This is a genomic window from Nocardia carnea (assembly GCF_029868325.1).
Taxonomy (GTDB): domain Bacteria; phylum Actinomycetota; class Actinomycetes; order Mycobacteriales; family Mycobacteriaceae; genus Nocardia; species Nocardia carnea_C.
This window is the reverse complement of record NZ_JARWNW010000187.1, coordinates 1-57,671: the sequence shown is the minus strand read 5'-3', so window position 1 is coordinate 57,671 and position 57,671 is coordinate 1. Positions and strand designations below refer to the sequence as shown.

General features: G+C 68.2%; 50 protein-coding genes and 1 riboswitch (1 of these 51 running past the window's edge). Of the genes, 15 read left to right on the top strand and 35 right to left on the bottom strand.

All coding sequences use genetic code 11. From position 1 onward, the window contains the following. On the top strand, positions 1 to 1,576 hold the 3' portion of the coding sequence (locus QH196_RS15065; RefSeq protein ID WP_280416410.1) for a vWA domain-containing protein. 320 nt of this gene lie to the left of the window's left edge; only the last 1,576 of its 1,896 coding nucleotides appear in the window; the start codon falls outside the window, past its left edge; the stop codon is at positions 1,574 to 1,576. Between the two features lie 369 nt (positions 1,577 to 1,945). On the opposite strand, the gene ffh is transcribed toward QH196_RS15065, so the two are convergent. From ffh to ftsY, 6 genes are all read right to left on the bottom strand, one after another. Then, positions 1,946 to 3,511: a signal recognition particle protein gene (ffh, locus tag QH196_RS15060; RefSeq protein ID WP_280416409.1), complete on the bottom strand. Its 1,566-nt coding sequence runs from the start codon at positions 3,509 to 3,511 to the stop codon at positions 1,946 to 1,948. A 119-nt stretch (positions 3,512 to 3,630) separates the two neighbouring features. Beyond that, entirely contained in the window at positions 3,631 to 3,936 is a 306-nt protein-coding gene (locus QH196_RS15055; protein ID WP_063915929.1) for a hypothetical protein, read from the bottom strand. 159 nt (positions 3,937 to 4,095) lie between these two features. Beyond that, positions 4,096 to 6,495 (bottom strand): [protein-PII] uridylyltransferase, encoded by a 2,400-nt coding sequence (locus QH196_RS15050; protein WP_280416423.1) that lies wholly within the window; start codon positions 6,493 to 6,495, stop codon positions 4,096 to 4,098. 184 nt (positions 6,496 to 6,679) lie between these two features. After that, on the bottom strand, positions 6,680 to 7,018 hold the full coding sequence (locus QH196_RS15045) for a P-II family nitrogen regulator (RefSeq protein ID WP_033241369.1): 339 nt from the start codon (positions 7,016 to 7,018) through the stop codon (positions 6,680 to 6,682). Positions 7,019 to 7,022: 4 nt separating this feature from the next. Beyond that, entirely contained in the window at positions 7,023 to 8,312 is a 1,290-nt protein-coding gene (locus tag QH196_RS15040) for an ammonium transporter (RefSeq protein WP_280416422.1), read from the bottom strand. A gap of 265 nt (positions 8,313 to 8,577) precedes the next feature. Next, positions 8,578 to 10,359: a signal recognition particle-docking protein FtsY gene (gene ftsY, locus QH196_RS15035; protein WP_280416408.1), complete on the bottom strand. Its 1,782-nt coding sequence runs from the start codon at positions 10,357 to 10,359 to the stop codon at positions 8,578 to 8,580. 178 nt (positions 10,360 to 10,537) lie between these two features. On the opposite strand from ftsY, the gene QH196_RS15030 reads away from it, so the two are divergent. Then, a complete protein-coding gene (locus tag QH196_RS15030) occupies positions 10,538 to 10,927 on the top strand; it encodes a DUF2237 family protein (protein WP_033241367.1) in 390 nt (129 codons plus the stop codon). Between the two features lie 277 nt (positions 10,928 to 11,204). On the opposite strand, the gene smc is transcribed toward QH196_RS15030, so the two are convergent. The 14 genes from smc to QH196_RS14960 form a co-directional block, all read right to left on the bottom strand. Then, the gene (gene smc / locus QH196_RS15025; protein WP_280416407.1) at positions 11,205 to 14,834 is read right to left on the bottom strand and encodes a chromosome segregation protein SMC; all 3,630 of its coding nucleotides are present in this window, start codon (positions 14,832 to 14,834) and stop codon (positions 11,205 to 11,207) included. A 202-nt stretch (positions 14,835 to 15,036) separates the two neighbouring features. Next, positions 15,037 to 15,471, bottom strand: coding sequence for a DUF1707 SHOCT-like domain-containing protein (locus tag QH196_RS15020; protein ID WP_280416406.1), 435 nt, complete (start codon positions 15,469 to 15,471; stop codon positions 15,037 to 15,039). 363 nt (positions 15,472 to 15,834) lie between these two features. After that, on the bottom strand, positions 15,835 to 16,140 hold the full coding sequence (locus QH196_RS15015; RefSeq protein WP_280416405.1) for an acylphosphatase: 306 nt from the start codon (positions 16,138 to 16,140) through the stop codon (positions 15,835 to 15,837). A 2-nt stretch (positions 16,141 to 16,142) separates the two neighbouring features. Further along, positions 16,143 to 16,619, bottom strand: a complete 477-nt coding sequence (locus QH196_RS15010) for an OsmC family protein (protein ID WP_280416404.1) — start codon at positions 16,617 to 16,619, stop codon at positions 16,143 to 16,145. A 58-nt stretch (positions 16,620 to 16,677) separates the two neighbouring features. After that, positions 16,678 to 16,812, bottom strand: coding sequence for a hypothetical protein (locus QH196_RS15005; RefSeq protein WP_280416403.1), 135 nt, complete (start codon positions 16,810 to 16,812; stop codon positions 16,678 to 16,680). Positions 16,813 to 17,005: 193 nt separating this feature from the next. Beyond that, positions 17,006 to 18,529: a PstS family phosphate ABC transporter substrate-binding protein gene (locus tag QH196_RS15000; RefSeq protein ID WP_280416402.1), complete on the bottom strand. Its 1,524-nt coding sequence runs from the start codon at positions 18,527 to 18,529 to the stop codon at positions 17,006 to 17,008. Positions 18,530 to 18,633: 104 nt separating this feature from the next. Then, positions 18,634 to 19,740 (bottom strand): winged helix DNA-binding domain-containing protein, encoded by a 1,107-nt coding sequence (locus QH196_RS14995; protein WP_280416401.1) that lies wholly within the window; start codon positions 19,738 to 19,740, stop codon positions 18,634 to 18,636. Between the two features lie 42 nt (positions 19,741 to 19,782). After that, positions 19,783 to 20,838: a PHP domain-containing protein gene (locus tag QH196_RS14990; RefSeq protein WP_280416400.1), complete on the bottom strand. Its 1,056-nt coding sequence runs from the start codon at positions 20,836 to 20,838 to the stop codon at positions 19,783 to 19,785. Between the two features lie 3 nt (positions 20,839 to 20,841). After that, the gene (locus tag QH196_RS14985) at positions 20,842 to 21,423 is read right to left on the bottom strand and encodes a dihydrofolate reductase family protein (protein WP_280416399.1); all 582 of its coding nucleotides are present in this window, start codon (positions 21,421 to 21,423) and stop codon (positions 20,842 to 20,844) included. 78 nt (positions 21,424 to 21,501) lie between these two features. Continuing rightward, complete coding sequence (gene mutM, locus QH196_RS14980) at positions 21,502 to 22,389, bottom strand: bifunctional DNA-formamidopyrimidine glycosylase/DNA-(apurinic or apyrimidinic site) lyase (RefSeq protein WP_280416398.1); 888 nt, start codon at positions 22,387 to 22,389, stop codon at positions 21,502 to 21,504. A gap of 1 nt (position 22,390) precedes the next feature. Continuing rightward, entirely contained in the window at positions 22,391 to 23,113 is a 723-nt protein-coding gene (gene rnc / locus QH196_RS14975; RefSeq protein WP_280416397.1) for a ribonuclease III, read from the bottom strand. A gap of 14 nt (positions 23,114 to 23,127) precedes the next feature. Then, entirely contained in the window at positions 23,128 to 23,310 is a 183-nt protein-coding gene (gene rpmF, locus QH196_RS14970) for a 50S ribosomal protein L32 (protein ID WP_081595648.1), read from the bottom strand. 2 nt (positions 23,311 to 23,312) lie between these two features. Then, positions 23,313 to 23,972: a YceD family protein gene (locus tag QH196_RS14965; protein WP_280416396.1), complete on the bottom strand. Its 660-nt coding sequence runs from the start codon at positions 23,970 to 23,972 to the stop codon at positions 23,313 to 23,315. 109 nt (positions 23,973 to 24,081) lie between these two features. Continuing rightward, positions 24,082 to 24,828, bottom strand: a complete 747-nt coding sequence (locus tag QH196_RS14960; protein WP_280416395.1) for a DivIVA domain-containing protein — start codon at positions 24,826 to 24,828, stop codon at positions 24,082 to 24,084. Between the two features lie 225 nt (positions 24,829 to 25,053). On the opposite strand from QH196_RS14960, the gene QH196_RS14955 reads away from it, so the two are divergent. Continuing rightward, positions 25,054 to 25,629: a GtrA family protein gene (locus QH196_RS14955; RefSeq protein ID WP_280416394.1), complete on the top strand. Its 576-nt coding sequence runs from the start codon at positions 25,054 to 25,056 to the stop codon at positions 25,627 to 25,629. Here the strand turns inward: QH196_RS14955 and coaD are convergent. From coaD to QH196_RS14940, 3 genes are read right to left on the bottom strand one after another with little or no spacing between them, the layout of a single operon-like run. Beyond that, the gene (gene coaD / locus QH196_RS14950) at positions 25,597 to 26,082 is read right to left on the bottom strand and encodes a pantetheine-phosphate adenylyltransferase (protein ID WP_280416393.1); all 486 of its coding nucleotides are present in this window, start codon (positions 26,080 to 26,082) and stop codon (positions 25,597 to 25,599) included. The two genes, QH196_RS14955 and coaD, sit on opposite strands and share 33 nt — an antisense overlap. Positions 26,083 to 26,085: 3 nt before the next feature. Further along, complete coding sequence (gene rsmD, locus QH196_RS14945; protein ID WP_280416392.1) at positions 26,086 to 26,679, bottom strand: 16S rRNA (guanine(966)-N(2))-methyltransferase RsmD; 594 nt, start codon at positions 26,677 to 26,679, stop codon at positions 26,086 to 26,088. Then, a complete protein-coding gene (locus tag QH196_RS14940) occupies positions 26,676 to 30,074 on the bottom strand; it encodes a pyruvate carboxylase (protein ID WP_280416391.1) in 3,399 nt (1,132 codons plus the stop codon). Before QH196_RS14940 ends, rsmD begins: the two co-directional genes overlap by 4 nt. Before the next feature lie 581 nt (positions 30,075 to 30,655). Beyond that, a riboswitch (cobalamin riboswitch) is annotated at positions 30,656 to 30,837 on the top strand. Between the two features lie 117 nt (positions 30,838 to 30,954). Here QH196_RS14940 and metE point away from each other — a divergent pair. Continuing rightward, the gene (gene metE, locus QH196_RS14935) at positions 30,955 to 33,255 is read left to right on the top strand and encodes a 5-methyltetrahydropteroyltriglutamate--homocysteine S-methyltransferase (RefSeq protein ID WP_280416421.1); all 2,301 of its coding nucleotides are present in this window, start codon (positions 30,955 to 30,957) and stop codon (positions 33,253 to 33,255) included. 586 nt (positions 33,256 to 33,841) lie between these two features. On the opposite strand, the gene recG is transcribed toward metE, so the two are convergent. Further along, positions 33,842 to 36,118 (bottom strand): ATP-dependent DNA helicase RecG, encoded by a 2,277-nt coding sequence (recG, locus tag QH196_RS14930; RefSeq protein ID WP_280416390.1) that lies wholly within the window; start codon positions 36,116 to 36,118, stop codon positions 33,842 to 33,844. Positions 36,119 to 36,277: 159 nt separating this feature from the next. After that, positions 36,278 to 38,338, bottom strand: coding sequence for a DAK2 domain-containing protein (locus QH196_RS14925; RefSeq protein WP_432279499.1), 2,061 nt, complete (start codon positions 38,336 to 38,338; stop codon positions 36,278 to 36,280). A gap of 770 nt (positions 38,339 to 39,108) precedes the next feature. Between QH196_RS14925 and rpmB the strand changes: the two genes are divergently transcribed. From rpmB to QH196_RS14910, 3 genes are all read left to right on the top strand, one after another. Next, positions 39,109 to 39,300, top strand: a complete 192-nt coding sequence (gene rpmB / locus QH196_RS14920; RefSeq protein WP_011210730.1) for a 50S ribosomal protein L28 — start codon at positions 39,109 to 39,111, stop codon at positions 39,298 to 39,300. A 94-nt stretch (positions 39,301 to 39,394) separates the two neighbouring features. Beyond that, positions 39,395 to 39,979 carry a GNAT family N-acetyltransferase gene (locus QH196_RS14915; protein ID WP_348538077.1) on the top strand — a complete coding sequence of 195 codons (585 nt, stop codon included), beginning with the start codon at positions 39,395 to 39,397 and terminating at the stop codon, positions 39,977 to 39,979. Continuing rightward, entirely contained in the window at positions 39,976 to 40,761 is a 786-nt protein-coding gene (locus QH196_RS14910) for an enoyl-CoA hydratase/isomerase family protein (RefSeq protein WP_280416387.1), read from the top strand. The genes QH196_RS14915 and QH196_RS14910 overlap by 4 nt, the downstream gene beginning before the upstream one ends. Before the next feature lie 151 nt (positions 40,762 to 40,912). Here QH196_RS14910 and QH196_RS14905 read toward each other — a convergent pair whose 3' ends face one another. The 4 genes from QH196_RS14905 to QH196_RS14890 are packed head-to-tail and all read right to left on the bottom strand — an operon-like array spanning position 40,913 to position 43,852. Then, on the bottom strand, positions 40,913 to 41,815 hold the full coding sequence (locus QH196_RS14905) for an alpha/beta fold hydrolase (protein WP_280416386.1): 903 nt from the start codon (positions 41,813 to 41,815) through the stop codon (positions 40,913 to 40,915). 50 nt (positions 41,816 to 41,865) lie between these two features. Further along, positions 41,866 to 42,102: a hypothetical protein gene (locus QH196_RS14900; protein WP_033241348.1), complete on the bottom strand. Its 237-nt coding sequence runs from the start codon at positions 42,100 to 42,102 to the stop codon at positions 41,866 to 41,868. 35 nt (positions 42,103 to 42,137) lie between these two features. Further along, positions 42,138 to 42,821: a uracil-DNA glycosylase gene (locus tag QH196_RS14895; protein WP_280416385.1), complete on the bottom strand. Its 684-nt coding sequence runs from the start codon at positions 42,819 to 42,821 to the stop codon at positions 42,138 to 42,140. A gap of 11 nt (positions 42,822 to 42,832) precedes the next feature. Next, the gene (locus tag QH196_RS14890; protein ID WP_280416420.1) at positions 42,833 to 43,852 is read right to left on the bottom strand and encodes a thiamine-phosphate kinase; all 1,020 of its coding nucleotides are present in this window, start codon (positions 43,850 to 43,852) and stop codon (positions 42,833 to 42,835) included. Positions 43,853 to 44,208: 356 nt separating this feature from the next. Here QH196_RS14890 and QH196_RS14885 point away from each other — a divergent pair, with 356 nt between their 5' ends. Continuing rightward, the gene (locus QH196_RS14885; protein ID WP_280416384.1) at positions 44,209 to 44,832 is read left to right on the top strand and encodes a DUF3515 domain-containing protein; all 624 of its coding nucleotides are present in this window, start codon (positions 44,209 to 44,211) and stop codon (positions 44,830 to 44,832) included. A gap of 66 nt (positions 44,833 to 44,898) precedes the next feature. On the opposite strand, the gene QH196_RS14880 is transcribed toward QH196_RS14885, so the two are convergent. Together QH196_RS14880 and QH196_RS14875 are read right to left on the bottom strand one after the other, a co-directional pair. Then, on the bottom strand, positions 44,899 to 46,017 hold the full coding sequence (locus tag QH196_RS14880) for a D-alanine--D-alanine ligase family protein (RefSeq protein ID WP_280416383.1): 1,119 nt from the start codon (positions 46,015 to 46,017) through the stop codon (positions 44,899 to 44,901). Between the two features lie 56 nt (positions 46,018 to 46,073). Continuing rightward, positions 46,074 to 47,069 (bottom strand): NAD(P)H-dependent glycerol-3-phosphate dehydrogenase, encoded by a 996-nt coding sequence (locus tag QH196_RS14875; protein ID WP_280416382.1) that lies wholly within the window; start codon positions 47,067 to 47,069, stop codon positions 46,074 to 46,076. 30 nt (positions 47,070 to 47,099) lie between these two features. On the opposite strand from QH196_RS14875, the gene cofC reads away from it, so the two are divergent. The 3 genes from cofC to QH196_RS14860 are packed head-to-tail and all read left to right on the top strand — an operon-like array spanning position 47,100 to position 51,020. Continuing rightward, positions 47,100 to 47,804 carry a 2-phospho-L-lactate guanylyltransferase gene (cofC, locus tag QH196_RS14870; RefSeq protein WP_280416381.1) on the top strand — a complete coding sequence of 235 codons (705 nt, stop codon included), beginning with the start codon at positions 47,100 to 47,102 and terminating at the stop codon, positions 47,802 to 47,804. Between the two features lie 52 nt (positions 47,805 to 47,856). Next, positions 47,857 to 50,049 carry an RNA degradosome polyphosphate kinase gene (locus QH196_RS14865; protein WP_280416380.1) on the top strand — a complete coding sequence of 731 codons (2,193 nt, stop codon included), beginning with the start codon at positions 47,857 to 47,859 and terminating at the stop codon, positions 50,047 to 50,049. Between the two features lie 5 nt (positions 50,050 to 50,054). Beyond that, positions 50,055 to 51,020 carry an NUDIX hydrolase gene (locus tag QH196_RS14860; RefSeq protein WP_280416379.1) on the top strand — a complete coding sequence of 322 codons (966 nt, stop codon included), beginning with the start codon at positions 50,055 to 50,057 and terminating at the stop codon, positions 51,018 to 51,020. A 190-nt stretch (positions 51,021 to 51,210) separates the two neighbouring features. Here QH196_RS14860 and QH196_RS14855 read toward each other — a convergent pair whose 3' ends face one another. From QH196_RS14855 to leuC, 3 genes are all read right to left on the bottom strand, one after another. Continuing rightward, positions 51,211 to 51,837 carry an HU family DNA-binding protein gene (locus QH196_RS14855; protein ID WP_280416378.1) on the bottom strand — a complete coding sequence of 209 codons (627 nt, stop codon included), beginning with the start codon at positions 51,835 to 51,837 and terminating at the stop codon, positions 51,211 to 51,213. A 156-nt stretch (positions 51,838 to 51,993) separates the two neighbouring features. Beyond that, entirely contained in the window at positions 51,994 to 52,602 is a 609-nt protein-coding gene (leuD, locus tag QH196_RS14850) for a 3-isopropylmalate dehydratase small subunit (protein ID WP_280416377.1), read from the bottom strand. Positions 52,603 to 52,658: 56 nt separating this feature from the next. Continuing rightward, positions 52,659 to 54,074, bottom strand: coding sequence for a 3-isopropylmalate dehydratase large subunit (gene leuC, locus QH196_RS14845; protein ID WP_280416376.1), 1,416 nt, complete (start codon positions 54,072 to 54,074; stop codon positions 52,659 to 52,661). A 143-nt stretch (positions 54,075 to 54,217) separates the two neighbouring features. Between leuC and QH196_RS14840 the strand changes: the two genes are divergently transcribed. The 3 genes from QH196_RS14840 (at position 54,218) to QH196_RS14830 (ending at position 56,149) form a co-directional block, all read left to right on the top strand. Further along, the gene (locus tag QH196_RS14840; protein WP_280416375.1) at positions 54,218 to 54,919 is read left to right on the top strand and encodes an IclR family transcriptional regulator; all 702 of its coding nucleotides are present in this window, start codon (positions 54,218 to 54,220) and stop codon (positions 54,917 to 54,919) included. A 34-nt stretch (positions 54,920 to 54,953) separates the two neighbouring features. Further along, positions 54,954 to 55,481, top strand: coding sequence for a pyridoxamine 5'-phosphate oxidase family protein (locus tag QH196_RS14835; protein ID WP_280416374.1), 528 nt, complete (start codon positions 54,954 to 54,956; stop codon positions 55,479 to 55,481). A gap of 77 nt (positions 55,482 to 55,558) precedes the next feature. Next, a complete protein-coding gene (locus QH196_RS14830) occupies positions 55,559 to 56,149 on the top strand; it encodes a chloramphenicol phosphotransferase CPT family protein (protein ID WP_280416373.1) in 591 nt (196 codons plus the stop codon). An 82-nt stretch (positions 56,150 to 56,231) separates the two neighbouring features. Here QH196_RS14830 and QH196_RS14825 read toward each other — a convergent pair whose 3' ends face one another. Beyond that, entirely contained in the window at positions 56,232 to 56,711 is a 480-nt protein-coding gene (locus QH196_RS14825) for a nuclear transport factor 2 family protein (protein WP_280416372.1), read from the bottom strand. 102 nt (positions 56,712 to 56,813) lie between these two features. On the opposite strand from QH196_RS14825, the gene QH196_RS14820 reads away from it, so the two are divergent. After that, positions 56,814 to 57,356, top strand: coding sequence for a TetR/AcrR family transcriptional regulator (locus QH196_RS14820; protein WP_280416371.1), 543 nt, complete (start codon positions 56,814 to 56,816; stop codon positions 57,354 to 57,356). The last annotated feature ends 315 nt before the right edge of the window (positions 57,357 to 57,671 follow it).

Here is a 57,671-nt window from a genome sequence, read left to right as displayed (position 1 = left end):
CCCGGCCGAAACCATCGACAAGCCGGCGTTGACCGCGGCCACGGACGGGATCGTGCCCCGCGGATACACCCCGATCGGCGCATCGCTGCGGGCGGCCGCCGCCGCCCTGCCGCAGGAAGGGCCGCGCTCGATCGTGCTGGTCTCCGACGGCCTGGACACCTGCGCACCACCGGATCCCTGCGATATCGCCCGCGAACTCAGTGCCCAGGGCAACGACATCGTGATGCACGCCATCGGTTTCGGGGTCGACGATGCCTCACGCGCACAGCTGACCTGCATCGCCCAGAACACCGGCGGCACCTACACCGATGCCGCCGACGGCGCGACACTCGAGCAGGTGCTGCCCCGCGTCAGTGCTGTCGCCTTGCGCAGCTATGCCCCGGTAGGACTCCCGATCACGGGCGCACCGGGCTACCGCGAGGCACCGGTGGCCGATCCCGGGCAATACCTGGACGTCGTCCGGCAGAAGAAACCGCAGTACTACGCCGTGGATGTCCCCGAGGGTGCGACCGCGTACTTCAGCGGTACCGTGTCGTTCCCCCGCGCCCAGGGCGACGCAGCCACCTCCAACAACCGTCTCGATCTGCGGGTTTACGGCGCCGAGGGCCAGGATTGCCACAGCCTCGACAGCGAATTGGCGACCCGTTCCATCGACGGGGTCGCGCTGACGGTGAGCAGCGCCTGGCGGGGTGCCGCCGAAGCCGATTCCGGTAGCGCGGATACGGATAATTGCCGGGGTGGCGGCCGCTACTATTTCGCGCTCGAATGGGCGCATATCTCCGACGGTGCGCCGGGACAGTTGCCCATCGAGCTGAACATCGGTGTGGAACCGGCGGTCACCGACCCCGGTCCCGCGGCGGATCCGCAGCCGGTGGAGTTCGACGCACCCACGACACCTGTCACACCGGTTGTCGGCGGAGGTTCGTTCAATGTCGCGGCGGATCTCCCGGGCCCGGGTCGCTACACCGACACCGTCCAGCGGGGCGAGTTCGTCTTCTACCGGGTGAAGGTGGACTGGGGCCAGGGGCTGGCCTACCGGGTGAGGTTCGGTAACAGCTCCGAGGAAGGCAGCGAGTACACCTCGAATATCGCGACCACGCTCTACAACCCGTACCGCGCCGAACTCGACTCCGACACCACCTCCTACGCCGGAACCGAGAAAACCCTGCCGGGCAACGATCCGGCACTGGCGACCGCCCCGATCCGGTATCTCAACCGGGAAGAGCGCGGCGAGGCCGCCGATCAAGCTGTCGCCGGCCGGCACTACATCGCGGTCAAACTGAGCCCGACGATCCACAGCACCCGCGCCGTAGCGCCGGTGCCGATCGAGCTGGAGGTCGCGGTCACCGGTGAGCCGGAACCCGGGCCGCGATACGCGGACGGTGATACCGCGGGCGAGGCAACATTCGGCGAGGACTCGAAGCAGGTGGCCCCCGGCGACGCGGTCGCGCAAACCGGGGAAACCTCCGATAGTGGTGTATCCCCGCTGGTCTGGGTTGCCCTTGCGGGCGCCGTGGTGGTGGCGGTGGCGACCTTCGCCGGTGCGCTGTTCCTGGCGCGCCGACGCGGGCACTGAGTCGGCAGCTCCCCCTTGTCAGGCGGAATCGCTCAGGGGAGATCGGCCACTCCGTGATGATCACATCGGCACTGATGCCGTCACAACGGCAGCGGGTATCCGGCCGCCGGTCGGGCGCACCGCCGATCCCGGGTTCGCGCGCCCGCCCAGACAGGTCAGCACAGGAACGTCGCTCGGACGGACTCGCCGCCGATCGCATCGGACCGACTCGGCGCGATAGCCGGATCGGCATCTCGCCGGGAGGGCGCGCGCACCTCGGCTGGTGAGCCTGGGTGCCCGGGCGATGGCTGCCCAGGAACCACGTGCCCGGTTACGCCGACGCCGCCGACCTTTCACAGGGCGGCGACGCGTCGACTGATTCCGGCCGGCCTACTTATCCGGGAACTTGAACTTGGAGAGATCGAAATTCTCCAGGCCGGGCGGCAGCTGATCGAGTCCGGGCGGCATATTCGACAGGTCCGGCATACCGGCGCCGCCCGCGGGCATACCGGGCATCCCCGGGAAGCCGCCGCGCATCTTCGGCTGAGTGGGCCCGCGGCCGCCCTTCTTGCCCTTCTTCCCCTTTTTGTTCTTGGTACGCCGGTTACCGCCCGGCATCCCCATCTGCCGGCCCATCGCGGTCATCATCTTGCGCGCCTCGAAGAACCGGTCCACCAGCTGGTTGACATCGGAGACCTGCACCCCGGACCCGTTCGCGATCCGCAGCCGCCGGGACGCGTTGATGATCTTCGGGTTGTCCCGTTCCGCAGGGGTCATACCGCGGATGATGGCCTGGACCCGGTCGAGCTGTTTATCGTCGACCTGGGCGAGGGCATCCTTCATCTGCCCCGCGCCCGGCAGCATCCCGAGCAGGTTGCCGATGGGACCCAGTTTCCGGATGGCCAGCATCTGATCGAGGAAATCCTCGAGGGTGAGTTCACCGCTGCCGATCTTGCGCGCGGCCTCCTCGGCCTGCTGCGCGTCGTAGACCTGCTCGGCCTGCTCGATAAGGGTGAGCACATCGCCCATGCCGAGGATGCGGCTGGCCATCCGATCGGGGTGGAAGACGTCGAAATCCTCGAGCTTCTCACCGGTGGAGGCGAACATGATCGGCTCGCCGGTGACGTTGCGCACGCTCAGCGCCGCGCCACCGCGGGCGTCGCCGTCGAGTTTGGTGAGCACCACGCCGGTGAAGCCGACACCGTCGCGAAATGCCTCGGCGGTGGAGACGGCGTCCTGGCCGATCATGGCGTCGAGGACGAACAGGGTTTCGTCGGGTTTCACCGCATCGCGGATTCCGGCGGCCTGCGCCATCAGTTCGGAATCGATACCGAGCCGGCCGGCGGTGTCGACGATCACCACGTCGTACTGTTTGGCGCGCGCCTCGGCGACGCCGGATTCGGCGACCGCGATCGGATCGGCCGCGGTGACCCCGAGCTCGTTCTCACCACCACCGATGGAGGTCCCGGGATGGGGTGCGAACACCGGGACGCCGGCGCGTTCGCCCACCACCTGCAACTGGGTGACTGCGCCGGGACGCTGCAGGTCGCAGGCCACCAACAGCGGCTGATGGCCCTGATCGCGCAGCCATTTGGCGAGCTTACCGGCGAGGGTGGTCTTACCGGCGCCCTGCAGGCCGGCGAGCATGATCACCGTCGGCGGGGTTTTGGCCAGCGTCAACCGCCGGGTCTCGCCGCCGAGGATGGCGACGAGTTCTTCGTTGACGATTTTGACGACCTGCTGGGCCGGGTTCAGCGCCGCGGAAACCTCGGCGCCCTTCGCGCGTTCCTTGATCCGGGAGATGAATCCGCGAACCACCGGCAGCGCGACATCGGCCTCCAGCAGGGCGAGGCGGATCTCCCGGCAGGTGGCGTCGATATCGGCCGGCGACAGGCGTCCCTTACCGCGGAGGTCCTTCAGGGCACCGGTCAACCGGTCGGATAAAGATTCGAACACCTGGCGCGCTCCTGATCTCGAGTGACGTCACTGAGTCCCAGGGTAATGGGGGTCCCAGACTAACGGGCGTCGTGGCGTGACTCCGCTCGCACCGTACTCGAGAATATGGCGCTGAGGACTCAGCTCGCGGGGGTGGAGAAACCGCGCTGGTAGTCGTGTTGTTCCACGGCGACCAGGTAGGCGGCTTCGCGGCCGGTGAGGCCGAGACCGCGGGCCAGGGAATCCAGTTGCGACCAGTCGTCGTCCGGTGGGACGCCGGTGGTCGCGACGGCGGCGGCCACGGTCATCGCGGCCATCGCCTGGGGTTCGGTGAGCGTCCGCCCGGGTAGCCAGGTCACCACCCAGTAGGCGTCGCCCACACATCGGGCGATATGAGGGGTCATATCGCTGGTCATGATCGACGAGGTCACCACTTGGATTGCCACCGACCTGCTCCCCTCATGAGCGCGACAGCTGACTCCCGAATCGTAGGGGCCCGATCCCGCGTGACTCAGGACCTGTTGGCAACTGGAGGGCAATCGACGCGCAACGGTGACCTTGGACACAGGACCTGAAAGGGCCGGGCAGGGACCCGGCCGCCACCTTCAGGTTCGTTCCTGCTCCGGGGATTTGCGCGGCGCCGGCTGCGGAACCTCCGCCAGGATGGCGGTTTCGATGGCCGACCGCCGCTGCGGGCCTGCGTCGTCGCCCAATTCCACACAGAAAACATCGACCACGAACGATCCCATGGTCACCACCTCGGCCCAGCGCACATCGGCACCCGCGCCCGACAGCACGGCCGACAACCGGCACAGCAGCCCGATGCGATCCTCCGCCCGTAACTGCAGGATGAACTGGCCCGCCACCGGGGTCGGCGTCCACAACAACCACGGTTCGGCCAGGGCGTAGCGGGCCGCGGCGGGTGTATCGCGTTCCCGCGCGGCGAGAACGGCACGCACATCGAGGTCACCGGCGATGGCGCGTTTGAGTTCCTGGCGCAGCAGCCCGGCATCCGGTGGCGACCCGAACGCCGGCGTCACGACGAAGGTGTTGATCGCCGACTCCCCCGCCCCGCCGATCGACGCCGACAGCACCCGCAGTGAATGCAGCGCCAGCACACCGGCAGTATCGGCCAGCAACCCGGGAGTATCCGGGGCGATCACAGTGGCGACGTAGGTGTATTTACCGTCGCCCTGGGATAATTCGACGTGCACTCCACCGGCGGCGGCCCGGGCGAGCAGCTCTTGCGGTATGGGTTCGGGCTCGGGCAGTTCCTCGCCCGCCATCACGGTGCGGCAGCGCCGGACCAGTTCGCCGATCAGGGTCGCTTTCCAGTCGCCCCAGACCCCCGGCCCGGTGGCCAGCGAATCCGCTTCCGCCAGCGCATGCAACAGTTCCAGCCGCCGCGGATCGTGTTCCAGTGCATCCGCCACGTACTGCACCGTGGCCGGGTCGTCGATATCACGGTGGGTGGCCACATCGGGCAGCAGCAGATGGTGGCGCACCAGGGCGCTGAGGATTTCCACATCCGACGGCCACAGACCCAGCCGGCGGCCGATCTGGGTGGCGAGTTCGGCGCCGACCACACAGTGGTCCTCGGTGCGGCCCTTGCCGATATCGTGCAGCAGCGCACCGAGCGCCAGCAGGTCGGGCCGGGCGACGCGGGTGCTCGAGGCGCTCGCGTAGGCGACGGTCTCCACCGAATGCCGGTCCACGGTCCAGACGTGCAGGGCATCGCGCGGCGGCAGGTCGCGTACCGCGCCCCATTCCGGAAGCAGCCTGCCCCACAGGCCGGTACGGTCGAGCGCCTCCACCGCGTCGATCACCCCGCGGCCGGACCCGAGCAGCACCAGCAGATCGTTGAGCGCGTCTTTCGGCCACGGCTCCCGCAGTTCCGGGGCGTCCTCGGCCAGCCGGTTGAGGGTAGTCGCCGACATCGGCAGCCCGGATTGCGCGGATGCCGCCGCCACCCGCAGGATCAGGCCGGGGTCGCGTTGCGGCCGGGCATCCCGGGCGAGCACCACCTCACCCGCATGTTCGACCACGCCCTCGTCCAGGGGCCGCCGTACCGGCATCCGCCGCAGCCGCGCCAGCCCACGCCGCGGTAACGCATTACCGGCGGTACGCAATCCGACATCCACCGAATAGCCGACGGTGCGGGCCGCGTCGCTCAGGGTGCGGGCCAGATCGAACCGGTCACCGATACGCAGTGCCGCACCGATCTCGTCGGCATCCTGGGCGCGTAGCTGGTCCCGGGCCCGGCCCGCCACCCGGTGCAGTTCGGTGCGGACGTCCAGGAGCCGGCGATGCGCCTGGGCCAGGCCACCGCCCGGTGTCTCCGGTCCGAGACCCGGCATGGCATCGGTGAGCTGTGCGATGGCCAGCGCATCCAAGAGCTGGATATCGCGCAACCCGCCGCGGCCGTTCTTCAGATCGGGTTCGGTGCGGTGGGCGATCTGCCCGCTGCGGTCCCAGCGGGCGCGGACCCCGGTGAGCAGTTCGTCGTAACGGCCGCGGATACCGCGGCGCCAATCCTTGCGGATACCCGCGATGATGCGGTCGCTGAGTTCGGGATTGCCCACGATATGGCGCGCATCCAGCATCCCGAGCGCGGCGACCAGATCGTCGGCGGCGACCCTCAACGCCTGCGGCACCGTACGCACACTGTGGTCGAGTTTGATGTGGGCGTCCCACAGCGGATACCACAGCCGGTCGGCGATTTCGGCGACCCGCTGCGGGTCCATATCCTCGTGCAGCAACACCAGATCCAGATCGGAGTAGGGCAGCATCTCGCGCCGGCCGAGCCCGCCCACGGCCATGATCGCCAGGCCGCTGTCCGGGGTTATCCCGACCTCGGTGCCCTTGCTGGTGAGCCACAGTTCGTACAGGTCGACCAGCGCCGACCGCAGTGATTCGGCATCCAGGCGCGGATGCCGGGGTTGCCCGCCGCCGAGCAGCTGATCGCGGGCCCGGACCAGATCGGCGGCGCCGTTCGACAGTTCCACGGCTTTGCCCGCCGGCCCGGCGCCGGCCCCGTGCTCCCGTTTCTGCCGGTCTTCACCCAACCAAACCACCACCCGTCACACAGGCGGCCCCGCACCGACCGGAAACGGTGGGAGCGGGGCCGCTGTCGTTGTCTTACAACACTGCGCGCGCGTCACGTTCTCGCGCGCTGCCGACGCGGCAGGTCTATAGAGCGTCGGTGCCGCGTTCGCCGGTACGCACCCGGACGATCGTCTCCACCGGACTGACCCAGACCTTGCCGTCGCCGATCTTGCCGGTGCGCGAGGCATCGACGATCAGATCGACTACCCGGTCCACCGAGGCGTCGTCCACCACGACCTCGACCCGCACCTTCGGGACGAAATCCACCGAGTACTCGGCGCCGCGGTAGACCTCGGTATGGCCCTTCTGCCGGCCGTAGCCCTGGACCTCGCTCACGGTCATACCGAATACGCCCGCCTGTTCCAGGCCGGTTTTGACGTCTTCGAGCGTGAACGGTTTGACGATTGCGGTGATCAGTTTCATGGGTTCATGCCTCCTTGCCGGCCGAACGAGCGGTTCCACCCAGTGCAGCGAAATCGTATGCGGTCTCCGCGTGTTCGGAGTCGTCCATACCGGTGGACTCCGCTTCGGCGTCGGCACGCAGACCGATCGTGAACTTGATCGCGTACGCGATCACCAAGGCGATCACGAAGGAATACGCGAGCACGGCAACCGCGCCGAGCGTCTGCCGGCCCAGCAGCTCGAGATCACCGCCGTAGAACAGGCCCGCGGCACCCGCGGGCGCTTCGGGAGCGGCGAACAAGCCGATCAGCACCGTGCCGAGGATACCGCCGACCATATGGATACCCACGACATCGAGCGAATCGTCGTAGCCGAACTTGAACTTCAGGCTCACCGCCAGCGCGCAGACCGCGCCCGCGATCACGCCGATGGCCAGCGCACCCAGCACATTGACCGACGTACAGGACGGGGTGATGGCGACCAGACCGGCGACGATACCGGAGGCGGCACCCAGCGAGGTGGGCTTACCGTCGCGGATCTTCTCGACCACGAGCCAGCCGATCATCGCGGCGGCGGTGGCGACCAGGGTGGTGATGAAGGCGGCACCCGCGACACCGTCGGCAGCCACCGCGGAACCGGCGTTGAAACCGAACCAGCCGAACCACAGCAGCGCGGCACCCAGCATCACGAACGGCAGATTGTGCGGCCGGAAGGGGGTCTTGGGCCAGCCGGCGCGTTTACCGACCACGATCGCCAGGGCGAGCGCGGCGGCACCGGAGTTGATATGCACGGCGGTACCACCGGCGAAGTCGATGGCCTCGACCTTCTCCATGATCCAGCCGCCACCCCAGACCCAGTGCGCGACCGGGAAGTACACCACGGTGACCCAGATGGCGCTGAACGCCAGCCACGCGCCGAACTTCAGCCGGTCGGCGACCGCACCGGAGATCAGCGCGACGGTAATGATGGCGAACATCGCCTGGAAGGCGACGAACACCGTCGCCGGGATGGTCCCGAAGAGCGGGACACCCGCCGATTGGTCACCGAATCCGGCGATCAGCGTTTTCAGGCCGAAGAACTGACCCGGGTCGCCGATCAGCCCGCCCTTATCGGTCCCGAAGGCCATCGAGAAGCCGAACAGCACCCAGAGCACTGCGACGACGGCCATCGCGCTGATGCTCATCATGATCATGTTGAGCACGTTCTTGCCTCGGACCATACCGCCGTAGAAGAACGCCAGGCCGGGTGTCATCAGCAGGACGAGCGCGGCGCTCGTCAGTATCCACGCGGTATCGCCGGCATTGGGCGCCCCGATCACGGTTTCCACCAGTTACCTCCCTCATCTTCCGGCCCGCCGCCTGCGCGACTTCGGGCCCGCTAATGAAGGGTGCTCATTCGGTGTTTCCTCCGTGACGCTCCGGTGTTTCACCTACGTGAATGGATCACGCCGTCATGTTTCGAGTGTGTTGCCGCCGCCGGACCTGCTGGTCACCGCCCGTTGTGAGGTCGCTGCGCCCGGCGGCGACCGGCGCCGGGCGCGACGTCTGACAGGCCTGCTGGACGCCACCGGGCGACAGGGATCAACCGAGCAGCGCGTCCACGAACGCCGCCGGCTCGAACGGAGCCAGATCGTCGGCGCCCTCGCCGAGACCGACGAGTTTGACCGGTACCCCCAGTTCGTGCTGGATCTGGAAGACGATCCCGCCCTTCGCGGTGCCGTCCAGCTTCGTCAGCACCACACCGCTGATATCGACCACCTCGGCGAAGATCCGGGCCTGCATGAGCCCGTTCTGACCGACGGTCGCGTCCAGCACCAGCAGCACCTCGTCCACCGAGGCCTTCTTCTCCACTACCCGTTTCACCTTGCCGAGCTCGTCCATCAGCCCGGTCTTGGTGTGCAGACGGCCGGCGGTATCGATGAGTACCGCGTCCACACCGGAGTCGATACCGGAGGACACCGCGTCGAAGGCCACCGCTGCGGGATCGGCGCCCTCCTTACCGCGAACCGTATCCGCACCGACCCGCTCACCCCAGGTCTGCAACTGGTCGGCCGCGGCGGCGCGGAAGGTATCGGCCGCACCCAGCAGCACCCGGCGGCCGTCGGCGACGAGCACGCGGGCGAGTTTGCCGGTGGTCGTGGTCTTACCGGTGCCGTTGACCCCGACGACGAGCAGGATCGACGGATGATCGGGATGCGGCAGGGCGCGTACGGAACGGTCGAGTTCGGGCCGCAGGGATTCGATCAGCACATCGCGCAGCACCGCACGCGCCTCGGCGGCGGTGCGCACGCTACGTGCGGCCATTTCTTCCCGCAGCCGCTCCACGATGACAGTGGTGACGGCGGTACCGATATCGGCCAGGACCAGCGTGTCCTCGACCTCTTCCCACGATTCCTCGTCGAGGTCGCCACCACCGAGCAGGCCCAGCAGGCTCTTGCCGACCGCATTCTGCGACCGCGACAGCCGGCCGCGCAGCCGGGTCAACCGGCCGGAGGTGGGTTCGATCTCCTCGACTTCGGGGACGAGATGCGCGCCGGCCGCGGTATCGGGTGCCACCACCGGAGCTGCACCGGTAGTGGATTCCGCAGGGGGTGCGGGCGGGGTGGTCTCGGTATCCGGTGCGGCGGCGCTCGCCGCGGCAGCCGCACCTCCGGCCTCCGGCACGGTTGTCTCGGGCTCGGCGGGAGCCGGCGTGGTCGTGTCGGCCGACGGTGCTGCAGAGGTCTCTGCCGACGGCGGCACGGTCGTGTCTGCCGCGGGTAGCGCGGACGTCTCGTCCACCGGCGCTGTGGAGGTCGCCGATTCCACAGGCGCGGAGGTTCCGGTGTCGCCGGGCGCTGTGGTTTCGGTGTCACCCGGCGCAGTGGTTCCGGTATCGCCGGGCGCGGTGGTCTCGGCAGCAGCGCCGGACTTTGCGGTCTCGGGTGCCGCGGTCGTCCCGGTTTCCGGCCGCGGGGCCGTCTCGGGCTCCGGCGGTGCAGTGGGAGCGGCCCCGCCGCCCGGCGCTTCCGGCGCGGTGGTGGTCGCGGAATCGACGGCATCCGGCAGCGGTACATCGGTGATACCGCGGCGGGGGGCGTCCCGTGGGATCGCGGCGTCGTCGCCGATATGTGGCTGACCCTCGGTATCCGTCCGCTCAGCGGGACTCGGGCGCGCGGGTGCCGCGGTGGCTCCCTGCCCGCCCTGACTGAAACTGAAACCGCCGGCCGCCTGGTACCCACCGGACCGGTCGGCCAGCTCCCCTTTCTCCGCCGGCGGGGTCAGCGAGACCCGGCCGCGTTTGTACCGGACGAAGCCGGCCACGAGCGCGACCAGCAGTACGGCGGCGATCGCTGCGATCAGAATCCAGGCTTGCGCACTCACACCGCCCATCCTTGCAGAGCCGGTGCGGGCTCCCGCCGACCCCGCCCGGCCCGCGCGGCGGCCCGGCCCGAGCGCGCCCTCCCGTACGCTGCACATTCCCTGCTCAGCCCGGCGAACACGGCGGGTGAGATTTCTTGTCCTGCGGAAGTTCTCGCGGCAGGCCAATAGGATCGGCGATGTGACCGATCGAAACGTGCTTGGGGGTCCGCTACAAGAGTGCGGCACCGATCCTCTGACCGGGTTCTACCGGGACGGCTGCTGCAGCACCGGCCCGGAGGATCTGGGCAGCCACACCGTGTGCACGGTCGTCACAGCCGAGTTCCTGGAGCACCAGGCATCCATCGGCAACGATCTGAGCACACCGCGTCCGGAGAACAATTTTCCCGGCCTGCAGCCGGGCGACCGGTGGTGTGTAGTGGCGGTGCGCTGGTTACATGCGCACGAGGACGGTGTCGCCGCGCCGGTGATTCTGGCGGCGACCCATGAGAATGCCCTGGAAGTGATATCGATGGAGATCCTGCGAAAATACGCGGTCGACGTACCCGACGACGTCAGCGACCTGCTGTGAGAATCCGGCCCGCCGCCGCATCGCAACGGTAGAGTGCGGTCATTGGGGGCGAAGGAAACCGTCGCGCAATTCCTGGAGATGTCGCGGCATCGCGACGAGGGTTCGGCCGAGCTGCTGCATCCCTATGTCGACTACACGATGACCCGGGGAGCTGGTCCCCGGCCTGCTCCGCGCTGTGGCCGGGCTGCTGATCCCGGGCGTGAACCGCAATCCACCCGCACCGCTGAGCGGTCCCGGCGGGTAGCGCAGCCGGGCCTTCCGACGCCGAGCGGAGATATCACGTCGTCGGTGCAGTGGCGGGTGCGACGTTCTGCCCGCGCAGGCGCTGCGAGATCACCTGGGTGATGCCGTCGCCGCGCATGCTGACGCCGTAGAGGGCGTCGGCAATCTCCATGGTCGGCTTCTGGTGGGTGATGACGATCAGCTGACTCTTCTCGCGCAGCTGTTCGAACAGTCCGATGAGGCGGCGCAGATTGGTGTCGTCGAGCGCGGCCTCCACCTCGTCCATCACATAGAACGGTGACGGTCGCGCGCGGAAAATGGCGACCAGCAGCGCCACCGCGGTCAGCGATTTCTCGCCACCGGACAGCAGCGACAACCGTTTGACCTTCTTTCCGGGCGGCCGCGCCTCCACCTCGATACCGGTGGTGAGCATATCGCCGGGGTCGGTGAGCAGCAGCCGGCCTTCGCCGCCCGGGAAGAGCGCCGAGAACACCTGGACGAATTCCCGTTCCACATCGGCGTAGGCGTCGGTGAACACCTGCAGGATGCGGTCGTCCACCTCGGCCACCACGTCCAGCAGGTCCTGGCGGGCCTTTTTGACGTCCTCGAGCTGGGTCGCCAGGAAGTTGTAGCGCTCCTCGAGCGCGGCGAACTCCTCCAGCGCCAGCGGATTCACCTTCCCGAGAGTCGCCAGATCCTTCTCGGCCCGTTTCGCGCGACGCTCCTGCGAAGCCCGGTCGAACGGCATCGGCGCCGGTGCGGTGACCTGTTCCCCGCGCTCCTTGGCCTGCTCGTATTCGCGCAGTTCCAGCTCGCTGGGCGGAAGCGCGATATCGGGTCCGTATTCGGCGATCAGATCGTCGAGCGCGATACCGAACTGCTCGCCGATATTCGCCTCGAGCTGTTCGATCCGCAGCGCGGCCTGCGCCTTGGCGACCTCGTCGCGGTGTACCGCGTCGGTGAGCTGCCCGAGCTGGGCACTCAATGCCCTGACCCGTTCTTTGATCTGATCGACCGTGGTCGCGCATTCGGTGCGGCGGCGCACCAGATCGTCACGCCGGGCGGCGGCGGCCGCCACGACCTGTTCCAGTTCGGCGGACAGTTCCGCACCGGATTCGGCTACCGCCGCGGCCACCTGGGCCGCGCGCCGGCGGGCGGCCTGAGCACGTTCGGCGCGGGCCCGGGCCTCGCGTTCGGTACGGGCGGCGCGGCGCAGCGTTTCCGATTTACCGCGCACCGATTCGGCGCGTTCCTCGGCGGTCCGCACCGCCAGCCGTGCCTCCACTTCCATGGCCCGGGCCTCGGCCAGCGCCGCGGCGGCTTCTTCACGGGCCAGCGCGGCGGCCTCGGTACCGGCGGCGCCGGCCGCATCGCCGTCGGTATCGGCCTGTTCCAGTTCGGCGCGGCGGAGCCGGTCCTCCAGGTCGGCGAGCGCGGTGACGGCCTCTTCCCGCGCGGTCTCGGCGGCGGCCCGCTGCTCGATGAGGCGTTCGGATTCGGTATTCGCCGTACGCGCCGCCGCGCCGAGCCGGCCGAGACGTTCGTAGATGCTGTTGAGTGCCTGATCCGATTCGTGCAGCGCCAGCAGCGCCTGGTCCACGGCGTCCTTGCGGTCGGCCTGCTCCTCCAGCGCCCCGGACAGGCTCGCTTCCAGTTCCTCGGCATGCCGCTGCGCGGCCCGCAGTTCGGCTTCGGCGGTATCGATTTCGGCCTGGATCTCGAGGCGGCTCGGCGCGCGATCGGATCCGCCGACCAGCCAGCCGGTTCCGGCCAGATCACCGTCCCGGGTCACGACCCGCAGTTCCGGACGGGCGGCGAGTACCTCCGCGGCCCGGTCCAGATCGTCGACGACCACGACCCGGCTCGTCAGCGCGACCACCGCCGCACGCAGCGAATCGGGGTAGTTGACGACTTCGACCAGCCGACGCGCCCCACCGGGCAGAACGGAATCGTCGTCCATCCCGGTATCCGCGGCGGCACCCTCGTAGACCAGCGCGGCCCGGCCGGCATCGGCCTTCCCGAGTGCCCGCACGGCACCGACCGCGGTATCACCGGTATCGGCGACCACCGCCTCCGCCACCGGCCCCAGCACCGCCGCGACCGCGGCCTCGTACCCGGTCTGCACGCCCAGCACTTCGGACAGCGGGCCCAGCAGCCCGGCCGGCTGGTTCTCGGTCAGCCAGGCCGCACCGTCGCGGCTGGCCAGGTTCATCCCGAGCGCTTCGATCCGCGCGGTCAGCGAGGCGACCCGCCGCCCGGCGTCGCGGTCCTCGGCGCGCAGTTCGGTGACCCGGTGATCGGCGAGATCGAGCGCCTCGACAGCGTGTTCGTGCTGGGCGTCGAGCCCGGCCTCCCCGGCGTCGAGTTCGGCCAGTTCGTCCTGTACACCGTCGTATTCGCGCTGCGCTTCCTCGCCCCGGGTCCGTGCCTGGGTGAGGGCGGTGGTCAAGCGGACGATCTCGGTATCGGCGGATTGGGTTTTGGTGCGCAGGTTCTCGACCTGTCCCGACAGCCGGACCAGCCCTTCGCGGCGGTCGGCGATGGCCCGGACGGCGGCCAGATGCGCCTGTTCGGCCGCCTTGGCCTCGTGTTCCCGTTCGGCGAGCCCGTCCCGGGCGGCTTCCAGGGTCTCCGTGGCCATCTCGACGGCTTCGCGGAGTTCGGCTTCCTCGGCTTCCACCCGGTCGGCTTCGGCCTCGAGCTGGTCGGGGTCGCGGCCGGTATTCGCCGCGGGTGCGGTATCGAGATGGCGGGCACGGTCGTTCGCGATCCGGGTGGTGGCATTGACGCGTTCGGCCAGCGCGGACAGCTGGAACCACAGCTGGCCCGCCGCTTCGGCGCCGGGCGTGAGCCGGGAGAGTTCGAACTCCTGCTGGGCCAGGGCCGCATTGGCCGCATCCAGTTCGCTCTGCACGGTGATCTGCTGTTCCCGCGCATAGGCTTCTTTGCTCTGCTGACTTTGCAGCTCGGCCCGCCGGGTGACCAGATCGTCGGCAGCCAATCGCAGCCGGGCATCCCGTAGATCGGCCTGTACGGTCTGCGCGCGGCGCGCCACTTCGGCCTGCCGGCCCAGCGGTTTGAGCTGGCGGCGCAGTTCGGTGGTGAGATCGGTGAGGCGAGCCAGATTGGCCTGCATGGCGTCCAGTTTGCGGACGGCTTTTTCTTTGCGTTTGCGGTGTTTGAGGACGCCCGCCGCTTCTTCGATGAAGGCGCGCCGGTCCTCGGGTCGCGATTCCAGGATCGCCGAAAGCTGTCCCTGGCCGACGATCACATGCATTTCACGGCCGATACCGGAATCGCTGAGCAGTTCCTGGACATCCATCAGCCGGCAGGAATTGCCGTTGATCTCGTATTCGCCCGCGCCGTCACGGAACATCCGGCGGGTGATGGAGACCTCGGCGTAGTCGATCGGCAGCGCGCCGTCGGAGTTGTCGATGGTGAGCGTGACCTCGGCCCGCCCGAGCGCGGCGCGGCCGGAGGTACCGGCGAAGATGACATCCTGCATCTTGCCACCGCGTAATGCTTTGGCGCCCTGTTCGCCCATCACCCAGGTGAGCGCGTCGACGACATTGGATTTACCGGACCCGTTCGGACCCACGACGCAGGTGATGCCGGGTTCGAACCGCAGTGTCGTCGCGGACGCGAAGGATTTGAACCCCTTCAACGTCAAGCTCTTCAGATGCAACGCCGACGACCCTTTCCGCCTCCACGTACTGTCCGCCTCGCTCAGGCCGATCAGCCATGCTATAGGGCCGCGGCGAGATAACCCCATCCGGCGCACCGGAGGTGGCCGATCGGCCGCGGGTGGTGGCGGCGCGGTTGCCGAGGGCGGCCCGCACCGCGACCCGGTGGTTCCGCCGACCGGATACCACCGAGGCTACCGGGCGTTATACCTTGCGGCGATGGCAGCGGCCGGCCTCTATTCCGGTTGCGGCGCGCAATGCCAGTACGGCGCCCCACGGGCCGATGACCCATATGGGCCAGAAGTAGGTGAACGCTCCGACGCCCAGCGAGATCGCCGCCCAGATCACCAGTACCAGCACACTGACTCCCAGCCAGGCACTGCCCTCGATCCGCTGCCAGATCGGGAACCGGGAGTGCAATCGCGGCGCGGAGGCGTCCGTACCGGGAGCCGGCTTCAGTTCGGGCAGGTCCGCTAGCACACCCTGCAGTTCCTCGCGGGTCGCGCTCCGGTACACCTGCGCTACCCGCTCGTCGTATTCGGCGAGGTCGAGCCTGCCGTCGGCCAGATGCCGACCCAGCTCCCGCACGAATCGATCACGTTCGGCATCCGAGGCGCGGATGCCCGCCGAGATCTCCATAGCGCTCCCCTTACACGTCCGACCACACTCCACTGTGGAATAAAACTAGCGTGCTACTCCCATTGTGGAATGTCAAGGGGTTCGAGTTCCGGGCCACACCCCTACCGCGGAACGTCCCGGGCAGCAAGCCCGAATACCGCACCCACAGCCGCCGACCGGCCCATTGCTCCAGCAGCCCGCCCCCGGGTGGGTCCGGTTCTCGACCACGAGATCCCCAGCGGGCCGCCGCCGGAGAACGCAGCAAGCCGGCAGATCGGCCACCGCGCGCGGCGGCCGCCTCACGCACCGGCCATCGGCCGCTCCCCCATGCGGCAGCAGAGCCGTCACCGCACAGCACCGCCGTGCCGAGCAGCCGCCCGGCCCCTATCTCTCCACGAAACCCTGCAATCCGCCCCGCGCAGGCTCCCAGCTCTCGACCACCAGATCCACCCGGCCGGGCGTCGCCGGAGAACGCAGCAGCGCCAGCAGTTCGGCCACCGCGCGCCGCGGCCCCTCGGCCACCACATGCACACGACCGTCGGCCGCATTGGTGGCATGCCCGACGAGCCCGAGTTCCAATGCCCGCGATCGGGTCCACCAGCGGAAACCCACGCCCTGCACGTAGCCGTGCACCCAGGCGCTGAGCCGCACCGGATCGGTCGCCGAGTCCGCCGCCGTATCGCCCGCCATGATCAGTCGACGGTATCGATCTCGAAGGACAGCGTCACCTTGCTCCCCGCCTTCAATGTCCGGCCCACCGTGCACACCTTGTCGATCGCCCGCTGCACCGTCACCAGCAGCCGCTCGCGGGCGGCTTCGTCGAGTTCGCTGAGATCGAGTTCGAATACCTCGTCCAGCTGCGGATACACCTCGTTCTCGCGATCCGCGGCACCGGAAACCCGGATGGTGGCGTCGTAGTCGTCACCGAGCCGGCGCGACAGCGGGAAATCCGAGCTCATCCCCGAGCATGCGGCCAATGCGATCTTCAGGAGTTCACCGGGTGTGAACACCCCGGGAACGCTTTCGGACCCGATCAGAACCTCCGCGCCCCGTGAACTACGCCCGGTATAGCGCCGGGTCCCCGTACGCTCCACCCAGAGTGTGGTCGGGCCCGAGGATGCGCCGGCCGGCGTTGCGGCGGCGGCCGCAGTGGTGGTGTCATCAGCCATGGTTGCGATCCTGCCATCCACTGCCAGGGTCCCACGCACCCGTCCCGACCGGGGCGGATCAGCCCCGGCGCGACCGCCGCGCGGTCACCCGGACCGGCCGCTTCGGCCGGTCCTCCAGCATTACGGCCAGCAGCCGCAGCAGCAGTAGACCGACGAGGAATCCGGCGATCAGCGTCGGTGTCACCAGGGACATGGCAGTCCTTCCGTTCTGCATCACGCGACCGCCACCGGCCGCCGTACCCGCCGGTGAGGCCGGTATTTCCGGCCGGTGCTCACCGACGGCGCGCTGGAAAAACTACCCCTGCGGACGGCTCGGAAACCCGTTGCTTGCGCGATCTTTACGCCAGGAATTCAGCCCCCTGGTCACACGTGGGGCCACACTCCGGTCACCGATACGGATGACATCGCGAGGTATCGGCAAGCTCCGCACAAGGAAGATTCCCGTATCGGCGGATCACATCCTGACCGCCCTCCCGCAGCAGGAAGCGCACGAAACTCGCACCGACCGACCCGGGCGCGTAATCGCCGTACGAGTACGCGTACTCCACGCCCCAGAACGGGTAGTTCTGTTCCCCGGCCGCCTCTCGCGTCGCGGGCCGCCCGCCGATCGTCACCCGCACCACACCTGCGGTATCCGCGGCGTCCGCGGCTTCGCTGTATCCGACGGCGCCCGCCATCCCGGCGACCTCGTCGAGGACATCCCCGGTGGTCAAGGTCTGGCAGCGCCCGGGTTCGCCGCCGCGCGCGAGCTCGTTGCAGGTGATACCGGGTTCCGGTGGTTGCCCGGCTTCCAGCAACCGGGTCTCGAAATTCCAGCGGGTCCCGGATCCGGCGTAGCGATTGACCACCCGTACCGGCAGATCGGCGCCGCCGACGGCCCGCCAGTTGGTGATCCGGCCGAGGAACAGATCCCGGATCTGCTCCACCGTGAGGTCGGTGACCCCCGTTTTCGGGTGCACGACCACGGTGAACAGCGATAACGCCAACGGCCGCTGCACCAGTTCGGGAAAGTCCGCGCCCTTGGGTGCATCACCGATCGCCAGCAACGTGCCGTCGGCACCGCGTGCGTCGTCGACCCGCGTCATCCCACGCTCACTGCCCTCGAATGCGTAGTCGATCTCCGACCCCGGACACGTACGTTCGTAGAGTTCGCCCGCCTCCTCGACCACCCGTGCGAACGCGGTCGACCCCACCACGGTGAGCCGTCCCGTCGCGCAACCACTCGGCGCGGCCTCGGATTCGACGATATCGAGCACCGCCATCGCCGCGATCACGGTGACCAGGAACCCGGTCAGTACGAGCATGAGCAGCGAGGCCCCGGATCGCCCCTGGGTCTTGGTGATCCCGCCGCCGGTGACCACGCCCTGCATCGTGGGTTCGGGATAGTCGCCGGTTCCGGCGGTCCGCTCCAGGGTCGCCAGGATCTTGTAATGGTCCGACCGGTTCAGCGGGACCTTCGGCAGATCGATGACACCGATATCCTGGCCCGTCAGTTCGCGGTGACCGAAACCCGAATCCGGTTCGAAACAGACGGCCAGCCCGGGATTGCTCAGTTCGGTGACCGCCATCCCGATCACCCGCCGCTGCGGGAAGTGCAGATGCAGCCCGGCCTGGCCGTTCTGCCCGGTCACATAGTCGGTGGCATCGATGGTGGTGGCGCCGTGGTTTTCGATCCGGACCAGCACGACCGACAGATCCTGCAGATTACGTTCGGTCCCTTCGGCGGTCTGCCGTAACTGCCGCAGCGCGCCGGCATGCCCGGATTCCGCTTCACCGGTGACCGGGGTATCCATCTGCACCCGCCAGCCGAGCCGCTTCCGGCCGACGAAAACGAATTCCCAGACGAAGGCGCCCACCGGGATCGCGATACCGGCGAGCGGGAGCACAATGCCGAACAGAAGTTCACCCACCGGCCGCTACCACCCCGAATTCCTCCATCGGTCACCATCTTCGGCCAACCGTACGGCCAAACCCCCTCGGTGCGGCGGGTGTTCGCACAGCATTCATCACAGCGTCACCGGCCGCCGGGCGGATGTGTTCCGGCGACGACAATGTCACCGGCACCGTCGTCGGTAACGAATGCCAGCAGCCGCCGGGCCTCCTCCTCGACGAGCGCGCGCTGGTCCGCGGCGAACCCGTACCAGGGCTCGATATGCAGTGCCGAATCCCGCAGCGACCATCTGCCGTGCACGAAACCGTCCACCAGATACACCGGCACCCCGGCCGAGGCCTCACGGGAGGTCCGCCGCCGGTCCTGCTCGGCGATGATCCGCCGCCGGTCCCGGTAACCGAGCAGCGCATTGTCGAACGCGGGCAGAAACCGCACCGGCACAGGCAGTTCCGGGTCGGCGAGCGGCGCATCGGGCAGATCGAACAGTTCCGCTCCCTCGGCACTCCGCAGCACCCGCAGCCGCGAACGCAACGGGCCGACGACCTCGCCGACCCGGGTGAGGCCCGACCAGGCCTGGATATCGGCAACGCTCGCCGGGCCGAACGCCGCGAGGTAACGCAGGACCATCGTCGCCGGGTCGGCCGGACCCAGCGGTGCACCGATCCACTCCTCGGCGGGACCGACAGTGACATAGCGGTTGCGCCAACGTCCCCACTCCCCTGTTTCGGCTCCGTGCGCCATCGGCACCAGCACCTCGACCGCCTCCGCCAGCCTGCGCGTATGACGCTGCGGAAAATGCTCGGCCAGTTGCCTTCCGAGGTCACCGCGCGACATCCACCGGCCCGCCAGCACTTCCCTGCCCGCCGCAGCCAACTCGGACAACTCGATACCGTCGATCTCGTCGCGGTAGTAGGCGGTATTGAGTGCCCCCGCGATATACGCCTGGACGGTAGGGCGCAGCCAGCGGAAATCCTCCGCCGTACTGAGATGTACGGTGCGTCGGATCGTGGTGGACCGGACGAGTTTCCGGTCGTGCATCAGCGCGGCGAGTTCCGGATGATCGAACCGCGCCAGCCGCGACCACACCCCGATATAAGGCCAATTCGGTTCCTGCCCCTGCACCGCGACCAGATGCCGGATCAGCTCGTAGGGCGTCAGATCCGTCCGGGCCGCCAGATGCTGGCGTACCAGCAGGGTCCGGTTCAAGGTGCGCAGTGACAATTCCCGCATACCGGGCATTATCGCGCCCGGCACCGACAGAGCGGGGTCTGCTCAGCCACCGCCCGATCGCGTCCATTCCAGAAGCTCGTCCACCGGACGGGTATTGATGATCCGCTCGGGCGCAACCGCACAGGCCACCGCGCGGGCACATCCATACCCCTGCCAGTCCAGCTGACCCGGCGCGTGCGCATCGGTATCGACCGCGAATTCGCACCCCATCTCGAGCGCGAGCCGGATCAACCGCTCCGGCGGATCCTGCCGCTCCGGCCGGCTGTTGATCTCGACCGCCGTCCCGTAGCGGCGGCAGGCCTCGAAGACGATCTCGGCGTCGAAATCCGATTCGGGCCGCGTCCCCCGCCCGCCTTCGACCAGCCGTCCGGTGCAGTGCCCGAGGACGTCCACATGCGGGTTGGCCACCGCGTACACCATGCGCCGAGTCATCGTGTCGCGGTCGTCGCGTAGCCGCGAATGCACGCTGGCGACGACGATATCGAGTTCGGCGAGCAGGTCGGCGTCCTGGTCCAGGCTGCCGTCGTCGAGGATATCGACCTCGATACCGGTGAGCACCCGGAACGGGGCCAGTTCGGCGTTCACTTCGGCGACCACCTCGAGCTGGCGGCGCAACCGTTGCGCGGAAAGACCGTTCGCGACGGTGAGCCGCGGTGAATGATCGGTCAGCGCGCAGTACTCGTGTCCGAGGGCGGCCGCGCAACCCATCATCTCCGCGATCGGGCTTCCGCCGTCGGACCAATCCGAATGGGTGTGCAGATCACCACGCAACCGCGCGCGCAGCTCGGCGCCTGCGGCCCCGATCGGCCGCGCCGCGGCCCGCAACTCCGCGAGGTAGCGCGGGACGACTCCTTCACAGGCCTCCTCGATCACGGCCGCGGTCTTCGGGCCGATCCCGGCCAGCTCCTGCCAATTCCGGGCTGTCCGGCGCCGCCGCATCTCCTCGTCGCCGAGACCTGCGACGATATCGGCGGCCCGCCGGTACGCCTTGACCCGATGCGTTTTCTCCCGGCCCCGTTCGAGCCAGAACCCGATTTCGCGCAACGCCGCCTCCGGCCCCGGCGCGGGCCGTGGGGATTCGGGCGCGTCGCCGGGCACCGGTCAGCGAGCCTTTCCGTACTTGACGAAGGCGACACCGTCGTCGAAGACCTGGCTGGTGATGACACGGAATTCCAGGGGTTCGGGCAGTCGCGGCCCACTGCCGAACAGCGGCCGGCCCCGCCCCAGCACAATCGGATGCAGTTTGAGGAAGACCTGATCGATCTCGGGCAGCAGTTCCTGTGCCAGCCGGCCACCGCCGCACAACCAGATACCGGGACCCTGTTCGCGTTTGAGTGCCCGTACCCGGGCCAATGGGTCGGCGCCGATGAGTTCCACGGCCGGATCGGGGGGTGCGGTGAGCGTGGTGGACACCACGAATTGGCGCAGATGCGCGTACGGATTGGTCGTACCGGTACGCACCCCGAAATCGTAGGTTTTGCGGCCCATGATCACGGTGTCGAAGTTGGCATTACGCGCGCCGATACCGAGCGTCCGGCGCACTTCGGACGGCACGGTCTCCGGATACTGCGCGCTGATCGTGCGGCTGTGGTCGCCGCCGACCGGAAAGAAATCGACGGCACCGTCCTCGGTGGCGATGAACCCGTCGATCGTGGCGGCGACGAAATAGGTGAGCTTGCGCATGGCGTCCTTCCCAGGGCCGACCGGGCCGACGATCTTGCCGAGAAGACCGTAACCCGTCGCCGGGCGCCGCCGCGAGATCTACGACGCGGTTTTGCGGCGCCGCGCCGGAGGTTGACACCGCGGGCACGAGAAGGACGAGCGGTTCATGAACTTCTCCCGGACGATCGCCGCACCGCAGCGCGGGCAGGGCCGGTCACCGCGCCCGTACACCGCCAGGGCGCGCTCGAAATAGCCGGATTCGCCGTTGACATTCACATACAGCGCGTCGAACGAGGTGCCACCCGCGGCCAGCGCATCGTTCATCACCGCCGCGGCCTCGGCCAGCAGCTGACGCAACACCGGACGGGTGAGTCCGGCCGCCGTCCGGCCACCGTGGACCTGTGCCCGCCACAGTGCCTCGTCGGCGTAGATATTGCCGATACCGGAGACCACGGTCTGATCCAGCAGCACCCGTTTGATCTCGGTCTGCTTGGTGCGCAGCACGGCGACCACCCGCTCGGCATCGAAGCGGGGATCGAGCGGATCGCGGGCGATATGGGCGAGCAGATCGGGAAGCAGATCACCGTCCACCTCCACCAGTGGCGCCAGCACCCAGCCGCCGAAGGTGCGCTGATCGACGAACCGCAACTCCCGGCCGTCGTCGAGGGTCGCCCGGATATGGGCATGCTTCTCGACCGGCGCGCCGACCGGCTGCACCAGCATCTGGCCGCTCATCCCCAGGTGGACGACCAGCGCGGTATCCGCGGGAGTACCGGCGGGTTCGTCGAAGGTCAGCCACAGGTATTTTCCGCGGCGCCGGGCCGCAGCCACCGTCAGGCCGGTCAGCTGGGCCGCCATATCGGCGGCACCGGCCAGATGCCGGCGTACGGAACGCGGATGCGTGACGGTGACCGATTCCACGGTCCGGCCGCACAGATGTTCGGCCAGGCCGCAGCGAACGACCTCGACCTCGGGAAGCTCGGGCACCTCAGGATTCGCCGGTCAGTGCGCGGTAGGCGGCGCCCGCTGCCTTCTGCTCCGCTTCCTTCTTCGACCGTCCGACGCCCTGCCCGTAGGCATCGCCGGCGATCACAGTGGTCGCGGTGAACTCTTTGTCGTGGTCGGGCCCGGTGGAAGTGATCTCATAGCTGGGCACGCCCAGACCGCGTTCGGCGGTCAGTTCCTGCAGGCTGGTCTTGAAGTCCAGCCCGGCGCCCATTCGTGGACCACGTTCGAGCAGTTCGGCGAACAGCCGCAACACGACCTCACGCGCCACATCGATACCGTGCTCGAGATGCACGGCACCGAGCAGCGACTCCATCCCGTCGGCCAGGATGCTGGGTTTGTCCCGGCCGCCGGTGAGTTCCTCACCTTTGCCGAGCAGCAGATGCGCGCCCAGACCGCCCTCGCCCAGCGTGCGCGCCACTTCGGCGAGTGCGTGCATATTCACCACACTCGCGCGCAGCTTTGCCAGTTCGCCCTCGGATTTCTCCGGGTGCTCGTGATAGAGCCGTTCGGTGATACTCAGTCCGAGGACCGAGTCGCCGAGGAATTCGAGCCGCTCATTGGTCGGCAGCCCACCGTTTTCGTACGCGTACGAGCGATGGGTCAATGCGAGACGAAGCAACTCGGGCTGTATCTCGACACCCAGGGCGGCGAGCAAACTCGCTTGATCCGGCCGCTCACCGGGTTCGTCTTTGCCCGCGGTCAATTGTCGACCGGGGATCAGACGGCCGGGGCGACCTGGCGGCCCTTGTAGGTACCGCAGGAGGGGCACGCGATATGCGGCGGGGTCTTCTGACCGCAGGCCCGGTTCGGGCAGGTGATCAGCGTAGGCGCAACGGCCTTCCACTGGCTGCGCCGAGACCGGGTATTGGAACGGGACATCCGGCGCTTGGGAACGGCCACGACTACTTCTCCTCTGTGCTGTTACGTGCAATGTCTGCGGAATGGTCTCCGGTGGCCGCACCCTTGTCGGGGCTGCCGCTGCCGGGCGATCCGGAGGCGAATTTCGCCAGCCCGGCCCAGCGGGGATCCAGTATCTCATGCCGGTGATCGGATCCTGCAATCGCCATCCGAACCCCGCATTCCGGGCACAGTCCCGCACAGTCGGGAGTGCACAGCGGCTGCAGCGGTAATTCGAGGCCGAGCTGGTCGACGATCAGGGGCTCGAGGTCGATGAGGTCGTCGTCCATCCGGTAGACCTCGTCGTCGGACGCGGTCTGGTCCGTGGCGCTGTCCGGGTAGGCGAACAGTTCGGTCAGCGAGACTTCCACCGAATCGGTGAACTGTTCCAGGCAGCGTGAGCATTCACCGGCCACCGGCGCGGTGACGGTTCCGGTGACGAGCACTCCCTCCGAGACCGACTGCAAACGCAGATCCAGCTCGACCTCGGAACCGGCCGGTACGGCGATCAGGTCCAGGCCGAGCCGTTCGGGGGTGGTGACGGTTCGCCGCAGTTCGCGCATGGATCCCGGGGCGCGACCGAGGCTGCGGACATCCAGCACGAAACCCGCGTCGTGTGCACGGTGTGCACCGGAACGCGAGCGCGCGGTTGTATCGGCAGACATCGAAGAACACTCCACTGGGTCGTTCGGGGTATCAGCTATGGACCGGATTCGGCGGGCAACCACACCACAGTACGCGAAACGGGCGGTTACCTGCAAAATCGTCCGGTGGCTAGCGGCGGAACTCCGCCGCGTAGTCCGGTATCCCCGACCCGTTGCGCAGTTGCTGGCGGCCGCGGCCCACAGTGCGCAGGGCGCCGCCGAGGGTCTCCTCGAATTCGGCGAGTTTGCTGTCGACGTAGTGGTCGCAATCGGCTCGCATCCGGTCGGCGTCGGCCTGCGCGGTATCGATCAGCCGGGCCGATTCCGCGTGCGCGGCCCGCACGACCTCGGTCTCCTCCACCAGGCGCCGCTGTTCGGCCTGGCCGTCGGCCACCGAGCGGTCGTAGGAGGCCCGGCCGGCCTCGGCCATCCGGTCGGCTTCCGCGCGGGCCCGGCCGGTGACCGATTCGTATTCGGCCTTGGCATCGGCGACCAGACGCTGAGCTTCGCTCGTGGCGGTATCGACCATCCGATCGGCATGCGCGGTGGCCTCGGCGACCATCCGGTCGGCGTGCGCCTTCGCCTCGGCGAGGATCCGGTCGGCTTCGGCGCGGGCGTCGGCGACGGTGGTGGTGGCCTGCTCGTCGGCACTTCGGACGGTTTCCTCGGCCAGGCCGCGGGCGTCGTCGACGATCTTGTCGCGGTGGTCGAGTACATCTTGGGCATCGTCGATCTCGGCCGGCAGCGCATCACGCACATCGTCGAGCAGATCGAGCGTTTCCGGACGCGGGACGATGCAGTTGCGCGTCGCGGGTATCCCGCGTGCCTCCTCGACTATGGCGACCAGTTCGTCGAGCGCCTCGAATACCCGGTACATGCTCAGTGCCCTCCTGCTGACGATCGGCGAAATATCCCGCCGTTCCCAGTGTGCCCCGGCCCGTCGGCTGAGCCGAACCAACTTTCGGTGTGTCGCTACTTCCAGCGGATATCCACAGACTTCCGGGGGATCAACTGGAGACGTGTTCTCCGCTTGGTGTTAGATTCGTAGGAGTCGAATCGCACCGCGATGGACCGCCTGACCCTTGCCCGATCGGAACCGCCCATGACCATCCTGCAGCTGCCCTCGTCCGGGGCACTGTCCGCCGCGGATCTGGATATCGATTGGCCGGAACAGATCGACCCGGTGGCCTGGCAGCAGCGTCTACTCCGGTATCTGCGCGGCGACCGGGCATTTCCGCAGCTCATCCGGTTCGCCCTGGTGGGTGGTCTGAGCAATATCTCCTACGTGCTGCTCTTCCTCAGCCTGACCGGCGCCGGCACTCTGCTGGCCAATGTCGCCGGTTCGGTGGTGAGCACGATCCTGGCCAACGAACTGCACCGCCGCCTCACCTTCCACGCGGCCGAGCGGGTCGGCTGGTTCACCGCACAATGGGAGGGCGGCGGCCTGGCGCTGCTGGGTCTGGGGATCAGCACGGCGGCCCTCGCCGCGCTGGAAGTGCTCGCTCCCACCCTGGCCGAACCGGCGCAGGCCGCAGCCGTACTGGCGATCAGCGCCGCCGTGGGCGGACTACGTTTCCTGGCCCTGCGCGGCCTGGTGTTCCGGCCGCTGCGGCGGGCCCGGGAAGTGAGCGCCGCCCGTGGGGAATCAGCCGGTGCGCTCGGCGAGCCGGTCGAGTAGGCGTTTGTGCACCAGCGGCGGCAGCATATCGCTGACATCGCCGCCGAAGGCCGCCACTTCCTTGACAAGTGAGCTGGACAGATAGCTGAACGCCGGGTTGGTGGCGATGAAGAAGGTATCGACGCCGGCGAGCTTCTTGTTCATCTGCGCCATCTGCAGTTCGTACCCGAAATCCCCGGCATCGCGCAGACCCTTGACGATCGCCGTGATGCCCTGTTCCCGGGCGAAATCGACGGTCAGGCCGGCCCAGGACGCGACCCGGATATTCGGCAGATCAGCGGTGGCGTCGCGCAGCATTTCGATGCGTTCCTCGACACTGAACATGCCTTGCTTCTTCTTGTTCACATTGACCGTGATGACGACCTCGTCGAACTGAGCCGCCGCCCGGCGGAACACATCGAGGTGGCCGTTGGTCACCGGATCGAACGAGCCCGGGCACAATGCTCCTGCCATGGCTCAAACGCTAGCAGGTACGGCGGAATCCGCCGCGCCGGTGCCGACGTACACGGCGGACTCGATCCGGGTTTCCCCGTACCGTTTCGGCGCGCGCCGGGCGAAACCCGCGGGCCACGTCATCTCCGCCGAACGGATGGATCGTTCGACGAGCAGCAGCGCGTCCTCGGCCAGCCAGCCGTGCGCCGCCAGCGCGCCGATATCCGCCTCGACGGCCGCGGTGGGCAGATCGTAGGGCGGATCGGCGAAGACCAGATCGAAATCGCCCGCACCGGCCTGCGTCAGCACCTGCGCCACCGCGCCGACCCGCACCTGCGCCGCGGTCAACCCCAGATCCGAGATATTGGCGCGCAGCACCGCCGCCGCCCGCCGATCCGATTCGACCAGCAGCGCGGCCCCGGCGCCGCGGGACAACGCCTCGAGCCCCAGCGCACCCGACCCCGCGTAGAGGTCGAGGACGCGGACTCCGTCCAGATCCATCCGCGCCTCGATCGAGGAGAACAACGCCTCGCGTACCCGGTCCGAGGTGGGCCGGGTTCCGGCGGGCGGCACGCGCAGGCGCCGACCGCCGGCCGTTCCGGCGACGATCCGGGTCATTCGGATTCGCGTCCGCCCAGTTCGATCAGCAGGTCACCACCCTCGACCTGCTGCACCTGGGTGATGGCCACCCGGCCCACCACTCCCCCGCGCGGCGCGGTGATGGCGGCCTCCATCTTCATGGCCTCGATGGTCGCGATGGTATCGCCGGCGGCGACCCGGTCGCCCTCGGCGACGGTCAGCGTGACGACACCGGCGAAGGGCGCGGCGATATGGTGCGGATTGTTCTTGTCGGCCTTCTCCGCGGCCGGGATCTCACTGGCAATGGAGCGATCCCGCACCGAGACCGGGCGCAGCTGCCCGTTGAGAATGCACATCACCGTGCGCATACCGCGCTCGTCGGGTTCGGCGATGGCCTCCAGCCCGATCAGCAGGATAACGCCCTTCTCCAACTGGACCCGGTGCTCCTCGCCGTGCCGCAGACCGTAGAAGAACTGATTCGCCGACAGCCCGGTGGTATCGCCGTACTTCTCGCGGTGAGCGAGGAATTCGGCGGTGGGCCCCGGGAACAGCAGCCGGTTGAGGGTCGCGCGACGCTCCTGGGAGGTGCCCGCCAGCCCGGCCTCGTCCGCGGCCGTCAACGGCGTCTCCGGTTTGGCGGCGCTGCGCCCGGCGAGGGCCTTCTCCCGGAACGGTTCGGGCCAGCCCCCGGCGGGGGTGCCGAGTTCGCCGCGCAGGAAACCGATCACCGAATCGGGGATGTCGTAACGACCCGGATCGGCGGCGAAATCCTCGATCTCGACACCGGAGCCGACCAGCGACAGCGCGAGATCGCCGACCACCTTCGACGACGGAGTCACCTTGATCAACCGGCCCAGCAGCCGGTCGGCCGCGGCGTATTTCGCCTCCACTTCCTCGAAGCGATCGCCCAGGCCGAGCGCGATGGCCTGCTGGCGCAGGTTGGACAGCTGGCCGCCGGGGATCTCGTGGGTGTAAACGCGTCCGGTCGGGGCGGGCAGCCCCGACTCGAACGGCGCGTACACCTTGCGCAGCGCCTCCCAGTACGGCTCCAGATCGCAGACATTGCCCAGGTTCAGGCCGGTGTCGTGCTCGCTGTGCGCGGCGGCCGCGACGATCGCGGAGAGCGCGGGCTGGCTGGTGGTACCGGCCATCGCCGCGGACGCACCGTCCACCGCGTCGGCACCGGCCTGCCACGCCGCCAGATAGGTCGCGAGCTGCCCGCCGGGGGTGTCATGGGTGTGGACATGGACGGGCAGATCGAAATTGCTGCGCAGCGCCGTCACCAGTTTCGCCGCGGCCGGAGCCCGCAGCAGACCGGCCATATCCTTGATCGCGAGCACATGCGCGCCCGCGTCGACGATCTGCTCGGCCAATTTCAGGTAGTAGTCCAGGGTGTAGAGCTTCTCGTCGGGATCGGTGAGGTCACCGGTATAGCTCAGCGCGACCTCGGCCACCGCGGTACCCGTTTCCCGGACCGCGTCGATCGCCGGACGCATCTGGTCGACATTGTTGAGCGCGTCGAAGATCCGGAAGATATCGATCCCCGTGTCGGTGGCCTCCCGCACGAACGCCCGAGTGACCTCTTCGGGATACGGCGTGTAACCGACCGTATTCCGTCCGCGCAGCAGCATCTGCAGGCAGATATTCGGCATCGCCTCGCGCAGGGCGGCCAGCCGCTCCCACGGATCCTCGTACAGGAATCGCAGCGCCACATCGTAGGTCGCGCCGCCCCAGCATTCGACCGAGAGCAGCTCGGGGGTGAGCCGGGCGACGTGACCAGCAACATCGAGCAGGCCGTTGGTCCGCACCCGGGTCGCCAGCAGCGACTGGTGGGCGTCGCGGAACGTGGTGTCGGTGACGCCCACGGCCTTCTGTTCGCGCAGGGCGCGCGCGAACCCTTCCGGGCCCAGGGTCAGCAGCTTCTGCCGGGAACCGTCCGGCGGCGGTACCGACAGATCGATCGCCGGCAGTTTGTCGTGCGGGTACACCGCTGTCGGCCGCGCCCCGTGTGGTTTGTTCACGGTGATATCGGCCAGGTAGTTCAGGATCTTGGTGCCGCGGTCGGCGGGTTCACGCAAGGAGAGCAACTGCGGACGCTCGTCGATGAACGACGTGGTGACCCGCCCGGCTTTGAAATCGGGGTCGTCGAGCACCGCCAGCAGGAACTGGATATTGGTGGTGACACCACGGATCCGGAACTCCATCAGCGCCCGCCGCGCCCGGGCTACAGCCGCCGGGAAGTCCCGGCCCCGGCAGCTGAGCTTCACCAGCATCGAATCGAAGTAGGCGCCGATCTCGGCCCCGAGGTTCGCCCCGCCGTCGAGCCGGATACCGGCGCCGCCGGGCGTCCGGTAGGCGGTGATCCGCCCGGTATCGGGGCGGAAACCGTTGGCCGGGTCCTCGGTGGTGATCCGGCACTGCAGCGCGGCGCCGCGAATGGTTACCTTGTCCTGGCTCAGGCCCAGATCGTCCAGGCTCTCCCCCGCCGCGATCCGCAGCTGCGACTGCACCAAATCGACATCGGTGATCTCCTCGGTCACCGTATGCTCGACCTGGATACGGGGGTTCATCTCGATGAAGACATGGTTCCCGCGCTCGTCGAGCAGGAATTCGACGGTTCCCGCGCAGCTGTAACCGATCTGCCGCGCGAACGCCACCGCGTCGGCGCAGATCCGATCCCGCAGTTCGGGATCCAGATTCGGGGCGGGCGCCAGCTCGATCACCTTCTGGTGCCGCCGCTGCAGCGAACAGTCCCGCTCGAACAGGTGCATCACATTGCCGTGGGTGTCGGCCAGGATCTGTACCTCGATATGGCGGGGGTTGACCACCGCCTGCTCCAGGAACACCGTGGGATCGCCGAACGCGGATTCGGCCTCCCGCGAGGCCGCCTCGATCGCCTCCCGCAACTGTTCCCGCGCCTGCACCCGGCGCATACCACGGCCACCGCCACCGGCGACCGCCTTCACGAACACCGGGAACTCCATGGATTCGGCCGCCGCGAGCAGTTCGCCGACATCCGCGGAAGGTGCACTGGAATTCAGGACCGGCAGCCCGGCCGCCTTCGCCGCCGCAATCGCGCGCGCCTTGTTACCCGCGAGTTCCAAGACCTCGGACGACGGACCGATGAAAGTGATTCCCTCGCGCGCACAGGCGGCGGCCAGGTCCGGATTCTCGGAGAGGAACCCGTATCCCGGATAGATCGCGTCGGCACCGGCGGTCTTGGCCGCCTCGATGATCGCGTCGACCGAGAGATAGGCCCGGACGGGATGGCCCTCCTCGCCGATCTCGTATGCCTCGTCCGCCTTCAGGCGGTGGACCGAATTGCGGTCCTCGTGCGGGAAGACGGCAACCGTTCCGATACCGAGCTCGTACGCCGCGCGGAAGGCTCGGATGGCGATCTCGCCGCGGTTGGCAACCAAGACTTTCGAGAACATTGACCCAACGTACCCGGCGCCACATCCAGGATCGACACCGAAGTCCACTTCGCAGAATCTTCACAACGCGACATTGCACGGTTGCGAAACCTTGGTCACCCTGCCGTCACATCTCACCGGCGACCACGGGCGATTGTGCGCTCGCCCGCAGTGGGCCAACTCCGGGCAATCTTTGCAGCACGGCCACACACCGCTCGGCAGCGCAGTCGGGGACTGGGGTCGGCCACACGCCCGCCCCCGACCACACGCGGCCATACGCTCGGCACTGCGCGCGACGCCTTCAACCAGCTCACCGGCGCCTCCGCTGATGCCGGTATCGCCAGGACGTTCCCGGGGCGGACAGGTCCGCCGCGAAACGAATCGTGCCTCCGCGTGCTGACGATCGCGCTCGACGAGACGATGCCCTCGAACGGCCATGCGGTGGCACTGCGCCCCGACGGCGCGATCACGACGCGTTTCGTCAGCCGGTAGCCGCGCGCCGTATCGGCGGGCGTCGGCTCGGCAGGATGAGCGGGCTATGGTGGACAGCGCAGCTGGTTCGCCGGCCGGTCGACCCGGAGCCCCGGACGATCGCCCCGGCGTCGAAACCCGCAACGGGCGGGTGAGAGGGAATCCGGTGGAAATCCGGAACTGTCCCGCAGCGGTGAGCGAGAACGAACGCCGTCATAGCACTGGGCGCACAGCCTGGGAAGCGACGGCCAGTAGGTCGGCCGAGGGGCCGGTGCCCGCGAGTCCGAAGACCTGCCGGTTGTACCGGGTACGCCGTATCCGGTGGCCACCGCCTCGAGGATTGGGCGCCGCGGTCCACCAGTGCTGAAAACGCTCCCGTCGCGCGCGGCGGCCGGGATTTTCAGCGGTGTCCGTGCACCCGCGTAAGGCGATGGCCGGTCGAACGTCAGCACTGGAGTACACCGTGACTGCTATTTCGCACAATCCGTTCACTGCAACGGTTCTCGGCCTGCCCCGGGTGGGGCCGCGCCGGGAGCTCAAACGCGCGACCGAATCCTATTGGGCCGGGCGTATCGATGCCGATCGTCTCCACGAGACCGGTCGAACCCTGCGCCGCGACCAGTACGCGCAGCTCCAGGCCGCGGGCCTGGATTCGATTCCCGTCGGCACCTTCTCCTACTACGACCAGATGCTCGATACGGCCGTACTGCTGGGCGCCCTGCCGCCGCGGGTCGCCGATATCGCCGATCCGCTGGACCGCTATTTCGCCGCGGCCCGCGGTACGGATTCGGTGGAACCCCTCGAGATGACCAAATGGTTCGATACCAACTATCACTATCTGGTCCCCGAGATCGGCCCGCACACCTCCTTCGCGCTGCATCCCGGCGAATTGCTGGCGCATGTGCGCGAAGCGCTCGAACTCGGCGTTCCGGCGCGTCCGGTTGTCATCGGCCCGATCACCTTCCTGAAACTCTCGAAATCGGCCGGCGGCCCTGCGCTGGAACGCGTCGATGAGCTGATCCCGCTCTACCGGGAACTCCTCGCGCTACTCGCCACGGCGGGCGTGACCTGGGTACAGCTCGACGAACCCGCCCTGGTCACCGACCTCACCGCGGAGGAACTCGCGGTGGTCCGCCAGGTCTACACCGAGCTTACGGAACCGGCCGACCGGCCGGCCGTCCTGGTCGCCACATACTTCGGCGATCCCGGCCCCGCGCTGGGAGCCCTCGCCGGAACCGATGTGGAAGGACTCGCCATCGACCTGATCGCCGGCGGTACGGTCGACGATGTGGCCGCCGTTCCCGCTTTGGCGGGTAAAACGCTGGTCGCCGGTGTCGTCGACGGTCGTAATGTCTGGCGCACCGATCTGGATCGAGCCCTGTCCACTCTCGCCACACTGCTCGGCAGCGGAAAATCGGTCGCGGTTTCGACCTCCTGCTCCCTGCTGCACGTGCCCTACACCCTCGCCGTGGAAACACACCTCGACGAAACCCTGCGTTCCTGGCTCGCCTTCGGCAGCGAAAAAGTCGCCGAGGTCCGGGTGCTGGCCACGGGCCTGAACACCGGAACCGAGGCCGTGGCGGCCGAACTCGCGCAGGCCCGCGCCGCGATCGCGAGCCGCCGGGCCGATCCGCGGATCGCCGACTCCCGGGTTCGGGCCCGCCTGGCCGCGCTGGGCCCGGACGCCACCGAACGTGGACCCGCGGCGCAGCGCCGGACCCTCCAGCAGGACCGGCTGCAGCTGCCACCCCTGCCCACCACCACCATCGGCTCCTACCCGCAGACCACCGCGATCCGGCTGGCCCGGGCGCAGCTACGCAAGGGCGATATCGACCGGCCCGAATACGAGCGCCGGATGCGGGCGGAGATCGCCGAGGTCATCGCCCTGCAGGAGCGGCTCGGCCTCGACGTGCTGGTACACGGCGAACCCGAACGCAACGATATGGTGCAGTACTTCGCCGAACAGCTCGACGGTTTCGCGGCCACCGAACTGGGCTGGGTGCAGTCCTACGGCACCCGCTGCGTACGCCCGCCGATCCTGTTCGGCGACGTCTCCCGGCCCGCGCCCATGACGGTCGACTGGATCGGCTACGCCCAATCGCTCACCGGCAAACCGGTGAAGGGCATGCTCACCGGACCGGTCACCATTCTGGCCTGGTCCTTCGTGCGCGACGACCAGCCGCTCGCGGAATCTGCGCGCCAGGTGGCGCTGGCCATCCGGGACGAAACCGTCGACCTGCAGAACGCGGGCATCCGGATCATCCAGGTGGACGAACCGGCACTGCGCGAACTGCTGCCACTGCGCGCGGCCGACCAGCCGGACTACCTGGAATGGTCGGTGGGCGCGTTCCGGCTGGCGACCTCTGGGGTGGCCGATTCCCTCCAGATCCACACCCATCTGTGCTACTCGGAGTTCGGTGAGGTCATCGACGCGATCGCGGGCCTGGACGCCGATGTGACCTCGATCGAGGCGGCACGGTCGCATATGGAGGTCCTCGACGATCTGAACGCCGCAGGCTTCGCTGCGGGCGTCGGCCCCGGTGTCTACGATATCCATTCGCCCCGGGTGCCGAGCACCGCGGAGATCACCACCGCGCTCGAAGCGGCGTTGAAAGCTGTTCCCGCCGAACGCCTCTGGGTGAATCCGGATTGTGGCCTGAAGACCCGCGGCACCGCCGAGGTCGAAGCGTCACTACGCAATATGGTCGCCGCCGCGCAGCGCGTGCGCTGATCGGACACCGCCGCGCAGTACGGTCGCCGAGCCGGCCGTACTGCGCGCTGATCACAATCGAGCTTCCTCCGGGCCGGGCCGCCACCCATTGGGTATGCGGGCCCGGGCCGGGTCAGCCCTCCAGCTCTCCCGCCCCGGACTCGCGGCGCTTGATCCGCTCGGTCGCAGCACATTCCGGGCAATGCCGCGTGATCCGCAACACCGGACGAACCCCCCGTTGCGGAACCGGCGCCCGCCGCCGGACCGCACGGCACCCTTGCTCTGGTCTCATACCGCCCAACCCTTTCCCTCGCCGTTGCTCTGTAGCAGATTTGACGCGACCGCGCTCACATCGGTTCCCGCCTGCCGCAACAAATTTCGCCACCGGCTCGGGCTCCCGACCGCACACACTCGACCCCCACCCGCAGCCACATCGTTCCGACCCCGTCCGTCTCGACCAGAAACCGGTTTACCGAAGGCTTTTCGATGCCGTCGAATCCCGCGAGGATCTACCCACGGTGCAGTACACGTGCGGATCCGGTGGACCGCGGGCGCCGCAGGCGACCTACCCGCTACCCGGCCTTGGCCGAGGCATGCTGCCGCACGCTCAGGATTTCGCCAGGTATTCCAGCCGTTCCGAATCGACGGCGGCGTGCATCATCGCCGCCAGACCTGGATGCCGGGTGAGGCCGGGGTCGTCGGCGACCAAAGTGCGCGCGAGTTCCTGGGCAGTGGTGATGACCTCCAGATCGTCGAGCAGCGACAGCAGCCGAAGCGAGCGCGCCGTTCCGGACTGCGCCGAGCCCAGCACATCGCCCTCACGCCGCTGCCGCAGATCGAGCACCGACAGTTCGAAACCGTCGGTGGTCGCGGCCACCGCTTCCAGCCGGGTCATCGCGGGCCCGCCGGGCGCCGCATCGGTGATCAGCAGGCACAGCCCGGGGTGTTTGCCGCGGCCGATCCGGCCGCGCAACTGGTGCAGCTGGCTCACCCCGAACCGGTCGGCGTCCACGATCACCATCACCGTCGCGTTCGGCACGTCCACGCCGACCTCGACGACGGTCGTACAGACCAGCACATCGATATCACCGGCATTGAAATCGCGCATCACCTGATCTTTCTCATCGGCCGGCAGCCGTCCGTGCAACAACCCGATCCGCAGGTGCGCCAGCGGCCCGGTGCGCAGCCGATCGAAGACGTCCAGCACGGATTGGGTGGTGGGTGGTTCCTTTCCGGAATCCGCGCCACGCGCTTTTCCGCCCTTCCCGCGGGTAGCACCGCCGTCTTCGTCGTCGCCGATGCGTGAGCACACGACATACGCCTGCCTACCGGCCGCCACCTCTTCGGTGATCCGCTCCCATGCCCGATCCACCCAGTTGGGATGGACGCGACGGGGTACCACTTTCGAGGCGATCGGTGAGCGGCCGCGCGGCAGCTGGGTGAGGGTGGAGGTCTCCAGATCACCGAGAGTGGTCATGGCGATGGTGCGCGGAATCGGGGTCGCGGTCATGACCAGCAGATGTGGGGACACACCGCCTTTCGCCTTGGCGCGCAAGGCGTCCCGCTGTTCCACGCCGAAGCGATGTTGTTCGTCGACCACCACCATGCCCAGATCGAAGAACTCCACCGAATCCTGGATCAGCGCATGCGTACCGATCACGATGCCGGCCTCCCCGGTCACCGCCTCGAGCAACGCCGCCCGCTTGGTGGCCGTGGACATCGATCCGGTGACGAGCGTGACCCGGGTCGCCGTCTCGGCCGCACCGAGTTCACCGGCCTGCCCGAGATCGCCCAGCATCCCGCACAGCGACCGATAGTGCTGGGCGGCGAGAACCTCGGTGGGCGCGAGCAGCGCGCATTGCTGCCCCGCGTCGACGACCTGCAACATCGCATGCAGGGCGACGATTGTCTTACCCGAACCCACCTCGCCCTGCAGCAGCCGGTGCATCGGCTGCTCACGGGACAGGTCGGCGGAGATTTCCGCGATCACCTGACGCTGGCCCTCGGTCAGTTCGAACGGTAACCGCTCGTCGAAGGCGGCGGCGATACCGTCGGGCCGCGGTGGGCAGGCGCGTGCCGTCCGGCCGGATACCTCGTGCCGCCGTTCGGCGAGTACCAGCTGCAATGCCAGCGCCTCGTCGAATCGCAGCCGTTCCCGGGCCCGTTCGATATCGGACTGCTGTTCCGGCAGATGGATCAGCCGCAACGCATCGCTCACCGGCATCAGCGCCCGCTCGTCGCGCACCTCGGCCGGCAGTGGGTCCGCGACCGGGTCGAGCTGATCCAGCACCTGCCGGACACAGGCCAGGATCTCCCAGCTCTGCACCTTCGCGGTGGCCGGGTACACCGGGATGAATTCGCGCTCGAAGAACGACATATCCACCCCGCCTGCGCCTTTCGCGCTCTGTGCGATGCCCCGCAGATCCCCGCCGCCGCGTACGGTGGTCAGCGCCGGCTCGTCGCCGTCGGTTTCCGGCAGGATCAGATAGCCGGGGTGGCTGAGATTCCATTGGCCGGGCCGCCAGTAGTTCACGGTTCCCGACATCATCGCGCGGGCGCCCTCACGCACTGCGTATTTCACCTTGTCACCGTTGAAGAACGTGACGTCCACGCCGCGACCGGAACCGGTATCGAGGACCACCTTCAGCAGCGAACCGCGCCGCTGCCGCATCGGCCGCAGTTCGGCCTTGGTGATCCGGCCGATCACCGTGATGTGCGCACCGTCCTCGGGCGCTTCCTCGGTGAGCGGCTGGCCCTGAGTGGCATAGCGCAGGGGGTAGTGGCGCAGCAGATCCTCCACGGTGCGCATATCGAACGCATCCGACAGCGATCCGGCGGCCTTCGCCCCCAGCACGTGGTCGAGCCGATCACTCAAGGTAGCCATATCACTCCGCTCACTGCCGCCCTCTCCCTCCGCACGGGTTCGCTCGCACACCCGGCTCGCAGCCCACAGTCGCACTCCGGAACGGGGCCGGCCACCTCACTGCGCGCGGTGCCGCGAGGGTGATCCACTGGTCGCCACCGGTCCGCATGGGCCGCCTGCTCATTCCACACCGATCTGTATCAGATCCCCGCGCTGCCCCCCGGAATACACCGAAACCTCCACACCGGGGAATTCGGTGCCGATATGCCGGGCGAGATCCGCGGCCAGTCCGTCCGGGGCATCCGCGCCGACCAGGAGGGTCACCAATTCGCCGCCCAGCCCCAGCATCCGGTCCAGCAGGGTCTGCCCCGCGGCATGGGTATCGCGGTCGATCACCACCACATCGTGGCCGACCAGCCCCAGCCCGTCGCCGGGCGCGCAGGTTCCGACCATGGTCAGCGCGCGTTCTCCGGCCCGCCGCAGCGCGCCCCACCGGGTACCCGCGGCGGCTTCGGACATGGCGAAGGCATCGTCGACCGCGATCCGCGCCCGATCGTGTACTGCCATCGCTGCCAGCCCCTGCACCATGCTGGCGCTGGGCAGCAGCAGGACATCGCGGTGCGCGTCGCGGGCCGCGACCCCGACCGCCACCAGTTCGTGGGCCGGTAACGCCCCGTTCGGCAACACCAGGACCTCCCGGTGCGGCATCTCCCGGATAGCCGCGAGCAGCGCCGCGGATTCCAGCGCCGGCTCCGCATCGAGCACCACCGCGCCGGCCGCCTCGAACAGGCCGGTCGCCCCCGCCCCCGCCGCAATCGCCAGCACGCCGCGATCAACCGATGCCCCGCCGGCCACCGAGCGCGGTCCACCACCTGCCCCGCGCAACGCTTCCGGGGCCGTACGCACATCGCCACCGCCCGTACGCACACCGGCAGCCCGCGATTGCACACCAGGGCCACCGCCCGCCACACCGATAGCATCGGCGATATCCGTCTGCGCGCCAGGCCCGGCCATCTCCACCTGGGCCGCATCCGCCTGCACAGCTCGACCGACCGCGCCCTGCCCCGCCCCGTCCGTCGCCATACGGCGATCGTCCGCGACCATTGAGGACTCGCACGCACAATGTTCCGCTGGGCCACCGTCGAACGTCATGTCCTCGGCAGCGACCTCGCCGGGCGCCGCGCCCCCGCCCACAGGTCCGGCAGTGACCTGGCCGGCCCGGCCTGCGGCGGAAGGATCGGCAGGCGCCCAGGATGCGGCGAGGTATTCGATCCGGATATCCCGGACAGCGCCCGCGCCCATTCCGGCTTCGACCGCGGCACCGGCCGCCGCGCAGTGGACATGGGCGGTCCATCCCCCGGCACCGTCGGCCGCCACGACCACGGAATCGCCCAGTCGCGCCAGCCGCGAACGCAACTCGGCGGCTCGGCCGTCGTCGGCCGCGGTGATCCGGAACATCACCTCGTAGCGCACCGGCTCCGGGTCGGCCTGCCCGCGGCCGGCGCGGAGCCGGTGCGTCGCCGGCGGGTATTCACGTCGGGTGGGGGTCTCCCCGGTCACCACGGCGACCATCGTGTCCAGCAACACCAGCAGCCCCCGCGCGCCGGCGTCCACTACCCCGGCCGCCCGCAACGCCGCCAGCTGATCACGGGTCTGTTCCAGCGCCCGCGCCGCACCCTCGGCGGCGGCGCGGGCCACCTCGGCCAGCCCAGGCCCGGGGCATTCACGTGCCGCGCCGCTCGCCCGGTCGAGCACGGTGAGGATGGTTCCTTCCACCGGCTCGCTCAAACTGTCCCGGACCAGCACCGCCGCCCGTGTGAGTCCCTCCCGGTAGCTCTCGCCGGTCAGCCCGTTCTCCACGGTGGGTTCCGCGATACCGCGCAATACCTGCGACAGGATGATTCCCGAATTCCCTCGCGCTCCGGAGGTGGCCCCCCGCGCCATCGCCGCGGCGTACAGGTGAACCCGGCCTACCGGCCGACCACGGCGGTCCGTCGTTTCCCCGACGATGTCCCTCGCGGCATCGGTCAACGGTCGCTCTGTAGTGACGCCGGCCACCGATCCGCCGACGTTGCCGGACGGTCCCGCGGCTATACCTGCACCCGGCTTTCCGCTGACCCCCACCGATTCGTCCTCGACGCCACCGCATCGCGGCCCCCCGGTGATCTCTTCCGGCTGCCCCGCAACGCCACGCCGTTCGGCGACGACCGCGCCCGGCTGTTCCCAGGCGATGTCGTCCACCTTCGCCGCAGCACCACCCTCCGGTGCCTGCGGGGTAGCCGACCCCGGTGGTCCTCCGTCGCCACGGTTCGGCGCCACCCCGGCCACACCCTCCGCCCCCGACTCGGCAGCGGCATCCACCGTGTCCGCAACACCCTCCGCCTCCACTACGGCGGCGCGCATGGTCGCCAGCAGGTTCCGCCCGGTATCGGAGTCCGGCACCGGGAACACATTGAGCCCGTCGATCTCCGCACGCGCCCCCTCCAAGGCCGCGACACACGCGCGACCCCACCGCAAGAATTCCGCTCCGCCCAAACCGCCACCGGAATCCGGTACCCGTATCACCCGTTCGCTCGCGACCGGTGCGCCGTCGAGCCCTGGGCACAGCCCCTCCGGACCGCCGCTCACCTGCCGGGTTTCGGGCACCGCCACCTCGTTCCTGGTCATCGGATTCTTCGCCCGCCAGGTTAGCGGCAGTGCCCGACATCGCGGCCCCCCTGAAGTTCAGGCCCTCGGTGCCGCGTCGACCCGCTCAGCGACCGGCGTGGAGCCGCGAACTGCCCGGTCCTCGCCCCCACCGGCCGGCGGGTAGGCGGCCCGTCCGGTCACGGCGGGGCCCACCCCCGGTTTTGTGGATCACTGCGGGTCGGGCTACTCTTGCAGGGTTGCCTGGCGCGATCGGATCGGTCTGCGCTCCCCGGGGTTGCCCCGGCAGGCAGGAAGACATTGATCTCGGATCGGCCATCGTACCGGTGGCAGATCCCTCTGAAGACATGAAGGAGTTCGCGACTATGGCTGCCGTCTGCGACGTCTGCGCCAAGGGCCCCGGCTTCGGGAAGTCGGTCTCGCATTCGCACCGGCGCACCAACCGTCGCTGGAACCCGAATATCCAGACCGTGCGTGCACAGGTCGCCCCGGGTAACACTCGCCGGATGAATGTGTGCACCTCCTGCCTGAAGGCGGGCAAGGTCGTCCGCGGCTGAGCCGCGTCGATCGCCTGTGGCCGACCGGCGGCGGTTGGGTGCCGACTGCCGCATCGGCCACATATCCTGAACAAGATCTCGCCCCGGACGCCTTCTGGCAGCCGGGGCGAGTTCATGCGGGCATCCGATCGGAGGGTCACCCATCGGTCCGAACAGTGCAGCGCAGGCGGGGCCCGAACCGCTGTGGCGCATAACTCCCCTCGATCCAGGACATGCCCGCGCGCTGGCCGTCTGCCATATCGCCTGCTGGCGCGAGGCTTATCAGGGGCTGGTACCCGAGCATGTGCTGGCAGCCCTGGATGCGGATCGCCGCGCCGCCACGCTGGAACGGATCGCGCGGCACCCCACCGGAACCACTCTGGTCGCGGAATCCGGTAGCGAGGTCATCGGGTTCGTCCAGTACGGTCCGCCGCGTGAATATCCCGCGGCCGCGGAGCGGGAACTGGGTGCGTTGTACATCCGGGCGCCGTGGTACGGCACCGGGCTCGCACAGGCCCTGCTCGACGCCGTGTTGGAACCGGACAAGTCCTGCTCGTTGTGGGTTTTCGAACAGAACCCGCGCGCCCGCGCCTTCTACGGCAAGTACGGTTTCGTACCCGATGGCACCGCCCGGGCCGAACGGTTCGCCACCACGACCGAGATCAGGTTGGTGCGCCCGGCAGTAGAGTGCCGATCATGAGCACCGAAACCGAATACATCCGAATCGAGGACGGGGTACTGGAAATCACCCTGTCCACCGCGGCCCGCGGAACCTCACTCGATTTCGCGGGAGTCGCCGCGGGCACCGCCGCCCTGGCCGCGGCCGGGAAGGATGTGGGTGCCGTACTGCTCACCGGTTCCGGTCCGAATTTCTGCGCCGGTGGTGATGTGCGGGGTTTCGCCGCCGCCGAAGATCGTTCCGCGCATCTGTACCAGCTTGCCGATACGCTGCACGTTTTCGTCCGCGCTCTGGATGCCGCGCCGGTTCCCGTGGTCGCGGCGGTGCACGGGTGGGCGGCCGGTGCCGGTATGAGCCTGGTGTGTGCCGCCGATATCGCGGTCGGTGGCCCGGGCACCCGGTTGCGTCCCGCATATCCGGGTGTGGGGTTGAGCCCGGACGGCGGTATGTCGTGGACACTACCGCGGCTGGTGGGCTTCGCGAAGGCCCGCGACATCATGCTCACCGATTCCGTGCTGGATGCCGCCGAAGCGCACCGCCTGGGTATTCTGGCGCGCCTCACCGGCAGCGACGACGCCGTCCAGGATGCCGCCCGCGAGCTCGCCCGTACGCTTGCCCGCGGTCCGCGCGCCAGCTACACCTCGATTCGCACCCTGCTGAGCAGTTCCGCCACCGCGACCCTCAGCGAACAGCTGGACGCCGAACGCGATGCGATGGGTAAGGCCGCCGGTAGCCCCACCGGCCGCGAAGGTGTGGACGCGTTCCTCGCCAAACGCGCCCCCGACTATTCGGGCCTCAGCTGATCCCGACGCTGACCACGCAGAACTATCCCGGGCCGCGATCCCATCGATCGCGGCCCGGGCACGCGATCCGCCCGGTACGGTCTCCTCGAGACCCATCGGGGTCTCGGAGGTAGAGCGAACCAGAGCCGACCGCGTCGGTCATCGCACACAATCACACCGCGGGGCCTGCCCGCCGGGGCGCCGAAGCCCCTGCCCCCTCACGTAGCACGAACTGGGAAACAGCTTCGGTGAAGGCGTCGTTGTCGTCGCCGGCGGCGGTGTGGGCCGCATTGCCGATCTCGACGATTTCCGCGTGCGGTACCAGGGCCTGGAATTCGGCGGCGCCTTCGGCGCTGACGACATCGGATTTCAACCCCCGGACCAGGAGCACCGGGATCGTCAGTGCCCGGGCGACGCCCTCGAGGTTACGCGCCATCTCGTCGGGGTCGTGACCTTTGTCGCCGAGAATGCCCGGGTCCCAATGCCAGTACCAGCGCCCATCGCGCTTGCGGAGGTTGCGTAACAGGCCGGCGGTGGACTTGGGCCGCGGCCGATGCGGCATATATTCGGCGACCGCGTCGGCGGCCTCCTCCACTGTGGCGAATCCTTCGGGGTTCTTGTTGAGGAAGGTGACCACCCGGTCGACTCCCTCGGGTTCGGGCCGGGTGACGATATCGACCAGGACCAGCGCGGAGATCGCGTCCCCGCCCGGTGCGGCAGTGGCCAGCAGGCCCGTGATCCCGCCCATACTGGCGCCGACCAGGACTGCCGGGCCGCCGCCCAGTTGTTCCAGTACCGCGAGTACATCGCCGACCATGGCCTCATAGCGGTAATCGCGATCCAGTGCCCATTGGCTGTCGCCGTGTCCGCGCGCGTCCAGCGTGACCGCACGGATTCCCGCGGCGCCGAGTTGCGCGCCTGTCTGTTTCCAGGAGTACCGGGTCTGACCGCCGCCGTGCAGGAACAGCACCGTGGGGCCGTCCGCGGGGCCGTATCGGTCCGCAACGAGCTCGATCCCGCCCGCGCCGCGGAGTCGCAGCCGGACGGGATCGAACAGATTGTTCGCATTACTCACGATTTGCAGCATCGCAAATATGCGGACGTTACGCCGTACGAACGGACAAATCAGCAGTCCAGGTCCATGGCGCTGAGCGTCCGCTGGAACAGGCATGCACCCTTGGCGTTCACCGATGCGGAGATCGTGGACGAACCGGACGAGGTGAAATCCTCGGCGACCGGCGCGGGTTCGGTGACCGGCTGGGCCGGCTGCAGGGTCAGCGGGGCCGCTCCGGCCGTCGCCCCGGCGGCGCCGGACAGGGCGGCGCCCAGCGCGAGCGTGGCGGTGATGCCGCGCAGATTCATGGTGTGCTCCTCACTTGTTTTTCTTCGACGCCCGGTCAGGGCAGGCGCCAGTCCACCGGTTCCGCGCCGAGTTCGTCCAGGAGTTCGTTGACCCGGGAGAACGGACGCGAACCGAAGAATCCTCGCGACGCCGACAGCGGTGACGGATGCGCGGATTCGATACAGGGCACCTCGGCCTGGGCCAGCGCCGGTTTCAGGGAGCCGGCGTCACGACCCCACAGGACCGCCACCAGCGGTTCGTTCCGGCCCACCAGGGCGCGGATGGCCTGTTCGGTGACCTCTTCCCACCCCTTGCCACGATGCGAAGCCGGGGCGCCCGGCGAGACCGTCAGCACGCGGTTCAGCAACAGCACGCCTTGCTCCGACCACGGGCTCAGATCCCCGCAGGTGGGCGTGGGGTGGCCGAGATCCTTGCTGTATTCGGCGAAGATATTGGCCAGGCTGCGCGGGACCGGCGAAACATCCGGCGCCACCGAGAAGCTCAATCCCATGGGGTGCCCCGGTGTGGGATAGGGGTCCTGGCCGACGATCAGCACTCGCACATCGTCGAAGGGATGCTGGAAGGCACGCAGCACATTTTCCCCGGCCGGTAGATATCCGCGCCCGGCGGCGTTCTCGGTACGCAGGAACTCACCCATCGCCGCGATCCGGCCGGCCACCGGATCCAATGCTTTCGCCCAGCCCGGATCGATGATTTCCGCGAGTGGTTTCGTGCCCATGACCGCACAACCTATCGTGAGTGATCCGATTTCGCCGAGTCCGAGCCGGAGAAGGCCTCCCAGCCTCCCGCGCCCCGGTATCGCGCACCGTCCACGACGACGCCCCGACCGGCTTCGATACGACCGACGGGGGTCCATCCGGACGGCGGTGTCACCCCGGGTGACCAGACCCCCGCGAAGACATGATCCTCGCCGCCGGTCAGAACCCATTGCCGCGCATCGGCTTCCAGTTCCGCGGCACACACCTGCAGGTCCGGATCACGCAGGCAGGCGGTATCCACCGCCACCGCGACCCCCGAGGCGGCGGCCAGATGCCCGAGATCGGCGAGCAACCCGTCGGAGATATCGGTGAGCGCTTCCGGTGGGGTACCGGTGCGCATCGCCGCGCGAACCAGGTCGTAGGCCGGACGCGGCGCCCGGTGCGCGGCGGCCGCGGCCACCACCGCCGCGGCCGGATCCGCGGAGCGGCGCACAACGCCCGGGTGCGCCTGGGACAACAGTGCGAAACCTGCCGCGGACCAGCCCGGCCGTCCCGCGATCGCCACCGTGCCCCCGACGCGTGCGCCGGACCGGGTGACCGGCCGCTCACCCAGCGGATCCCCGAATGCTGTTACCGAGATCACCAATTGCGCGCTGTGCACGATATCCCCGCCCGCGACGGAACCGCCTGCCCGCTCCGCTTCGGCCCAGAACCCGTCCGCGAGCCGGGTGACGAAATCCACAGGGGTGTCCCCCGGCAGTCCCAGGCCGATCACGTAGCCCACCGGTTCGGCGCCCATGGCATAGATATCGGCCGCGTTCTGCGCGATCGCCTTACGCCCGATCTCGTCCGGGTTCGACCAGTCCAGCCGGAAATGCCGGTCCTCGATCAACATATCCGTGCTCACCACGTAGTTGCCGCGCGCCGCGGCCAGTACCGCGGCGTCGTCACCGGGACCCAGCCGGACGGCGGGGCCCTGTGGCCGGCCCGCGTTGATCCGGTCGATCAGGGCGAATTCGCCCAGGTCGCGCACTGTCGGTGAGGTGCTGATCGCCAGGGCCCTTTCTCACTCGCCGCTACCGAGCGGACTGTGTTATTCGCCGACTCCGCGGGCCGGGCGGATTCGGTGTACGGCGAACCGGAACCGGGGCACAGGTCGACGGCCGGTCGTCCGGCACTTTCCGCACTGACGGTACCCTGTGCCCGGTGGCCGGGCGTGCCGGCAGCCGCGATCGACCGCGCGTGACGGCCGGATCGCAGGCACACGCCGGACGGGCCGATCGGATGCCGCGCGAGGGCGGTCGGACCATGCCACACCAGGCCGAGCCCGGCATACCGGGCATGCCGAAAATGCATCGGGACGCGGCTCACCCGAATACCCGCACACCGCAGAAAGGACCGTCGAGGATGCCGGGGAAACCGCCCGAAAAGAATACGGAGACCCCGGAGACCGAGGCACCGGACGCAGCGGCCCCGGACAACTCGACTCCCGAACGCTCGCCGTACCATCCCGCGCTCATCGCGACCGCGGTCGCGTTACCGGTCGCGCTGCTGGTCGGCGTACTCGTCGCCGCCTGGATCGTGCTGCGCGGCCCGGTCGAACGCGAACCGCTGGCGCTGGGCCCGGTTCCCGCGCCCGCGGCCGACGGCCCGGCCTGCTCCGCCCTGTTGCCCGCGCTACCCGCCGACTTCGGCGAGTTCACCCGCTCGACACTGGTCGAACCCGCTCCGCCCGCGACGGCGGCCTGGCAGCGGCCGGACGGCGGGGAAGCGGTGGTGCTGCGCTGCGGTCTGGATCGCCCACTGGAATTCAACCGGGCTTCCCCACTGCAGGTCGTCAACGGCGTCCAATGGTTCGAGGTCCGCGACGATACCGCGGCAACCGCCACCTGGTTCGCGGTCGACCGCGAAACCTATATCGCGCTCACCGTTCCCGACGGCTCCGGCCCGACCCCGCTACAGGCGGTATCGGACACCATCACCGCGCAATTGCCGGCCCAGCCGCTCGATCCCGGCGAACTGCCCAACTAGTTCCGCCGCTTGCTCGTCCACCGGCGATTCCGCGCAGCCGGTCGGCTCAGCGACAGCCCGGTCGACTCAGCGCAGTCCGGTTCCGCGGGCCAGGGCGGTGTCGACGAGAGTGGTGAGCAGTTCCGCGTAACCGATACCGGTTTCCTGCCACATCCGCGGATACATCGAGATCGGCGTGAATCCGGGCATCGTATTGATCTCGTTGATCACCGGCCCGTCGTCGGTGACGAAGAAGTCGACCCGGGCCAGCCCCTGGCAGTCCAGTGCCCGGAAGGCGCGTACCGCCATCGCCCGGACTTCCTCGGCGATATCGTCGTCCAGTTTCGCCGGGACATCGAATTCGCAGACGTCGTCGAGGTATTTGGTGTCGAAATCGTAGAAGGCCGGGCCGGCGGGTTCTTCGCCGGCGTCGGCGTCGGCGAGGTCCTCGGGCATCCTGATCTCCGCGAGCACACTGGCTTCCACCCGGCCGTCGGGGAATTCCAGCACACCGCATTCGACCTCCCGGCCGACGATCCCGGCTTCCACGATCACCTTCGGATCGTGTTCGCGGGCGGTGGCGACCGCGGCGTCGAGATCGGCCCAGTCGGTGACCTTGGTGATCCCGATGGAGGAACCGCCGCGGGCTGGTTTGACGAATACCGGCAGTCCGAGGCGCTGCCGGTCCTCCGGTGTGACGGTCGCGGTACCGGGACGCAGCACCACCTGCACGCCCACCGGCAGGCCGTCGGCAGCCAGCAGTTTCTTGGTGAATTCCTTGTCCATCCCGGCGGCGCTGGCCAGTACACCGGGGCCCACGTAGGGCAGGCCCGCCAATTCCAGCATTCCCTGGACGGTGCCGTCCTCGCCGAACGGGCCGTGCAGCACCGGGAACACCACGTCGACAGTGTCGAGTGCGGTCTGCGGATCGTCGAGCGGGACCAGGGTTCCGGCACGGCTGGGATCGGCGGCCAGTACCAGTTCGGTGCCGTCGCCGGTGACCGACGGCAGGGTCCGGTCGTGGCGGGCGAGTGCGGCGATATCGATATCGGCGAGCAGCCACGTCCCGGCCTGGGTGATTCCGATCGGCACCGCCTCGTACCGCTGCGGATCGAGGTTGCGCAGTACGGCGCCGGCCGATACGCACGACACCGTGTGCTCGTTACTGCGCCCGCCGAATACGACGGCAACTCTGATCCGGGTCATGCCCGAACGGTACCCTGTCGCGCCACCGGATAATCCCCGCGCACCGGGCCCGCGGCTCATTCGGGTTTGATCCGGCGCCCCAGCAGTTTCTCCAGTGCCGACTGCACGGCCAACCCCTCGTGACACACCTGGTGAACGGCTTCGGTGAGCGGCATCTCCACTCCGTGCGCATCGGCCAGCGCACGCACCGAACTACAGGATTTCACTCCTTCGGCGATCTGGCCGTGGGTGGCCTCCTGCGCGACCTGCATGGACCCCCCGGAGCCGAGCGCCACGCCGAAGGATCTGTTCCGCGACAGCGGCGAGGTGCAGGTCGCGATCAGATCCCCGACCCCCGCCAGCCCGGCCAGGGTCGCCGGTTCGGCGCCGAGTGCCACGCCGAGCCGGATGATCTCGGCCAGGCCCCGGGTCATCAGCGCGGCGATGGAATTATCGCCGAACCCCATGCCGGAGGCGATCCCGCAGGCCAGCGCGATCACATTCTTACAGGCGCCGCCGATTTCGCAGCCGATCACATCGGTGTTGGTGTACGGCCGGAAGTAGCTGGTGACGCAGGCCTGCTGTACCGCCGCTGCCCGCTGCGCGTCGATACAGCCGATCACTGTCGCGGCGGGCTGCCCGGCGGCCAGCTCCCCCGCGAGATTCGGTCCCGACAGCACCGCGATCCGCGCCGGATCCGCCCCGCTGACCTCCGCGATCACCTCGCTCATCCGCAGCAGGGTGCCGTTCTCGATCCCCTTGGCCACACTCAGCAGTGTGGCGTCGGCGCCGATATCCGGTGCCCACGCCTTCAGGTTGACGCGCAGGGATTGCGACGGTACCGCGAGCACCACGATATCGGCGCCGTCCAGGGCGCGGACGTGATCGTTGGTGGCGGCGATCGGCGGTAGCTGCACTCCGGGCATGTAGTAGGGGTTGCGGTGATCGGTGGCCAGTGCCTCGGCGACCTCGGGCCGGCGGGCCCACACCGTGACCTCGGTACCGGCGTCGGCCAGCACCTTCGCCAGTGTCGTACCCCACGATCCCGCACCCATTACCGCCGCCCTCGTCATCAGCCCAGAATGCCATGACAGGATGGGGCCATGTGCCCGCACTCCGTGCACGCCGTGATCGCGGTGAAATCCCTGGACAGCGCCAAGAGCCGGCTCGCCGGTGTGCTCGCGCCCGCGCACCGGTCGCGGCTGGTGCTGGCCATGCTCACCGATACCGTGCGCGCGGCCGCGGAGGTGCCCGCGATCGCGGCGATCACGATCGTCACCCCGGACCCGGTGGTAGCCGAGGCAACCCGCGCGCTCGGCGCCGAGGTGCATCCCGAGCCGGCTCGCGCCCGCACCGACCCCGACGGGCTCAATATCGCGCTCGCCGATGCGGCGGCGGCCCTGCGGACCCGGTACGGGGCCGTGGACCTGCTGGCACTGCAGGCCGATTTGCCCGCATTGTGCCCGGATGAGTTGGCGGCCGTATTGGCCGCCGCCTCCGGCGAACTACGCGCGCTGGTGACCGATCACGCGGGCACCGGCACCGCGGCGTTGTTCGCGCCGTCCGGCCTGCCGTTGCGACCCCGCTTCGGCCGTGATTCGGCTCACCTCCACCGCGCCGACGGGGCGCGCGAACTGGCCGGTGAGTGGCCGGGCCTGCGCCAGGATGTCGATACCGCCGCGGATCTGGCGGCCGTTCAAGCGCTGGGCACGGGTGTCGAGACCGCGGCCCTCCTGCGTGAACTGGGTGTGCCGGCTCGTATTCGCGAACCTGTCACCCAGGTGTGCGGGTCGGTCGCCACCCCGTGAACCAGAGATAACAGTCACCGCCGGTATCTGCACACCACCCGGTTCGTAGGGGATGATCGTAGGCGTGAGCGATACGGAAACCGTCAAGCAGCAGCAGGTGCTACCCACCCCGCCTCCGGCCGCCACCCAGATCCCTGCCGACGAGCGAATGCCTCGTTTGCCGGCCGATCGCTATCTCAACCGGGAATTGAGCTGGCTCGACTTCAATGCCCGTGTCCTGGCGCTGGCCGAGGACAGTTCGCTGCCGCTGCTGGAACGCGCGAAATTCCTGGCGATCTTCGCCTCGAATCTCGACGAGTTCTATATGGTCCGTGTCGCCGGCCTCAAACGCCGCGCCGAAACCGGGCTTTCGGTGCGTTCGGCCGACGGCCGCTCGCCCAGTGAACAGCTCGAGCTGATCGCGGCGCGCACCCAAGATCTCGCCGTCCGCCACGCCGAGGTGTTCCTCACCGAGGTGCTGCCCGCGCTCACCGCGGAGGGTATCGAGATCATCGACTGGGCCGATCTGGCCGAGCCCGAGCGGGAACGGTTGTCCGCGCATTTCCAGGATCAGGTATTCCCGGTGCTCACTCCTCTGGCCGTGGATCCCGCGCACCCGTTCCCCTATATTAGCGGGCTCAGCCTGAATCTCGCGGTCACCGTCCAGGACCAGACCACCGGTGGTGAACATTTCGCTCGCGTGAAGGTGCCCGACAATGTGGACCGGTTCGTGCGGGTACGCCGGCCCGGTTCCGGTAACGGCGCCTCGATCGCGGCGTTCCTGCCGATGGAGGCGCTGATCGCGGCGCATCTGGAGCAGTTGTTCCCGGGGATGACGGTGGTCGAGCACCATTCGTTCCGGATCACCCGCAACGCCGATTTCGAAGTCGACGAGGATCGCGACGAGGATCTGCTGCAGGCATTGGAACGCGAACTGGCCCGGCGCCGCTTCGGTTCGCCGGTGCGGCTCGAGGTGTCCGACGATATGACCGAACATATGCTCGACCTGCTCCTGCGCGAACTGGAGGTCGACCCGGCGGATGTCATCCAGGTTCCGGGGCTGCTGGACCTGTCCTGCCTGTGGCAGGTGTACGGGGTGGACCGCCCGAACCTGAAGGACGTCCCCTACGTGCCCGCGACGCCGCCGGCATTCGGGGAACGCGAAACCCCGCGCAATGTTTTCGCCGCCCTGCGTGAGGGCGATGTCCTCGTGCACCACCCGTACGATTCGTTCTCCACCAGCGTGCAGCGATTCATCGAACAGGCCGCCGCCGACCCGCAGGTGCTGGCGATCAAACAGACCCTGTACCGCACCTCCGGCGATTCCCCCATCGTGAACGCGCTCATCGACGCCGCCGAAGCCGGTAAACAGGTGGTGGCGCTGGTGGAGATCAAGGCACGATTCGACGAGCAGGCCAACATCAAATGGGCGCGCACGCTGGAACAGGCCGGGGTGCATGTGGTCTACGGCCTGGTCGGGTTGAAAACCCACTGCAAGACCTGTCTGGTGGTGCGCCGCGAAGGCTCGACCATTCGCCGCTACTGCCATATCGGCACCGGTAACTACAATCCCAAGACTGCCCGCCTGTACGAGGATGTCGGGTTGCTCACCGCGGCGCCCGAGATAGGCGCCGATCTCACCGATCTGTTCAATTCGCTCACCGGCTATTCCAGAAAGGCCGATTACCGCAACATCCTGGTTGCCCCGCACGGTATCCGGGCCGGGATCATCTCCCGGATCGAACGCGAGATCGAATTGGCCCGCGACGGCGCGGCGGCGCGGATTCGGCTGAAGGCCAATGCCCTTGTCGACGAACAGGTCATCGACGCGCTCTACCGCGCCTCGCAGGCAGGTGTTCCGGTGCAGATCGTGGTCCGCAGTATCTGCGGGCTGCGCCCGGGCGTTGCGGGGATGAGCGAGAACATCGAAGTGCGGTCGATCCTGGGACGGGTGCTGGAGCATTCGCGAATTCTCAACTTCGCGGCCCAGGACGAATTCTGGATCGGCAGCGCCGATATGATGCACCGGAATCTGGACCGCCGCGTGGAGGTCATGGCACAGGTGAAGGACCCGAAACTACGGGAACGGCTGGATGGGATCTTCGAATCGGCGTTACACCCGATGACGCGTTGCTGGGTACTGGACGCCGACGGTAATTGGCAATCCAGCCCCGACCGGGCCGGCACCGGGCCCGGCGGTGACGGGATCGAGGTCCGCGACCATCAGGTGGCGCTCATGCGCCTGCGCCGCCCCGATCAGCAGTGAACGCAGTGGACACGACACATACACCACCGGCCTACCCGGATCCCCGGACCACAGCCAATATTCATGCCGCCGGCACCGTGCTGTGGCGCCATGCGCCCGATTCGGCCGGTCGGATGGAGATCGCTGTGATCCGCCGGCCCAAATACGACGATTGGTCGTTGCCGAAGGGGAAACTCGATCCCGGCGAGACCCCGGTCCTGGCCGCGGTCCGCGAAACCGAGGAGGAGACGGGGCTGCGGCCCCGGCTGGGCCGCTATCTGGGCAAGGTCACCTACCCGATCCCGGGGCATCGCAGGCTGAAACGGGTCGACTACTGGGCGGCCGAGGTGACCGGCGGAGCGTTCACGGCCAACAACGAGGTCGACGAACTCACCTGGTGCCCGCTGGAGACGGTGATGTCGGCGCTGTCGTATCCGATGGATCGCCAGATCGTCCGGGCGTTCACCCGGTTACCTGCCGATACCCGCACCGCGCTGGTGGTCCGGCACGCCAAGGCCGGTCGCCGGGACCGGTTCCGTGGCCCGGACGAGCAGCGTCCGCTCGAATCGGCCGGATATCAGCAGGCGCTCGCGCTGGTGCCCAATCTGCTGGCATTCGGTGCCGGGGAAATCTATTCCGCCGAACCACTGCGCTGTGTGCAGACGGTGGCGCCGCTGGCCGAAGATCTGGGGGTCGAGGTGGCGGTGGAGCCGCTGCTCGGTGATATCGGATATGCCGCGGATACCGAGAAGGCGCGGGAACATATCCGGTCGCTGGCCCTGTCCGCCCGGGCGGTGCCCGTGCTGTGCAGTCAGGGCGATACCGTCCCGGATCTCGTCCGGTGGTGGGCGGAGCGGGATGGAATGCGACTGTCACCCGCCCGGACCCGGAAAGGGTCGGTGTGGGTGTTGTCTTTCGCGGGCGACCGATTGGTCGCCGCCGATCATCTGGACCGATCGCTATCGGTCGATACCGCGCCGGCGACCGGGTAGAGCCGAACACTCACCGGCCGTGGAAACGGTCACGCCCCCGGGGATCGCCCGGGGGCTGGTCCGTCCGGCGTTTCGGTTGTGAAGGTCGCGAGCATGCGGGCCGAGACGCAGCACGCGGTACTCGTCGACGAGCACCGTTCGCGGGTCGGAAAGCCGTCGGGGATTTCCGCGGCATCCGCGGCTGGGCGAATCAGCGCTTCTTTGCAGCCTTCTTCGCCGGAGCCCGCTTCGCGGTGGTCTTCTTCGCCGGGGTCTTCTTGGCTGTCGCCTTGGCCGTGGTCTTCTTCGCCGTGGCTTTGGCGGGGCTCTTCTTGGCGACGGTCTTACGTGCCGCCGTCTTGGTGGCCGCCTTCTTGGCGGCGGTGCTCTTGGCCGGCGCCTTGGTGGCGGTCTTACGCGCCGTGGTTTTGGCGGGCGCCTTGGTGGCCGACTTCTTGGCAGTGGTTTTCTTCGCCGTGGTCTTCTTGGCCGTGGATTTCTTGGCCGCCACAGGAGCATTGACACCGCGTTTGACCGCCGGGCCGGTGGCCGCGAGCTTCTGTTTACCCGCGATTACCGCCTTGAACTGGGCACCGGGCCGGAAGGCCGGCACCGAAGTGGGTTTCACCTTGACGGTTTCGCCGGTGCGCGGATTACGTGCGACACGGGCCGCACGCTTCCGCTGTTCGAACACACCGAATCCGGTGATGGTGACGCTCTGTCCTTTGTGTACCGCACGCACGATGGTGTCGACCACATGCTCGACTGCCGCGGTGGCCGTGCGCCTGTCAGTACCCAACTTTTCGGTCAGAACGTCGATCAGTTCCGCCTTGTTCATTGAATCCTCCGCAGACTAATGGCCCGTCGTCGGACCGACTAGGTACCACGGTAAACCCACATTGGGCAAGAGTCTATGTGCCACGCCAAAATTCATGTGGCCTAGCACACGCACAGCTACCGCCCCATCCGAGGCCCCACTAAGAGGCCGAGAACATTACGCCTGCGAAATAGGTTCGGGAAGGGTCTTTGGTTTCCAACCCGGCCTTGCCTTTTCGAACTCCGCGATCACATCGCTACGCCGCAGGGTCAGGCCGATGTCATCCAATCCTTCCAACAGGCGCCACCTCGTGTAGTCGTCAATATCGAACGGCAACACGACGGTTCCTGCGGTCACCGTGCGCGCCTGGAGGTCGACAACCAATTCCAGTCCGGGCTGTTCCTCGAGCAACTTCCAGAGCATTTCGACATCATTCTGTGACATTCGCGCAGCCAGTAGACCGCCCTTGCCCGCATTACCGCGGAAGATGTCGGCGAAACGTGAAGAGATAACTACCCGAAAGCCATAGTCCATGAGCGCCCAGACCGCGTGCTCACGCGACGATCCGGTGCCGAAATCCGGTCCGGCCACGAGTACGGTGCCGCGCTTGTACGGCTCGGTGTTCAGAATGAAGTCCTCATCACCCCGCCATGCGGCGAACAGCCCGTCTTCGAATCCTGTTCGAGTCACGCGCTTCAGATAGACGGCCGGGATGATCTGATCGGTGTCCACATTGGACCGGCGCAGCGGAACGCCGATCCCCTTGTGCACGGTGAAGGCTTCCATCGTATTTCTCCTGTTTCGGGGCTGATCGTAGGTTTTGGCGAATGCGGCGCAGCGGCTCAGTTCAGATCGGCGGGTGCCGACAACCGGCCGCGTACCGCGGTGGCCGCGGCGACCAGTGGCGATACCAGATGGGTCCGGCCACCTTTGCCCTGCCGTCCCTCGAAATTCCGGTTGGAGGTGGAGGCGCAACGCTGGCCCGGTTCGAGCTGATCGGGGTTCATTCCCAGGCACATCGAGCATCCGGCCTGCCGCCATTCGGCCCCGGCGGCGGTGAACACCTCCCCCAGCCCCTCGGCCTCGGCCTGTTCGCGCACCCGCATCGACCCCGGTACCACCAGCATTCGCACCCCGTCGGCGACCTTGCGGCCCTTCAGGACCCCGGCCACGGCCCGCAGGTCCTCGATCCGGCCGTTGGTGCACGATCCGACGAATACGGTGTCCACCGCGACCTCACGCAGCGGCATACCCGGGGTCAAATCCATGTATCGCAGCGCTTTCTCCGCCGACTCGCGGGCGCTTTCGTCGGCGATCTGCGCCGGATCCGGCACATTTGCGCCGAGCGGCAAACCCTGTCCCGGATTGGTGCCCCAGGTGACGAACGGTGTCAGCGCACTCGCGTCGATATGCACTTCCCGGTCGAAAACGGCATCCTCGTCGGTCTTCAACGCTTCCCAGGCCTGCACCGCGGCATCCCACTCCGCGCCCTGCGGCGCATGCGGGCGGCCTTTCAGGAACTCGTAGGTTGTTTCGTCCGGGGCGATCATCCCGGCCCGCGCTCCGGCCTCGATGGACATATTGCAGATCGTCATCCGCGCTTCCATCGACATTTTCCGAATGGCCTCACCGCGGTACTCGAGCACATATCCCTGCCCGCCGCCGGTGCCGATTTCGGCGATCACCGCCAGAATGAGGTCTTTACTGGTGACTCCGGGCGGCAGTTCCCCGTCGACAGTGATCGCCATCGTCTTGAACGGCCGCAGCGACAGCGTCTGCGTGGCCAGTACGTGCTCGACCTCACTGGTCCCGATTCCCATGGCAAGCGCACCGAACGCGCCATGGGTGGAGGTATGACTGTCCCCGCACACCACGGTGGTCCCCGGCTGGGTCAGGCCCAGCTGCGGGCCGACCACGTGCACGATGCCTTGTTCGCGATCCCCCATCGGGTGCAGCCGGATGCCGAATTCGGCGCAGTTACGCCGCAGCGTCTCCACCTGGAGACGCGAAATGGGATCGGCAATCGGTTTATCGATATCGGCGGTGGGGACGTTGTGATCCTCGGTCGCGATCGTGAGATCGGGCCGGCGCACCGACCGCCCCGCCGCCCGCAGGCCGTCGAACGCCTGCGGACTGGTGACCTCGTGCACCAGATGCAGATCGATATAGATCAGATCGGGCTCCCGGGCCTCGCCGTCGCCTTCCCCGCGGGCGACGACATGCTGTTCCCATACTTTCTCGGCCAGCGTACGTGGCATTGTTGCGATCACCTTTCGGGCCGGGCATCCGCCCCGGTGACCCGCGGCGGATACGCGCTAGCTGGAATATCGCGACCCCATCCCACGACCCACCTGGACTGTTCGTGATGGCATCTCAGAATGCAGGACGCTAATATCGTTGTATGAGACAGCATAGCGGTATCGGCGTTCTGGACAAAGCGGTGGCAGTGCTGTATGCGGTCGCCGAGCAGCCCTGCGGTCTCAACGAGTTGTGCGAACGCACCGGCCTGCCCCGCGCCACCGCCCACCGCCTCGCGGTAGGCCTGGAAACCCATCGCCTGCTGGCCCGTAACGGTGACGGCGCCTGGCGCCCCGGCCCCGCCCTCGGCGAACTCGCCGCCGGCGCCGCCGATCCACTGCTCGAGGCCGCGAGTTCGATCCTGCCCCGGCTCCGCGAGATCACCGGCGAAAGCGTGCAACTGTACTGCCGCGACGGAAACCAGCGCGTCTGCGTCGCCGCCCTGGAGCCGCCCGCCGGTTTACGCGATACCGTGCCCATCGGCTCGCGGCTGCCACTCACCGCCGGTTCGGCCGCAAAGGTCCTGGTCGCCTGGTCCGATCCCGAGCTGCAGCGCAACGTGCTCGCCGAGGCCGTGTACAACGAACGCACTCTCGCCGATGTCCGCAAACGGGGTTGGGCGCAGAGCGCCGGCGAACGCGCGGCCGGGGTCGCGAGTATCTCGGCACCCGTGCGGGATCAGCAGGGCGCCGTGCTCGCCGCCATATCCGTCTCCGGCCCGATCGACCGGATGGGCCGCCGCCCCGGCGCCCGCTGGGCCGCGGATCTGGTGGCGGCCGCCGATGCCCTGCACCGCCGACTCTGAGCGGTGGGCACCCGCCGTCACTTATGGTGACCCCATGGGAGTGAACCAACGGTCACAGATCGTGATGACCGACGCCGAGATCACCGATTTCCTCACCCGCAGCCGCGTGGCCACCCTGGCCACCCTGGGCGGCGACGGAAAACCGCACCTCACCGCCATGTGGTACGCGCTGATCGCCGATCCCGGCCGTCCCGACGCCGTCCCCGAACTGTGGTTCGAGACCAAAGGCAAATCCCAGAAAGCCGTCAACCTGCGCCGTAACCCCACCATCACCTGCATGGTCGAGGCCGGCCAGACCTACGACACTCTGCGCGGCGTCTCCATCGAGGGCTACGCCGAGGTGATCGACGACCCCGAGAAGTTGTTCGCCGTCGGCGTCAGCGTCTGGGAGCGCTACACCGGCCCCTACACCGACGATATGCGCCAGTACGTCGAAGGAATGCTGAACAAACGCGTCGCGGTCCGCGTGGTCCCCGAACGCATCCGCAGCTGGGACCACCGCAAACTGGGCCTCCCCGAAATGCCCCTAGGCGGTTCCACCGCAGGCGCCCTCGACGACTGATCTCCGAAGCCCGGGTGATGCAGATCACCCGGGCGCAATACGCCGGCAACCATCCGTCACGCAGTCACCATGAACTGATGGAGACGGAATCCGGTTGTGCAGGCGAGACCGCTCCGGGCCGGATCGTTCTCCTCAACGGCGTTTCGAGCTCGGGAAAATCCAGCCTCGCGCGCCGGCTCCTGACCGACCTCGACCGGCCCTATTTCCACATGAGCGTCGATATGTTCGGCGCCATGCGCTCGGAATCGCGAACCCACGAACTGGATCCGAGCGCCCTCGCCGAGGCCCTTCGCAGGACCCGCGCCGGTTTCCACCGCGCCGTCGCCGGTATGGCCCGGGCAGGTAACGACATCATCATGGACCACGTCCTGAGCGAACCCTGGCGACTATCCGACTGCTTGGCCGTGATGACCGGCATAGACGTCGTTTTCGTCGGCGTCCACTGCCCGCCGGCCGAACTCCGGCGCCGCGAACGCCGCCGCCCCGACCGGCCGCCGGGTACAGCGGCACGGCAGCTGGTTTCGGTCCACACCCACGGAATCTACGATCTGGAGGTCGATACCGGGACCGCCTCCCTCGAGGAATGCTCGGCCGAGATCAGGGTCTTCCTGGACCGTCCCCCGGCCGATCGCGCCTTCGACCGTCTCCGGGCCGCAGCCGGTCGCTGACCTGTCCGCCCGGTCGGGCGGTGTCGGGAGATATTCGTATCGGCGGGTTTCGATATCGCCTGCGGTGCAAGGATCGGTGTGCTCATCGGGAGTCTGCCGCCAGTGCAGTGGCCAAGTCGTCGAGCCGGCCGAAGGCACGGGCAAAGCCCACGTGGTCGGTGTAGTCGCGGGACTCGACGATGAGACCGTCACGTACCCGCGCCACGAAGAGGCACGGGATCGAGAAGGGGCGCCCGTTCGCCGAACCGACATAGCTGAATTCGTAGACCACCACCTCCGGGTCGGCGGTTTCGTGGACCTGCCCCCGTGCCTCGAAACGCTCAACTCCTGTTGTCCGCGCCGGCCCCTCGGCGAAGTGGCTGCGCAACTGGGAACGGGTGCGCAGCGGTGTGTCACCGAGTGGGGCGAAGGGATGCTGCACATCGGTTTGCTCGGCGTACAGGCCGGCAAGGTGATCCAGTTGCGCCTGTTTCTCCTGCTCGGTGAGGTCTCCGGAGACCAAGCGGGTGACCCCTGCAGCGACGGCGCGAACTACATCTGCCGGCGTGGACGGCTGTGGCATGGCATTCCCTGAATTATTCGGAGTCTGGACTTCGGTAACTGTACCGAAGTCCAGGCTCCGGTTAACGTCGGCTACCGACAGCGGAAACGGAAGGGGCCCTGAATGCGCCAGGACGCACGGGAGAACCGAGAACGGATCCTGGCCGCGGCCGAGAAGGTGTTCGGCGCGCACGGGGGTGCTGGATCGACCGAGGAGGTGGCCCGGCGGGCCGGTGTCGGCATCGCCACAGTCTTTCGCCACTTCACCACCAAGGAAGAGTTGATCGAGGCGGCACTACTGCGACATCTCGATCAGCTCACCGAACACGCCGAAGCGCTCACCCTCGACACAGACCGGTCCGTGGCGTGGCAGACCCTACTGCGGACCATGATCGAAACGGGCGCCACGAAACTGACGCTGGCCTCGACCCTGGACGACCACGGGAGGCTTCCCCGCAGCGTCGCCACCGCATCGAACCGGCTGAAGGCCGCGGTCGCCGCGGTCCTCCTGCAGGCGCAAGAGGCCGGCGTGGTGCGCCCTTCGGTCACGGTCGAGGAGGTTTACCTGCTCATCCGCGGCCTGGCACAAGCGACGGCCACGATGCCGGTACAGCCCGCTACCTTGGAACGCGCCATCGCCGTCGTACTCACCGGACTATCGCGCTGACAGTGATCTGCGCAGCCGATCCACCGAACACACGAGCCGAGACAGAATCCCCCGACATGAACGGCAACGGCACCCAAGCGACTGACCAGAGGAACCACCAACCGAACCGGCACATCCCCCGCTCACCGACCACGAAGCCCTTCCCGATGCGACCAACCGCAAAGGGGTCCAGGGGCGCAGCCCCGGCAAGACCTCGGTAGGAATCCCTCCACGGAGGGGGGTCCAGGGGGCGCCGAGCCCGCCTGGTCGGGGTGGGGGGGGGGGGCCCCCCCAAACCACGGGCAAAAGAAAAAGGACAAAGGGGACCGGAGGAAG

Excerpts from the sequence above, each read along its gene's own strand:
- QH196_RS15045 (WP_033241369.1), bottom strand. The coding sequence starts at position 7,018 with ATGAAACTGATCACCGCAATCGTCAAACCGTTCACGCTCGAAGACGTC.
- QH196_RS14825 (WP_280416372.1), bottom strand. The coding sequence starts at position 56,711 with ATGCCACAGCCGTCCACGCCGGCAGATGTAGTTCGCGCCGTCGCTGCA.
- QH196_RS14820 (WP_280416371.1), top strand. The coding sequence starts at position 56,814 with ATGCGCCAGGACGCACGGGAGAACCGAGAACGGATCCTGGCCGCGGCC.
- QH196_RS15015 (WP_280416405.1), bottom strand. The coding sequence starts at position 16,140 with ATGGCGGGCGATACGGCGGCGGACTCGGCGACCGATCCGGTGCGGCTC.
- QH196_RS14830 (WP_280416373.1), top strand. The coding sequence starts at position 55,559 with ATGGAGACGGAATCCGGTTGTGCAGGCGAGACCGCTCCGGGCCGGATC.
- QH196_RS14965 (WP_280416396.1), bottom strand. The coding sequence starts at position 23,972 with ATGTCTGCCGATACAACCGCGCGCTCGCGTTCCGGTGCACACCGTGCA.
- QH196_RS14880 (WP_280416383.1), bottom strand. The coding sequence starts at position 46,017 with ATGACCCGGATCAGAGTTGCCGTCGTATTCGGCGGGCGCAGTAACGAG.
- QH196_RS15005 (WP_280416403.1), bottom strand. The coding sequence starts at position 16,812 with ATGTCCCTGGTGACACCGACGCTGATCGCCGGATTCCTCGTCGGTCTA.
- QH196_RS14835 (WP_280416374.1), top strand. The coding sequence starts at position 54,954 with ATGGGAGTGAACCAACGGTCACAGATCGTGATGACCGACGCCGAGATC.
- QH196_RS14995 (WP_280416401.1), bottom strand. The coding sequence starts at position 19,740 with ATGCGGGAATTGTCACTGCGCACCTTGAACCGGACCCTGCTGGTACGC.
- QH196_RS14955 (WP_280416394.1), top strand. The coding sequence starts at position 25,054 with ATGACCATCCTGCAGCTGCCCTCGTCCGGGGCACTGTCCGCCGCGGAT.
- metE (WP_280416421.1), top strand. The coding sequence starts at position 30,955 with ATGGCCGGTCGAACGTCAGCACTGGAGTACACCGTGACTGCTATTTCG.
- QH196_RS14960 (WP_280416395.1), bottom strand. The coding sequence starts at position 24,828 with ATGTACCGGGTATTCGAGGCGCTCGACGAACTGGTCGCCATAGTCGAG.
- coaD (WP_280416393.1), bottom strand. The coding sequence starts at position 26,082 with ATGGCAGGAGCATTGTGCCCGGGCTCGTTCGATCCGGTGACCAACGGC.
- QH196_RS15020 (WP_280416406.1), bottom strand. The coding sequence starts at position 15,471 with ATGGAGATCTCGGCGGGCATCCGCGCCTCGGATGCCGAACGTGATCGA.
- QH196_RS14910 (WP_280416387.1), top strand. The coding sequence starts at position 39,976 with ATGAGCACCGAAACCGAATACATCCGAATCGAGGACGGGGTACTGGAA.
- QH196_RS14885 (WP_280416384.1), top strand. The coding sequence starts at position 44,209 with ATGCCGGGGAAACCGCCCGAAAAGAATACGGAGACCCCGGAGACCGAG.
- QH196_RS14840 (WP_280416375.1), top strand. The coding sequence starts at position 54,218 with ATGAGACAGCATAGCGGTATCGGCGTTCTGGACAAAGCGGTGGCAGTG.
- QH196_RS14940 (WP_280416391.1), bottom strand. The coding sequence starts at position 30,074 with ATGTTCTCGAAAGTCTTGGTTGCCAACCGCGGCGAGATCGCCATCCGA.
- QH196_RS14900 (WP_033241348.1), bottom strand. The coding sequence starts at position 42,102 with ATGAATCTGCGCGGCATCACCGCCACGCTCGCGCTGGGCGCCGCCCTG.
- recG (WP_280416390.1), bottom strand. The coding sequence starts at position 36,118 with ATGGCTACCTTGAGTGATCGGCTCGACCACGTGCTGGGGGCGAAGGCC.
- QH196_RS14985 (WP_280416399.1), bottom strand. The coding sequence starts at position 21,423 with ATGCGCAAGCTCACCTATTTCGTCGCCGCCACGATCGACGGGTTCATC.
- QH196_RS15010 (WP_280416404.1), bottom strand. The coding sequence starts at position 16,619 with ATGGCTGATGACACCACCACTGCGGCCGCCGCCGCAACGCCGGCCGGC.
- leuC (WP_280416376.1), bottom strand. The coding sequence starts at position 54,074 with ATGCCACGTACGCTGGCCGAGAAAGTATGGGAACAGCATGTCGTCGCC.
- QH196_RS14875 (WP_280416382.1), bottom strand. The coding sequence starts at position 47,069 with ATGACGAGGGCGGCGGTAATGGGTGCGGGATCGTGGGGTACGACACTG.
- QH196_RS14895 (WP_280416385.1), bottom strand. The coding sequence starts at position 42,821 with ATGGGCACGAAACCACTCGCGGAAATCATCGATCCGGGCTGGGCGAAA.
- QH196_RS14865 (WP_280416380.1), top strand. The coding sequence starts at position 47,857 with ATGATCGTAGGCGTGAGCGATACGGAAACCGTCAAGCAGCAGCAGGTG.
- QH196_RS14855 (WP_280416378.1), bottom strand. The coding sequence starts at position 51,837 with ATGAACAAGGCGGAACTGATCGACGTTCTGACCGAAAAGTTGGGTACT.
- cofC (WP_280416381.1), top strand. The coding sequence starts at position 47,100 with ATGTGCCCGCACTCCGTGCACGCCGTGATCGCGGTGAAATCCCTGGAC.
- rsmD (WP_280416392.1), bottom strand. The coding sequence starts at position 26,679 with ATGACCCGGATCGTCGCCGGAACGGCCGGCGGTCGGCGCCTGCGCGTG.
- rpmB (WP_011210730.1), top strand. The coding sequence starts at position 39,109 with ATGGCTGCCGTCTGCGACGTCTGCGCCAAGGGCCCCGGCTTCGGGAAG.
- leuD (WP_280416377.1), bottom strand. The coding sequence starts at position 52,602 with ATGGAAGCCTTCACCGTGCACAAGGGGATCGGCGTTCCGCTGCGCCGG.